Origin of the sequence: Citromicrobium bathyomarinum (assembly GCA_001306305.2) — a bacterium.
Lineage (GTDB): Bacteria > Pseudomonadota > Alphaproteobacteria > Sphingomonadales > Sphingomonadaceae > Alteriqipengyuania > Alteriqipengyuania bathyomarina.
The window spans coordinates 2,761,789-2,816,266 of sequence record CP155577.1; the positions used below are offsets into that span (position 1 = coordinate 2,761,789).

Annotated in this window: 66 protein-coding genes and 1 tRNA gene (2 of these 67 running past the window's edge); 29 read left to right on the forward strand and 38 right to left on the reverse strand. The window is 65.8% G+C overall.

What is annotated here, in order from left to right; all coding sequences use genetic code 11:
• The 3 genes from VO57_013705 to VO57_013715 all read right to left on the reverse strand — a co-directional run.
• Positions 1–1,011: the 5' portion of a M2 family metallopeptidase gene (locus VO57_013705; protein ID XBL69175.1), read on the reverse strand. It extends 840 nt beyond the left edge of the window; 1,011 of the gene's 1,851 nt are visible here — the first part of the coding sequence; the start codon lies at positions 1,009–1,011; its stop codon lies beyond the left edge, outside the window.
• A gap of 74 nt (positions 1,012–1,085) precedes the next feature.
• Complete coding sequence (locus VO57_013710) at positions 1,086–1,844, reverse strand: alpha/beta fold hydrolase (protein ID XBL69176.1); 759 nt, start codon at positions 1,842–1,844, stop codon at positions 1,086–1,088.
• Positions 1,841–2,290, reverse strand: a complete 450-nt coding sequence (locus VO57_013715) for a GFA family protein (protein XBL69177.1) — start codon at positions 2,288–2,290, stop codon at positions 1,841–1,843. The genes VO57_013710 and VO57_013715 overlap by 4 nt, the downstream gene beginning before the upstream one ends.
• A 98-nt stretch (positions 2,291–2,388) precedes the next feature.
• Between VO57_013715 and VO57_013720 the strand changes: the two genes are divergently transcribed.
• From VO57_013720 to VO57_013730, 3 genes are read left to right on the forward strand one after another with little or no spacing between them, the layout of a single operon-like run.
• Positions 2,389–2,835 (forward strand): MarR family transcriptional regulator, encoded by a 447-nt coding sequence (locus VO57_013720; GenBank protein XBL69178.1) that lies wholly within the window; start codon positions 2,389–2,391, stop codon positions 2,833–2,835.
• A complete protein-coding gene (locus tag VO57_013725) occupies positions 2,828–3,898 on the forward strand; it encodes an HlyD family secretion protein (GenBank protein XBL69179.1) in 1,071 nt (356 codons plus the stop codon). Before VO57_013720 ends, VO57_013725 begins: the two co-directional genes overlap by 8 nt.
• A gap of 4 nt (positions 3,899–3,902) precedes the next feature.
• Positions 3,903–5,459 (forward strand): DHA2 family efflux MFS transporter permease subunit, encoded by a 1,557-nt coding sequence (locus VO57_013730; GenBank protein XBL69180.1) that lies wholly within the window; start codon positions 3,903–3,905, stop codon positions 5,457–5,459.
• A gap of 10 nt (positions 5,460–5,469) precedes the next feature.
• On the opposite strand, the gene VO57_013735 is transcribed toward VO57_013730, so the two are convergent.
• The 19 genes from VO57_013735 to VO57_013825 form a co-directional block, all read right to left on the reverse strand.
• Positions 5,470–6,117, reverse strand: a complete 648-nt coding sequence (locus tag VO57_013735; protein XBL69181.1) for a 2-hydroxychromene-2-carboxylate isomerase — start codon at positions 6,115–6,117, stop codon at positions 5,470–5,472.
• A 13-nt stretch (positions 6,118–6,130) separates the two neighbouring features.
• Positions 6,131–6,730 (reverse strand): hypothetical protein, encoded by a 600-nt coding sequence (locus tag VO57_013740; GenBank protein ID XBL69182.1) that lies wholly within the window; start codon positions 6,728–6,730, stop codon positions 6,131–6,133.
• Positions 6,731–6,794: 64 nt separating this feature from the next.
• Entirely contained in the window at positions 6,795–7,214 is a 420-nt protein-coding gene (locus VO57_013745; GenBank protein ID XBL69183.1) for a hypothetical protein, read from the reverse strand.
• A 3-nt stretch (positions 7,215–7,217) separates the two neighbouring features.
• Positions 7,218–8,243, reverse strand: a complete 1,026-nt coding sequence (locus VO57_013750; protein ID XBL69184.1) for an aspartate-semialdehyde dehydrogenase — start codon at positions 8,241–8,243, stop codon at positions 7,218–7,220.
• A 64-nt stretch (positions 8,244–8,307) separates the two neighbouring features.
• Positions 8,308–9,495: an APC family permease gene (locus tag VO57_013755; GenBank protein ID XBL69185.1), complete on the reverse strand. Its 1,188-nt coding sequence runs from the start codon at positions 9,493–9,495 to the stop codon at positions 8,308–8,310.
• Entirely contained in the window at positions 9,492–11,732 is a 2,241-nt protein-coding gene (locus tag VO57_013760) for a DPP IV N-terminal domain-containing protein (GenBank protein XBL69186.1), read from the reverse strand. The genes VO57_013755 and VO57_013760 overlap by 4 nt, the downstream gene beginning before the upstream one ends.
• A gap of 210 nt (positions 11,733–11,942) precedes the next feature.
• Positions 11,943–12,329, reverse strand: coding sequence for a 50S ribosomal protein L19 (gene rplS / locus VO57_013765; protein XBL69187.1), 387 nt, complete (start codon positions 12,327–12,329; stop codon positions 11,943–11,945).
• Entirely contained in the window at positions 12,326–13,072 is a 747-nt protein-coding gene (gene trmD, locus VO57_013770) for a tRNA (guanosine(37)-N1)-methyltransferase TrmD (protein XBL69188.1), read from the reverse strand. Before trmD ends, rplS begins: the two co-directional genes overlap by 4 nt.
• A gap of 4 nt (positions 13,073–13,076) precedes the next feature.
• Positions 13,077–13,496, reverse strand: coding sequence for a hypothetical protein (locus VO57_013775; GenBank protein XBL69189.1), 420 nt, complete (start codon positions 13,494–13,496; stop codon positions 13,077–13,079).
• Complete coding sequence (locus VO57_013780) at positions 13,493–13,813, reverse strand: hypothetical protein (GenBank protein XBL69190.1); 321 nt, start codon at positions 13,811–13,813, stop codon at positions 13,493–13,495. The genes VO57_013775 and VO57_013780 overlap by 4 nt, the downstream gene beginning before the upstream one ends.
• A gap of 55 nt (positions 13,814–13,868) precedes the next feature.
• Positions 13,869–14,696: a TIGR04222 domain-containing membrane protein gene (locus VO57_013785; GenBank protein ID XBL69191.1), complete on the reverse strand. Its 828-nt coding sequence runs from the start codon at positions 14,694–14,696 to the stop codon at positions 13,869–13,871.
• A 13-nt stretch (positions 14,697–14,709) separates the two neighbouring features.
• The gene (locus tag VO57_013790; GenBank protein ID XBL69192.1) at positions 14,710–15,261 is read right to left on the reverse strand and encodes a hypothetical protein; all 552 of its coding nucleotides are present in this window, start codon (positions 15,259–15,261) and stop codon (positions 14,710–14,712) included.
• A gap of 38 nt (positions 15,262–15,299) precedes the next feature.
• Positions 15,300–16,031 (reverse strand): DUF5818 domain-containing protein, encoded by a 732-nt coding sequence (locus VO57_013795; GenBank protein XBL69193.1) that lies wholly within the window; start codon positions 16,029–16,031, stop codon positions 15,300–15,302.
• 126 nt (positions 16,032–16,157) lie between these two features.
• Complete coding sequence (locus VO57_013800) at positions 16,158–16,490, reverse strand: hypothetical protein (GenBank protein XBL69194.1); 333 nt, start codon at positions 16,488–16,490, stop codon at positions 16,158–16,160.
• 6 nt (positions 16,491–16,496) lie between these two features.
• Positions 16,497–16,976: a ribosome maturation factor RimM gene (gene rimM, locus VO57_013805; GenBank protein ID XBL69195.1), complete on the reverse strand. Its 480-nt coding sequence runs from the start codon at positions 16,974–16,976 to the stop codon at positions 16,497–16,499.
• A gap of 131 nt (positions 16,977–17,107) precedes the next feature.
• Entirely contained in the window at positions 17,108–17,563 is a 456-nt protein-coding gene (rpsP, locus tag VO57_013810; protein XBL69196.1) for a 30S ribosomal protein S16, read from the reverse strand.
• A 38-nt stretch (positions 17,564–17,601) separates the two neighbouring features.
• Positions 17,602–19,089: a signal recognition particle protein gene (gene ffh, locus VO57_013815; GenBank protein XBL69197.1), complete on the reverse strand. Its 1,488-nt coding sequence runs from the start codon at positions 19,087–19,089 to the stop codon at positions 17,602–17,604.
• 138 nt (positions 19,090–19,227) lie between these two features.
• A tRNA-Ala gene (locus VO57_013820) sits at positions 19,228–19,303 on the reverse strand.
• Between the two features lie 77 nt (positions 19,304–19,380).
• Complete coding sequence (locus tag VO57_013825; protein XBL69198.1) at positions 19,381–19,713, reverse strand: TIGR02300 family protein; 333 nt, start codon at positions 19,711–19,713, stop codon at positions 19,381–19,383.
• Between the two features lie 146 nt (positions 19,714–19,859).
• Between VO57_013825 and aroA the strand changes: the two genes are divergently transcribed.
• From aroA to VO57_013850, 5 genes are read left to right on the forward strand one after another with little or no spacing between them, the layout of a single operon-like run.
• Positions 19,860–21,200 (forward strand): 3-phosphoshikimate 1-carboxyvinyltransferase, encoded by a 1,341-nt coding sequence (aroA, locus tag VO57_013830; GenBank protein ID XBL69199.1) that lies wholly within the window; start codon positions 19,860–19,862, stop codon positions 21,198–21,200.
• A 25-nt stretch (positions 21,201–21,225) separates the two neighbouring features.
• Positions 21,226–21,672, forward strand: a complete 447-nt coding sequence (locus VO57_013835) for a DUF411 domain-containing protein (GenBank protein ID XBL69200.1) — start codon at positions 21,226–21,228, stop codon at positions 21,670–21,672.
• The gene (locus tag VO57_013840) at positions 21,669–21,932 is read left to right on the forward strand and encodes a permease (protein ID XBL69201.1); all 264 of its coding nucleotides are present in this window, start codon (positions 21,669–21,671) and stop codon (positions 21,930–21,932) included. Before VO57_013835 ends, VO57_013840 begins: the two co-directional genes overlap by 4 nt.
• A complete protein-coding gene (locus tag VO57_013845) occupies positions 21,929–22,939 on the forward strand; it encodes a proline iminopeptidase-family hydrolase (GenBank protein XBL69202.1) in 1,011 nt (336 codons plus the stop codon). The genes VO57_013840 and VO57_013845 overlap by 4 nt, the downstream gene beginning before the upstream one ends.
• Positions 22,936–23,556: a d(CMP) kinase gene (locus VO57_013850; protein XBL69203.1), complete on the forward strand. Its 621-nt coding sequence runs from the start codon at positions 22,936–22,938 to the stop codon at positions 23,554–23,556. Before VO57_013845 ends, VO57_013850 begins: the two co-directional genes overlap by 4 nt.
• Before the next feature lie 13 nt (positions 23,557–23,569).
• Here VO57_013850 and VO57_013855 read toward each other — a convergent pair whose 3' ends face one another.
• Positions 23,570–24,343 carry an EAL domain-containing protein gene (locus tag VO57_013855; protein XBL69204.1) on the reverse strand — a complete coding sequence of 258 codons (774 nt, stop codon included), beginning with the start codon at positions 24,341–24,343 and terminating at the stop codon, positions 23,570–23,572.
• Between the two features lie 342 nt (positions 24,344–24,685).
• On the opposite strand from VO57_013855, the gene rpsA reads away from it, so the two are divergent.
• The 4 genes from rpsA to gloB all read left to right on the forward strand — a co-directional run bounded on the left by rpsA (position 24,686) and on the right by gloB (position 28,146).
• Positions 24,686–26,386: a 30S ribosomal protein S1 gene (rpsA, locus tag VO57_013860; protein ID XBL69205.1), complete on the forward strand. Its 1,701-nt coding sequence runs from the start codon at positions 24,686–24,688 to the stop codon at positions 26,384–26,386.
• A gap of 171 nt (positions 26,387–26,557) precedes the next feature.
• Complete coding sequence (locus tag VO57_013865) at positions 26,558–26,881, forward strand: hypothetical protein (GenBank protein XBL69206.1); 324 nt, start codon at positions 26,558–26,560, stop codon at positions 26,879–26,881.
• Between the two features lie 48 nt (positions 26,882–26,929).
• Positions 26,930–27,373 carry a hypothetical protein gene (locus VO57_013870; GenBank protein XBL69207.1) on the forward strand — a complete coding sequence of 148 codons (444 nt, stop codon included), beginning with the start codon at positions 26,930–26,932 and terminating at the stop codon, positions 27,371–27,373.
• 17 nt (positions 27,374–27,390) lie between these two features.
• Positions 27,391–28,146 carry a hydroxyacylglutathione hydrolase gene (gloB, locus tag VO57_013875; GenBank protein XBL71345.1) on the forward strand — a complete coding sequence of 252 codons (756 nt, stop codon included), beginning with the start codon at positions 27,391–27,393 and terminating at the stop codon, positions 28,144–28,146.
• On the opposite strand, the gene VO57_013880 is transcribed toward gloB, so the two are convergent.
• The 9 genes from VO57_013880 to VO57_013920 all read right to left on the reverse strand — a co-directional run bounded on the left by VO57_013880 (position 28,143) and on the right by VO57_013920 (position 35,334).
• Complete coding sequence (locus VO57_013880) at positions 28,143–28,634, reverse strand: GNAT family N-acetyltransferase (GenBank protein ID XBL69208.1); 492 nt, start codon at positions 28,632–28,634, stop codon at positions 28,143–28,145. The genes gloB and VO57_013880 overlap by 4 nt on opposite strands.
• 10 nt (positions 28,635–28,644) lie before the next feature.
• Entirely contained in the window at positions 28,645–29,214 is a 570-nt protein-coding gene (locus VO57_013885; GenBank protein ID XBL69209.1) for a hypothetical protein, read from the reverse strand.
• Positions 29,207–29,701: an ATPase gene (locus VO57_013890; GenBank protein XBL69210.1), complete on the reverse strand. Its 495-nt coding sequence runs from the start codon at positions 29,699–29,701 to the stop codon at positions 29,207–29,209. The genes VO57_013885 and VO57_013890 overlap by 8 nt, the downstream gene beginning before the upstream one ends.
• Before the next feature lie 85 nt (positions 29,702–29,786).
• Positions 29,787–30,014 (reverse strand): F0F1 ATP synthase subunit C, encoded by a 228-nt coding sequence (locus tag VO57_013895; GenBank protein XBL69211.1) that lies wholly within the window; start codon positions 30,012–30,014, stop codon positions 29,787–29,789.
• Between the two features lie 42 nt (positions 30,015–30,056).
• A complete protein-coding gene (locus VO57_013900) occupies positions 30,057–30,845 on the reverse strand; it encodes a F0F1 ATP synthase subunit A (protein ID XBL69212.1) in 789 nt (262 codons plus the stop codon).
• A 51-nt stretch (positions 30,846–30,896) separates the two neighbouring features.
• The gene (locus VO57_013905; protein ID XBL69213.1) at positions 30,897–31,244 is read right to left on the reverse strand and encodes an AtpZ/AtpI family protein; all 348 of its coding nucleotides are present in this window, start codon (positions 31,242–31,244) and stop codon (positions 30,897–30,899) included.
• A gap of 173 nt (positions 31,245–31,417) precedes the next feature.
• Positions 31,418–31,816: a YdbL family protein gene (locus VO57_013910; protein XBL69214.1), complete on the reverse strand. Its 399-nt coding sequence runs from the start codon at positions 31,814–31,816 to the stop codon at positions 31,418–31,420.
• A gap of 42 nt (positions 31,817–31,858) precedes the next feature.
• Positions 31,859–32,032 carry a YnbE family lipoprotein gene (locus VO57_013915; protein XBL69215.1) on the reverse strand — a complete coding sequence of 58 codons (174 nt, stop codon included), beginning with the start codon at positions 32,030–32,032 and terminating at the stop codon, positions 31,859–31,861.
• A gap of 11 nt (positions 32,033–32,043) precedes the next feature.
• Positions 32,044–35,334, reverse strand: a complete 3,291-nt coding sequence (locus tag VO57_013920; GenBank protein XBL69216.1) for a YdbH domain-containing protein — start codon at positions 35,332–35,334, stop codon at positions 32,044–32,046.
• Positions 35,335–35,413: 79 nt separating this feature from the next.
• Between VO57_013920 and radC the strand changes: the two genes are divergently transcribed.
• A complete protein-coding gene (gene radC / locus VO57_013925; GenBank protein ID XBL69217.1) occupies positions 35,414–36,124 on the forward strand; it encodes a DNA repair protein RadC in 711 nt (236 codons plus the stop codon).
• A 20-nt stretch (positions 36,125–36,144) separates the two neighbouring features.
• Here the strand turns inward: radC and VO57_013930 are convergent, their stop codons facing one another.
• Entirely contained in the window at positions 36,145–38,943 is a 2,799-nt protein-coding gene (locus VO57_013930) for a DUF3857 domain-containing protein (GenBank protein XBL69218.1), read from the reverse strand.
• 177 nt (positions 38,944–39,120) lie between these two features.
• On the opposite strand from VO57_013930, the gene purB reads away from it, so the two are divergent.
• From purB to VO57_013950, 4 genes are all read left to right on the forward strand, one after another.
• A complete protein-coding gene (gene purB / locus VO57_013935) occupies positions 39,121–40,437 on the forward strand; it encodes an adenylosuccinate lyase (GenBank protein ID XBL69219.1) in 1,317 nt (438 codons plus the stop codon).
• A gap of 113 nt (positions 40,438–40,550) precedes the next feature.
• Positions 40,551–41,021 carry a LapA family protein gene (locus VO57_013940; GenBank protein XBL71346.1) on the forward strand — a complete coding sequence of 157 codons (471 nt, stop codon included), beginning with the start codon at positions 40,551–40,553 and terminating at the stop codon, positions 41,019–41,021.
• Positions 41,018–41,692: an orotidine-5'-phosphate decarboxylase gene (gene pyrF, locus VO57_013945; GenBank protein XBL69220.1), complete on the forward strand. Its 675-nt coding sequence runs from the start codon at positions 41,018–41,020 to the stop codon at positions 41,690–41,692. The genes VO57_013940 and pyrF overlap by 4 nt, the downstream gene beginning before the upstream one ends.
• Positions 41,689–42,213, forward strand: a complete 525-nt coding sequence (locus VO57_013950) for a hypothetical protein (protein XBL69221.1) — start codon at positions 41,689–41,691, stop codon at positions 42,211–42,213. The genes pyrF and VO57_013950 overlap by 4 nt, the downstream gene beginning before the upstream one ends.
• A gap of 8 nt (positions 42,214–42,221) precedes the next feature.
• Here VO57_013950 and VO57_013955 read toward each other — a convergent pair whose 3' ends face one another.
• On the reverse strand, positions 42,222–42,728 hold the full coding sequence (locus VO57_013955) for a DUF4019 domain-containing protein (GenBank protein ID XBL69222.1): 507 nt from the start codon (positions 42,726–42,728) through the stop codon (positions 42,222–42,224).
• Positions 42,729–42,813: 85 nt separating this feature from the next.
• On the opposite strand from VO57_013955, the gene VO57_013960 reads away from it, so the two are divergent.
• Positions 42,814–43,458 carry a phosphoribosylanthranilate isomerase gene (locus VO57_013960; protein XBL69223.1) on the forward strand — a complete coding sequence of 215 codons (645 nt, stop codon included), beginning with the start codon at positions 42,814–42,816 and terminating at the stop codon, positions 43,456–43,458.
• 51 nt (positions 43,459–43,509) lie between these two features.
• On the opposite strand, the gene VO57_013965 is transcribed toward VO57_013960, so the two are convergent.
• Positions 43,510–43,974 (reverse strand): outer membrane beta-barrel protein, encoded by a 465-nt coding sequence (locus VO57_013965; GenBank protein XBL69224.1) that lies wholly within the window; start codon positions 43,972–43,974, stop codon positions 43,510–43,512.
• Positions 43,975–44,178: 204 nt separating this feature from the next.
• Between VO57_013965 and trpB the strand changes: the two genes are divergently transcribed.
• The 9 genes from trpB (at position 44,179) to VO57_014010 (ending at position 50,651) form a co-directional block, all read left to right on the forward strand.
• Complete coding sequence (trpB, locus tag VO57_013970; GenBank protein ID XBL69225.1) at positions 44,179–45,423, forward strand: tryptophan synthase subunit beta; 1,245 nt, start codon at positions 44,179–44,181, stop codon at positions 45,421–45,423.
• A complete protein-coding gene (locus VO57_013975; protein ID XBL69226.1) occupies positions 45,420–45,593 on the forward strand; it encodes a hypothetical protein in 174 nt (57 codons plus the stop codon). The genes trpB and VO57_013975 overlap by 4 nt, the downstream gene beginning before the upstream one ends.
• A 41-nt stretch (positions 45,594–45,634) precedes the next feature.
• Positions 45,635–45,943, forward strand: coding sequence for a hypothetical protein (locus tag VO57_013980; protein XBL69227.1), 309 nt, complete (start codon positions 45,635–45,637; stop codon positions 45,941–45,943).
• A gap of 67 nt (positions 45,944–46,010) precedes the next feature.
• Positions 46,011–46,406, forward strand: a complete 396-nt coding sequence (locus tag VO57_013985; GenBank protein ID XBL69228.1) for a DUF559 domain-containing protein — start codon at positions 46,011–46,013, stop codon at positions 46,404–46,406.
• Positions 46,403–46,855, forward strand: coding sequence for a hypothetical protein (locus tag VO57_013990; GenBank protein ID XBL69229.1), 453 nt, complete (start codon positions 46,403–46,405; stop codon positions 46,853–46,855). The genes VO57_013985 and VO57_013990 overlap by 4 nt, the downstream gene beginning before the upstream one ends.
• A gap of 107 nt (positions 46,856–46,962) precedes the next feature.
• Positions 46,963–47,508: a hypothetical protein gene (locus tag VO57_013995; GenBank protein XBL69230.1), complete on the forward strand. Its 546-nt coding sequence runs from the start codon at positions 46,963–46,965 to the stop codon at positions 47,506–47,508.
• 162 nt (positions 47,509–47,670) lie between these two features.
• Entirely contained in the window at positions 47,671–48,471 is an 801-nt protein-coding gene (trpA, locus tag VO57_014000) for a tryptophan synthase subunit alpha (protein ID XBL69231.1), read from the forward strand.
• A complete protein-coding gene (gene accD, locus VO57_014005) occupies positions 48,468–49,316 on the forward strand; it encodes an acetyl-CoA carboxylase, carboxyltransferase subunit beta (protein ID XBL69232.1) in 849 nt (282 codons plus the stop codon). The genes trpA and accD overlap by 4 nt, the downstream gene beginning before the upstream one ends.
• 39 nt (positions 49,317–49,355) lie before the next feature.
• Positions 49,356–50,651 (forward strand): folylpolyglutamate synthase/dihydrofolate synthase family protein, encoded by a 1,296-nt coding sequence (locus VO57_014010; GenBank protein ID XBL69233.1) that lies wholly within the window; start codon positions 49,356–49,358, stop codon positions 50,649–50,651.
• Here VO57_014010 and VO57_014015 read toward each other — a convergent pair whose 3' ends face one another.
• Positions 50,652–52,385, reverse strand: coding sequence for an MFS transporter (locus VO57_014015; protein ID XBL69234.1), 1,734 nt, complete (start codon positions 52,383–52,385; stop codon positions 50,652–50,654). It abuts the gene before it with no gap.
• Positions 52,386–52,510: 125 nt separating this feature from the next.
• Between VO57_014015 and VO57_014020 the strand changes: the two genes are divergently transcribed.
• Complete coding sequence (locus tag VO57_014020) at positions 52,511–53,269, forward strand: pseudouridine synthase (GenBank protein XBL69235.1); 759 nt, start codon at positions 52,511–52,513, stop codon at positions 53,267–53,269.
• Positions 53,269–53,814 carry a 16S rRNA (guanine(966)-N(2))-methyltransferase RsmD gene (gene rsmD / locus VO57_014025; protein ID XBL69236.1) on the forward strand — a complete coding sequence of 182 codons (546 nt, stop codon included), beginning with the start codon at positions 53,269–53,271 and terminating at the stop codon, positions 53,812–53,814. Before VO57_014020 ends, rsmD begins: the two co-directional genes overlap by 1 nt.
• 69 nt (positions 53,815–53,883) lie before the next feature.
• Here the strand turns inward: rsmD and VO57_014030 are convergent, their stop codons facing one another.
• Positions 53,884–54,177: a hypothetical protein gene (locus tag VO57_014030; GenBank protein XBL69237.1), complete on the reverse strand. Its 294-nt coding sequence runs from the start codon at positions 54,175–54,177 to the stop codon at positions 53,884–53,886.
• Positions 54,178–54,264: 87 nt separating this feature from the next.
• On the reverse strand, positions 54,265–54,478 hold the 3' portion of the coding sequence (locus tag VO57_014035; GenBank protein XBL69238.1) for a hypothetical protein. Its footprint extends 281 nt past the window's final position; 214 of the gene's 495 nt are visible here — the last part of the coding sequence; its start codon lies off the right edge, out of view; its stop codon occupies positions 54,265–54,267.

Below are 54,478 nucleotides of genomic sequence, written 5' to 3' on the forward strand. Positions count from 1 at the left end.
GGTCTCGGGCAGCGGCTTGAAGCCGAGCGAGGAGTAGAACCCCTCCCCGATCTTCACCATGTCCATCGGGTCCTTGCCCTGCGCCGTCAGCAGGTCGCCGATGTCGTAGCCCAGATCGCCCGAGCCTGCGGGCGCGACCAGCGGGTAGATATTGCCCCATTCCTGGGCCCACATATTGCCCAGCAGATCGGCGCGGATCGGGCCGGTCGCGGGCTGGATATCGTCGCCGTATTTCTCGTTCAGCTTGGTCCGCACATAGGTGTGCAGCGACTGGTAGAGCGGGGCGACCTCCTGCCACATCCGCTCCAGCTCGTCGGAAAACTCCTCCGGCGGCATGTCGTAGCCCGAACGCCACATCGTGCCGACATTGTCGAAGCCCAGCTCCTTCGCGCCTTCATTGGCAATCTCGACCATGCGGGCATAGTCGTCCTTCATCGGCGCGCCGACATTGGTGTGCCAGCTAGCCCACATCTCCGCGAGTTCGGCAGGCGTGCGCTCGAGATTGCCCATCTCGGCTTCGATGTCGGAGCCGCTGATCTCTTCGCCGTTCAGCGTGCCCTTGCCCTTGCCGTACTGGCTGTTGAGGCTGGTCGCGATCTGGTTCAGCTCGGTCGCCGCGCCATCGGCGGTCGGCGCGGGCAGGACGATGCCGTTGCGCAGGATGTCGAGCTTGCGGGCGACTTCGGGATCGAGTCCGTCGATCTCGGCGTATTTTGCCGCCTCGAGCGCGTAGTTGACCGACTTCTCGGTCCCCTCGGCCCCGACCTTGGCGGCCAGCGCATCGGTATCATGCGTGATGTAGGTCGCGTTGACCCAATAGATCTGGCTGGCGTGCACCGAATAGTCGAACAGGTCCTTCTCAACCATCGCGACCCAGCTGGCGGCCCCTTCGGGCGTCATCGGATACTGCTCGGCCGCCTGCTCTGTCTGCGCGCCATGATCGTCGGCCAGCGCGGGCGTGGCGAGAGACGCGGCGGCGAGCGCGGCGAGCGAAACGGGAAGCAATTTCATGGGCGGCATCCTGTCGTAGCGTTTGAGATTGGCCGCGAAACTACCGTCACGCGGGGTAATAGCAAGCGGGGCAGTCAGCGTTTTGCCGGGCCCAGCCACTGGGCCATCGCGCGCCCCAGATCGGGCTTGGTGACGCTGCTCATGTGGGTACCCGGCACCTCGGCGTAGGTCGCGTTCGGCAGCATCCCGGCCAGCTCTTGAGCAGAACCGTTGTCGCTGTCCTCGTCGCCGCAGACCACCAGCGTGGGGCAGGCGATATTGGCCAGCTCCCCCAGATCGAGGTTTTCCATGCTCCCGAGCAGCAGCCTCGCGGCGGTCCGATCGACCTTTTGCGACTTGAGGAACTGCATCGAAAAATAGGCCGGATCGCCCTTCGGAATCGCATCGAATTCGTCGATCACACGGATGAAGAACGCTGCGCGCTTATCCCATTCGCGCAGGCCGTCGACGCCCATCCCCCCCAGAATAAGCCGCTGCGGAGCGAGCTTGCCAGTGGCAACGCCGTGGATCGCGGTCCGCGCGCCAAGCGAGAAGCCGGCCAGATCATAGTCGGTCAGCCCGAGATGCTCGACCAGCGCGGCGACGTCTCTGACCAGCACGCCCGCCGGATAATTCTCCGCCCCATGCGGTGCGTCGCTCTGCCCGTGCACCCGGAAATCGAGCATCAGGACTTCATAACCCTGCTCGGCAATCCTCTGCGCATGGCCGAAGCGGATCCAGTTCATGTCCGCATTGGAGAACAGGCCATGCAACAGCACGACCGGCCTGCCCTCGCCCATCCGGTGGAGCGCAAGCTTTGTTCCATCGAAGGATTGGAAATTTTCTGTGTTCATTTCGGTCCCAACAACTCCATCCAGCCCTCGTTCGTCTGCGGCTGCTCGTCGAGCTGCGGCACGTCGTCGGGCAGCATCAGCCATTGGTGCTTGCTGCTGACCCATATGTGCGCCGCAGGGGGGAAGCGTCCAGCCCGGTCGAGCGTGCCCACCCGCAAGGCCGCAGTGCCCGGCCGGGTGCTGTTTTCCGCTATAATGCGCGATTTGCACTGCGGGCATCCGGAAATCGTGCTCACCGCGCCGCTCGGTTGCATCATCCGGCCCTCGTCGAGCTCCCCGGTCAGTTCGAGATCCGCACGCATGACCAGCATATGATGGCTGAACGCGCTGCCAGTGCGCTTCTGGCAGTCGCTGCAATGGCAGGCATAGGGCCTCAATCGATAACCGGGCTTGAGCGTGTACCGCACCGCGCCGCATGCGCAGCCACCCTGTTCGATCTCGCTCATCCGGCCGTCCTCCCCAACTTCCTTAGCCGCCTATCAAATGGCGACCTCGTCCGGCAACGATGTTGCACGTAATAAGTACGCTTATTATATGCGCGCGCATGGACAAGAACCTGGGCTGGCTGATGGTCGACAATGCGCGCCTTTTGCGTCGCGCGTTCGACGAGCGCGTGCGCGCCATCGGCATCACCGGGCCGCAGGCGCGCCTGCTGCTCGCGCTCGAAAGGTCGCCGGGCGAGAACCAGGCCTTTCATGCCGAGCGGCTGGAGGTCGAACCGATCACCTTGTGCCGGATGGTCGACCGGATGGAGGAATCCGGCCTCGTCGAACGGCGCAACGACCCGCGCGACCGCCGTGCGAGACTGCTCTTCCTCACGCCGCGCGCCGCGGGCGAGGCTGCGCGCATTCGCGATGCACTCTCCGGGCTGCTCGACCAGATGGTCGACGGGCTCGACGAGAGCGAGCAGGCGGCGTTTTCACGAATACTTCACCGGGTTTCCGCTAACCTCTCCACCACTCCCGAAATGCAAGAGCCCGCCCATGGCTGAAGCCGATCCCGTCATCGCAAGCGACACTCCCGCAACCGAGGAAGCGCCCGCAACTGCGCCCAAGAAGCGCCGCTGGCGGCGCATCGCGCTGATGGCGGTGGTGCCCCTGCTGCTGCTGATCGGCGGGTTCGTCTACTGGTCCAGCCTGCAGGGCAAGGTGGCGACCGACAATGCCTACGTCCAGCAGGACCGGGTCTCGATTTCGGCCGAGGTCGGCGGGCAGATCGTCGAAGTGCTTGTCGCCGACGGGGATCGGGTGAAGCCGGGCCAGCTGCTGTTCCGGATCGACCAGCGCCCCTACAAAGTGCAGATTGCCGAGGCCAATGCGGCCATCGCGCAGGCGCAGGCCAGCCGTACCGCGCTGACCAGCGATCCCGACCTCACCGGTGCGTCGATCTCCGCCGCGCGCGAAGATATCGCCTTTGCCGAAGCCAATTTCGCGCGCAAGGATGCGCTGTACAAGCAGGGCTTCCTGACCAAGACCGAGCACGACGCGGCCCAGCACCAGGTCAATCAGGCGCGCGAAGAGCTGCGTCTGGCGCAGGCTCGCAAGGCCTCGGCGCAGGCCAAGCTGGCGGACGGCCCTGCCGTCCCGGGGCAGAACCCGGCCATCGCGGCGGGCGAGGCCCAGAAAGCCGGCGCCGAACTCAACCTTAGCCGCACCGAAGTGCGCGCGCCCACGGCGGGCACCGTGACGCAGGCCGACCGGCTGCAGATCGGCCAGCAGATCGTGCAGGGCCTGCCCGTCCTCACGCTGGTCGAGGATGGCAGTTCCTATGTGGAGGCCAATTTCAAGGAAACCGATCTCGACGACATGCGGGTGGGCCAGCGCGCGGAAATCCGTGTGGATGCCTATCCCGGGCTGGTCCTTAAGGGCGAGGTCGAGACGATCGGCGCGGGCACGGGTTCGGAATTCTCCGTCCTCCCGGCGCAGAACGCGACCGGCAACTGGGTCAAGGTGACGCAGCGCGTCCCGGTCAAGATCCGCATTACCAGCAAGAGCCCGCGACGGCTGATCGCCGGGCTTTCTACCGATGTGACCGTCTTCACCGACGACCGCTGAAGCAATGGCCAGCGCCGCCCGTCCTGCCTCGCCCGCTGCCGGAGCCGCCGCGCCTCCGGTCGCCGACGAGCCTCTGCTGCAGGTCCGCAACCAGCCCCTGCTGATGGTCGGGATCATGGCCGCATCGCTGATCCAGGTGCTCGACACGACGATCGCCAACGTCGCGATCCCGCACATGCAAAGCGCGCTCGGCGCCAATGCGGAAAGCGTCACCTGGGTACTGACCAGCTATATCATCGCCAGCGCGGTCGCGATGCCGGCCACCGGCTGGCTGGGCGACCGGGTCGGCGCGCGGCGGCTGTTCATATTCTCGGTCGCGGGCTTCATCATCGCCTCGATGATGTGCGGAATGGCGCAGAACCTTGGCGAAATGGTGCTGTTCCGCGCCATGCAGGGGGTGACGGGCGCGTTCATCCCCCCACTCAGCCAGAGCTTCATGCTCGACAGTTCGCGGCCCAGCCGCCATCCGCAGGTGATGGCGATCTGGGGTCTGGGGATCATGATCGGCCCGATCCTGGGGCCGATCCTGGGCGGCTGGCTGACCGAGAGCGCCAACTGGCGCTGGGTGTTCTACGTCAACCTGCCCGTCGGCATCCTCGCGCTGGCGCTGCTGATCACCCAGCTGCCCCACCGCGAGGGCAAGCGGCGGAAGTTCGACCTGTTCGGGTTCGTGATGCTGGCGGTCGCGCTCTCCTCGCTGCAATTGCTGCTCGACCGAGGATCGCAGCTCGACTGGTTCCAGTCTTACGAGATCTGGTTCTACACCTTCTTGATGGGCAGCGCGGCGTGGATCGCGATCGTCCATTTCACGACCGCGCGCGAACCCCTGTTCGACAAGGCCATTTTCGCCGACCGCAACTTTGTGATCGCACTGCTGTTCATGGTGGTGATCGGGATGGTGCTGTTCGCCAACATGGCGCTGTTGCCGCCGATGCTGCAGCGCCTGTTCGGTTATGGCGTGATCGACACCGGCATGGTGCTCATGCCGCGCGGGGTCGGCGTGATGCTGAGCATGCAGCTGTCCGGCGTGCTGATCCGGCGGGGGCTCGACGCGCGGATCGTGGTCGCCACGGGCTTTGCCATCGCGGCCTATTCGCAGTGGATGATGGCGGGCTGGTCGCTCGCGGCGGATGAGTGGCATTTCATCGTTACCGGGCTGATCCAGGGGCTGGGCCTGGGGCTTGTGTTCATCCCGCTCAACGTGACCGCGTTCTCGACCCTGCCGGGCCACCTGCGCACCGACGGGTCGAGCCTGCTCAACCTGCTGCGCTCGATCGGCGCATCGGTCGGTATCTCGATCACCACCGTCCTGCTCGCGAGGAACATCCAGACCGCGCACACCGACCTTGGCAGCCACGTCACCTCGTCCACGATCGATGCGATCGATATTTCGACAGTCGACCGCTATCAGTCGCTTGGGCAAACGGTGCTCTCGATGGTCGATCTGGAGGTCAACCGGCAGGCCGCGATGATCGCCTATATCGACGACTTCTATCTGATGATGTGGCTCGCGCTGGCCGCGATCCCGATGGTCTTCCTGATGCGCAAGGGCCGCACCTAGCGGGCCCTCGCTAGGCGCGCGGAGCCAGCCCTTTCTGCTCCATCCGCCAGCGGACCATCTCGATCCGGTCCTGCCCGAAGAAGGGTTCGCCATCGAACACCAGCGTCGGCACGCCCCAATGGCCCGCCTCTTCCAGCGCCTGCTGGTTGGCGGCGATCTCCGCGTCGAGCGTATCGGCCTGCGCCGCGACTTCTGCATCGAGAGCCACAGGATCGAGCCCGGCACGCTGCGCCGCATTGACGAGATGATCGCCCTCGTGCCAGTTTTCCGCCCCGCCCCAGATCAGCTGCGCAGCCTCATGCGCGAACGCCACGCCCTTCCCGCGCCGTGCCGCCGCCTGCCCCATCCGGGTGACGGAGCGGATAAAAGGCTGGTCCTGCGCAATCCGGCGCGTCGCCACATCCTGCACGATCGGGTCGGGCCGCGGCGGGCCGAAGGGAATGCCGTGGAACTGGGCCACGCGCATCATGTCGCGCACCGTGTAGCCAAGCCAGTTGGGATGATTGCGCTCGAAGAAATCGGGTTCGCGGATCGCGAGCGGCCAGACGGGCCGCAGCGCAATTTCCACCGCGTGGCTCTCCATCAGCGCGCGATAGCGGCCGATCGCGAGGTAGCTGTAGGGCGAGCGGAAGCTGAAATAGAGATCGGCGGTCAGCACGGCCCCGCCCCGCTCAGCGGAAATTGCAGGCGACGCCGCCCCACAGCACCGCGACCTGATTGTCCTCGATCAGGCCGGAGACAAGCATCTCGTTGCCGCCGACGGTGAATTCCTCGCCCAGCGTGCTGTCTTCGAACGCAGCATAGGTCGAAAGCTTGCGCAGGTCCGCCGCCGACATGCCCAGCGCCACGCCATCGGGCCCCGTGAAGCTCGCGCGCTCGCTCGGCCCGTTGACCATCCAGCCAACGAAGCGGTCGTCCTGAAAATTGGCGACGAACTGGTCGAAGGTCGCGAAGGTCATGGGGCCTGCGCCGCATTCCTCGTTGCTGCCGAATTGCGGGCCGCCGAAGACTGCGGTCAGCGCTTCGACCACCTCGTCCTCACCCTCGCCGAAGTTGAGGACCGCGCCATCGCCGCTGGCTTCCGGCGGAGCGATCACCAGCCCGTCTGGCAGCAGGTCGATCGACCTTTCGCTGGGCGCATTGGGCGTCTGCGCATCGATCTGTTCCTGCGTCACCGGTTCGCTCGGCTGCGGCTCCTGCGCGCCATCATTGCACGCCGCGAGCGAGAGCGCCGCCATCCCGGCCAAGGCCAATCCGAACCGATGTGTCATGTCACGCTCCCAAGCGAGGTTGTTCCGGCGCGAGAGTGTCAGAGCCGCCCGCGTGCCACAAGCACTAGTCGTCGCCATCCTCGCGCGGGCGCTGGTCGATGATCACTCCTGCGGGTTCATCGCGCGGCGGGTCACGCCTTGCCGGCCCCGCATCGTGCCATGATCCGTCGATCGTCTCGCCCTGCCCACCGAACATGCCGAACTGGCCGCGAACCCGCTCCAGCCGCCCGATCAGGAAGCGGCGGAACAGCAGCGGCACGGCCAGCGAGGCGACCGCGATCGGCACCGCGATCCACCACAGCCAGTCGAGCCAGTCGATGCTCTGCGTGAGCAGGAAGATGACGGCGAAAACGACGGCCCAGCGGATCCCCCAACGCACGACCAGGCGCTTCAGGATAGCGGATGTCTCCCGTTCGATCTGCTCGATCGAGCGGTCCATCTCGCCTGCCATGCGGCGCTGCTGGTCCGGATCGGGGCCAAGCATAGCCTAGCCCTTCTTGAGGTGACGGCGACCCAGCAGTTCGGCGATCTGCACCGCGTTGAGCGCCGCACCCTTGCGCAGGTTGTCGGAGACGCACCACAGGTTGAGGCCGTTCTCCACCGTCGGGTCCTCGCGCACGCGGCTGATATAGGTCGCGCCGTCGCCCACGCTTTCCACCGGGGTGATGTAGCCTTCGTCCTCGCGCTTATCGACCAGCATGATGCCGGGTGCCTCGCGCAGGATGTCCTGCGCCTGTTCGGCGGTGATCTCGCGCTCGAACTCGATCGTCACCGCCTCGGAGTGGCCGACGAACACCGGTACGCGCACGCAGGTGGCGGTCAGCTTGATCTTGGGGTCGAGGATCTTCTTGGTCTCGACCACCATCTTCCATTCTTCCTTGGTCGATCCATCGTCGAGGAAGACGTCGATATGCGGGATCACGTTGAACGCGATCTGCTTGGTGAACTTGCTCGGCTCGACCGGATCGCCGACGAAGATCGCGCGGCTCTGCTGGAACAGCTCGTCCATGCCTTCCTTGCCCGCGCCGGAAACCGACTGGTAGGTCGAGACGACCACGCGCTTGATCCCCGCCGCATCGTGCAGGGGTTTGAGCGCGACGACCAGCTGCGCGGTCGAGCAGTTGGGGTTCGCGATGATGTTCTTCGCGGTGTAGCCGTCGATCGCGTCGGGGTTCACCTCGGGCACGATCAGCGGCACGTCCGGGTCCATCCGGTAGTGCGAGGAATTGTCGATCACCACGCAGCCCGCTGCGGCCGCCTTGGGCGCATATTCCTTGGCAATGGAGCCGCCTGCCGAAAACAGCGCAATGTCCCAGCCGGTGAAGTCGAAATGCTCGAGATTCTTGCATTTGAGCATCTTGCCGGTGTCGCCGAATTCGATCTCGGTGCCCTGGCTGCGCGAGCTGGCCAGCGCGACCACCTCGTCGATCGGGAACTCGCGTTCGGCGAGAACCTGCATCATTTCGCGCCCGACATTCCCCGTCGCGCCCACGATGGCGACCTTGTAACCCATCAATCACTCCTGTCCGTGCTGCACTGCCACATGGGGCCAAGCGCGCCGCGCCGCAAGCATTAGGTCAAATCACTCCGAGCATGTGCAGCACCAGCACGGCCAGCGCGCCGAATGCGAGCACCGTACCGGGCAGAGTGATCCAGCGTCGGCCGACATTTTCCTTCACCGCGAGCGCATTGAGCGTGCCAAATACGAGCAGGAATACCACGCTCGCCCCGCTCACCAAGCCGGAAAGCCCGCCCATCACCGCCAGCGCGAGCGCACCTGCAGCAAGCAGCAGCACCGCCCAGTAAGGCGATCCTTCCGCATTTTCCCGCCCCAGCACGCTCGGCAAGGCGCCGTCCCGCGCCACTTCGCGCGCCAGCCGGGCCGAACTGAACAGCGTCGCGTTGATCGCGCTGGCCGTGGAGAGTGCGGCCGCGATGGTCACCGCGATCAGCCCGGGCGTGCCGAGCGCCGCCTGCCCGGCGCGGGACAGCGCAACCTCGCCATCGGCAATCACCGCCTGCGTGCCGGTCAGCATCGGCACCGCCAGCGCGACAAGCACGTAAATCAGCGCCGCGCTACCGATCGCCAGCGGCATGATCCGCCGCATCACCCGCTTGCGGTCCTTCATCTCGTCATAATCGTAGGCGACCAGTTCGAAGCCTTCATAGGCCATGAACACCGACGCCGCGCCGATCACGATGCCGATCAGGCCCGGTTGCTGGGCGATGGAAAGCTTCTCCACCTCGAACTGCGACAGACCGAACGCGGCCAGCGCGGCGAGGATCGCGAGCTTGATCGCGACGATGGCGATCTCCACCCCCGCCGCCTGCCCTGCCCCGCGCAGGTTGATCGCGGTCATCGCGAGAATCACCGCAGAGGCCATCGCCGGGGGGAGCCAGGCAGGCCCGCCGATCGCCTGCCCCAGATAGGCTCCGAAGGTGTAGGCATAGACCGCGCAGGTCAGCACGTATCCCGCCAGCAGCACCCATGCGGACCAGCGGGCGAGCCGGGTGAACTTGAGATCACGCAGGAAGGTGTAGATGCCCCCCGCCTCGTCCTTCTCGACGGTCAGCGCGGCGAGGCTGTGTCCGGTGGCGTAGGCAACTAGTCCGCCTAGCACGAAGCTGAGCGCGGCCCAGTGCCCCGCGCTGGAAATGACCACGCCGAGCGTCGAGAATATCCCGCCGCCGACCATCCCGCCGACCGCGATCGCCCAGACCGCTGCAAGACCGAGCTGGCCCCCGGTCGACTGCTTTTCGCTCATTCCGGCGGTGTTACCCCGTGGCTATCCAGAAAATCGAAGATCGTGTGCCACAGGTGCACGCTGATTTTCGGCCCGCTGACCCGGTGGGTGTAGCCCGGATAGAGCATCATCTCGAACGGCACCGCCGCTTCCTGCAAGGTCGAGATTAGCTCGGTTGAATTCTCGAACACCACGTTGTCGTCCGCCATCCCGTGGATCAGCAGCAGCGGGTCAGTCATCTCGGTCGCTTTGGGAATCGCACTCGCCGCTTCGTAGGCTTCGGGCACTGTGTTCGGATCGCCCATGAAGCGTTCGGTATAGTGGGTGTCGTAAAGCTCCCACCGGGTGACCGGCGCGCCAGACACGCCAGCCGCGTAGAGGCCCGGATCGGCCTGCAGCTGCTTGAGCGTCATGTACCCGCCATAGGACCAGCCGTAGATTGCCAGCTTGTCCGGATCGACGAAGTCGAGCGCCTTGAGAAACTCCGCGCCCGCCTTCTGATCGCGCACCTCGACGCCGCCCATCGCGCGATAGATCGGCTGCTCGAACGCGACGCCCCGGTTGGCCGAGCCGCGATTGTCGAGCACGAAGTAGACATAACCCTTGTCGACGATCGCCTGCGCCAGCGCGCCCTTCCACCCGCGATCCACCATCTGCGGGCCGGGCCCGCCATAGTGCATGATGAAGACGGGGTATTTCTTGCCCGGCTCCATCTTGGGCTTGAGCATCATGTAATGCAGCGGCGTGAGATCTTCCGCAGGCAGCGTGCCGAATTCCGGCCACACATGGCTGGCGAGATAGGGCGCGTAGGGGTGGTCTGCGTCGAGCGGGTTTTCCTCCACCCACGCCAGGCGTTGCCCGTCCGTATCGGCGAGGTAGCTTTGCGGCGGCTGGCTCGGCGAAGACCGGCTGATGAGCAGCGTCTGGCCCTGCTGGTCCATGCTCGCGCTGTTGGTGAAGCCGGGGTCGGTCAGCAGTGCTCCGCCCGCCTTTCCGTCGAGCGGGGCGCGATAAATCTGCTGGGTCAGCACATTGGTCGTCGCCTGGTAGAAGAACACGCCGGTCTCTTCGTTGAGTCCGACCAGCGAAGTCACGGGTTCGTCCCCACTGGTCAGCTGCTGCCAGTCCTCACCGTCGAAGCGGTAGAACTGCCCATAGCCGTCGCGTTCCGACCACCACAGCAGGCTCCCGTCGTCGAGGAAGCGGTAATTGTCCGACAGGTTGATCCAGTAGTCGGGCCGCGCCGCTTCTTCGGTAAACCAGACCTCGCTTGCCCCGGTTGCGGGATCGACCCTGAGCATGTCGAGCCGCGTCTGCTCGCGGTTCTGGCGCTGGACATAGAGCGCGCTGCCATCGGGGGCCCAGTCGACCCGGGCGAGGTAGATGTCGGGGTTGTCCCCCAGGTCGACCTTCACCCGGTTCGCGCCGTCCGGGTCCATCACGAACAGCTCGACAATCGCGTTGTCGCTGCCCGCCACGGGGTAGCGCTGGTCGAACACCTTGGTCCCGGTCGCGCCGATCGCCGCGCGGGTGACCACGCCCACCGGGCTCTCGTCGGTCCGCTGCACCGCCAACCGCGTGTCGTCGGGATTCCACCAGAAGCCGGTCATCCGGCCCATTTCTTCCTGCGCGACGAATTCCGCCTCGCCCCAGCGGATCAGCTCGCCTTCCTTCGGCGTGATCGGCTGCGCATCGCCGCCGACCGGGCCGACCCACAGCTGCCGGTCGCGTACGAAGGAGACGAATTCGCCCTCCGGGCTGAGCTTGGGATTGAGCTCGCTTTCCTCGGTATCGGTCAGCCGAGTGACGGTGCCGTCCAGCTTCGCGAGGTAGAGATCGCCGTCCAGCGGCACCAGCACGCCCGACCCATCCGCATTCCACTGATAGGCGATGATGCCCTTGAGATTGCCGACCCGCGCCCGCTCGCGCTGCATCTTCTCGTCTTCGGACAGCTCGCGACCCGAACCCAGCGCCTCGCTGTCGACCAGCATGGTCCATTCGCCGCTCTGCCGGTCGTAGCCCCACAGGTCGTAGCGTTCGCGATCATCGGCGCGGTTGCGCAGCAGGGTGAGATAGCGGCCATCGGGCGAAAGCTTCGCCTGGCGCGGGCTCGGCCCGTCGAGGCCAGGGCTGGCGAAGACGCGTTCGATGGTGAGGTCTGCGTTCTGGGTGGCCTGGCTGGTCATGGCGTCGCTCTCCTGCGCGGCAAGCGGTGTGGCAAGGGCGAGAATGGCTGCGGCGGCAAGCAGGTGGCGCATTGATGTAAGTCCTCTCCGTCGTCACCGCGCGCAACCCGCAGGGGCGCGCGGCGATCCAGTGGCCAACCGCCCGACATGCAGGGCGATACGCCATGGATTGCTTCTTCGCTGACGCTCCTCGCAATGACGGGGGAGAATGACAAGCTTGCAACGAAAAAGGGCGGCCCTGCCGGACCGCCCTTTCCTGTTTCGCTTGTGAGAAAGCCGCGCTTACGCGTCCTTCTTCTCGCCCTTGGCGGGGCGCACGTCGCGGCGTTCGGCGATGCGCGCGCTCTTGCCGGTGCGGCCGCGCAGGTAATACAGCTTCGCACGACGCACGACGCCGCGGCGGACCACGGTGATGCTGTCGACGATCGGCGAATAGAGCGGGAACACGCGCTCCACACCTTCGCCGAAGCTCATCTTGCGAACGGTGAAGTTGGAACCCATGCCGCGGTTCGAACGCGCGATCACGACGCCTTCGAAGTTCTGAATACGCTCACGCGTACCTTCGACGACCTTCACGCCAACGCGCACGGTGTCGCCGGAGCGGAATTCCGGAATATCCTTGCCGAGATTTTCAATCGCTTCGGCTTCGAGCTGCTGAATCAGGTTCATTGGTCCTGGTCCTTCGTTTCTCGCTGCGCGCCAGAGGCAGACTGGACCGGAGCATCGGTGTGACGCTCCCACAAATCCGGCCTGCGTAACCGTGTCATTTCTTCGGAGCGTTGCTTTCGCCACGCCGCGATCTTCGCATGATCCCCCGATCGCAGCACTTCGGGGATCGTGCGCCCTTCCCATTCCTGAGGTCGGGTGTAGTGCGGGTATTCCAGAAGGCCGTCCTCGAACGACTCCTCGGCCCCGCTTGAAGCCGCGCCCATTACTCCCGGAAGCAGCCGAATGCAAGCGTCGAGTATGGCGATTGCGGCAGTCTCTCCGCCCGACAGGACGATGTCCGCCAGGCTGACTTCCTCGATAAAAGGGCGCGCCTCGAACAGCCGCTCGTCGAACCCCTCGAAGCGGCCGCACAGGATGGTGACGCCCGGCCCCTCCGCAATCTCGCGAATGCGCGCCTGCGCGATCGGTTTCCCGCGCGGCGTCATCGCGAGGACGGGTACTTGCTCTACGGGCTGAACCGAATCCAAGGCTGCCGCCAGCACATCGCACTTGAGCACCATGCCCGCCCCGCCCCCGGCAGGCGTATCGTCCACCGTGCGATGCTTGTCGGTCGCGAAATCACGAATTTGCACGGTATCGAGCGACCACGCGCCCTCGCGCAACGCACGCCCGGCGAGCGACACGCCGAGCGGGCCGGGAAACATCTCGGGGTACAGGGTCAGGACGGTGGCGGTGAAGGTCATGCAATTACTCGAAAACATCCGGATCGGGCACCCGGGCGCGGCCGTCTCGGGGGCGCACCAGGCGGATGGTCAGATAGGCGGCAAGCAGATCGACGCCGAGGGCACTGGCGTAAAGCATCTGCCCGCGCGTGTTCATACGCAAAAAGAGATCGATCGCCTCTGCCAGGGACGGCCTGCCGAACGTCGCGATGGCGGCGATCGGCAGGGCGACCAGAAGCACAAAAGCGGGCAGCGCACCCGCGATGGTAAGGCCCAAGGTCGAACGCCGGGACATTCTGCGCCTCAGAACGAAAGCGCAGGCCGCGCTGAGCAGCGCGCCGATCAGAAGGATCACGGCGAAGATGATCAGCAGGTGTGACGCCGGGAAAACCGAAGGCTCAGCGGTCGAAACAGTGACCGAGGCAGATGCAGCGCTCGCGATCATTGAAAGGTGCTCACATCGAAGCGGGTCAGCTTGTCGAGACGGCGCGTCGCGAAGTCCGAGACCGGCCACCCGACGATCGCCGCGCCTGCCAGCAAAATCGAAGCTGCGGCAAACCCGACAACCAGGAATTCACGGCCATCCGCCGCCATCACCAGGATCAGGGGAGCGCAGGCCAGCCCCGGCCCCAACAATGCTGCCCACAGGGTCCGTACGCGGGTGCTCGCTCCAGGCCTGGCGAACAGAACAAGCAGAATTGCGCCGAGCGTCGCCATGACGAGCATGACGACGAAAAAGACGATCACCGCGATCACTTCCATCGAGATACCATTGCATTCGTGTTGCTGTTCGTTGTGCAGATGGACAAGCGCCCGCTCATCCCCCGCACCCGCCGCAGCCACCGCCGCCGCAGCCCGATCCGCCCCCGTCGCCGCCACCATCTGCGGTAGAGCCTGCATCCCCGCCGCCGCCGTGGCGCATCGCGTGCAGCGGGTCGAACGGTGTGCCCGCCAGCACGGCGGTGCCGAAGATCGCGACCCCCAGCCCCATCTGGTCGCGGGTCGGCGCGCGCTTGAGGCCGACATGCTCCTGCCGCGCCTCCTTGAGCGCGCGCTCTCCTTCACGGGTGCGGCGCAGACCGGCGATCAGGCGCCAGCCGATCACCCCCACGCCCAGCGCAATCAGAATCACGAGGATACCGACCGGCTCCCCCTCCGCGCTCCCGGCCTGCAGGCGATAGAGCCCGAGAAGGACGATCGCGAGCATCGGCAGCGCGGCCACGATCCGCACCGGCAGCGCCTCGCCCGATCCGGTCAACAGGCCCGCATCGACCAGCGCGTCGCGATCCGCCTGATAGCCCCCGTCGATCGCCCGCGCGAAGGTCCGCCACCCGAAGCTGTCGCCCAGCGACATCAGCCGCGTTTCCGCGCCGCCCGTCGCGGCCTGCCGGTCGCGCACGTGGAATTTCTTGCCCTCCAGCTCCAGCCGGCCCGAAGCGAGCAGGTCGGCCATCACCGCCTCGGCATAACGGGCCTTGCCGCTTGCCAGCGCGGCGAACTGGCCGAAATCGCGGGGGCGGCCCGGCTCGCCTGCCGGGCGCAGGATGGCGGGCACGATCAGCGCGAGCAGCCAGCCGAGCACGATCAGCCCGGCATAGAGCATGATGAATTGCGCCGCGCCGTATTGCGCCAGATCGATATTCATTGCGCCCCACTCCTCACAGCAGCACCCCCAGTGCCAGCGCGACCAGCGCTAGCCCGATCGCCGCGACGAAACCATAGGCTTTGCCGCGCGGAACGATGAAGGCGTCCGCCGGGTTCACCCGTACCGCCTTGGGATCGACTAGGAAGCGGCGACGCGCATCGGGCCAGATATCGTCCGGCGCAGGCGCACCGAAATGCGCTTCATAGCTGGCGAGCGTTTGCGCATACTGATCGTAATAGCGCGTCCGTTCCACCGTACCGCCCGCAGTCGGCCCATGGTGCAGCGGCATGCGCAGCACCTCCGGGCAGAAGCGCTCCCAGTAGTCGCGGCTGAAGGTCAGGTGCAGGTGCCACGCCTGATCGACCGCGTCCGACGGCGTGACCTCGTGACCAGCCTCGCACGCGAGCCAGCAGAACCGCTTGTATTCCGTGAGGACGCGCGCGGCATGGTCCGCGCTCCAGCGGTTCTCCCGGGCGAGGCGCTGGACGAAGGTGAACGCAGCATCCGCCGGGCCGATCTCGTAATCGGCCAGCCGCTGCCACAGGTCGGTCTCGAACGCGCTCATACGCCCACTATCGGGGCACAGGCGCGCTCAGGCCAGCGTCAATCCGCGCATTTGACGAAGATCACGCCGTCGCCATCGATGCGGTGCCCGGCAAGCGTTACCACCTCGCCATCAGCGGCAGGCATCACCGCAAGACCATCGGGCCCGCGCGTTTCGATCGGCAGCGTGGGCAGCGGTTCGTCCCATTGCAGCGCAGGTGTCGGGCCGACATCGACCACGCCGGTTTCGGGGTAGCCGTTCACCCGCGTTTCGATGATGCTCATCCCGCGCGAATTGGCGCTGACAGCGAAATCCGGCTTGGCGCAATTGGCGTTCAGCCCCTTCGCCGCCCAATTGCCCCGGACATAATCGCCCGTCACCGCAAGCCCGCCCGCTCGGGACGGGGCGCGATCGCGCGCTGGCGGACTCCTAGCCTCGATCCGCTGCGGGATCAGCGTGCCCGTCCCCTGTTGGCAGAAGCTGGCATCGGCGACCTCGCCGGTGATCTCGACATAGTCACCCGGCCGGAAATCCGCCTCGCCCGCGTTGAACGCCCACGTCTCGCCATCAGGCGTCTTCAGCGTCAGGCATTCGACGCCTTTGGCAATCCTGCCCTCGACCGTCACCAGGTCCGGCTGCCCGGAGGGGCGAATGCCCGCTGCCGGGTTACTGGAGTTGTCACCGGGTGCAGCGATCATCTCGTCGTCCGGCTCATCGGCGCTTTCGCCGCTCTCGTCCGAAGGCCCAGCGCAGGCTAGCAGGAGCAGCGGCGCGCAGAGCAGGCTCGTCATATTCCTGAATGTCGTCATGCCCGATCAGTGTGCAAGGCGGGGGCGATGTTCCGAAAGTCTCCGCCGATCCCGGTACCATCGATAAGCTGCGCACTAATACGCCGTCGCGGCAACGAGCCTTCACGATCAGTCGAACACCTTTTCGGAAACCGGCTCTCGGCCAGCAGCGCGCTTCCTGGAGAAGAAATAGGCGACCGGAAAGCAGACCACTACGGCAATGAAAAGCGCACCGATGACGAGCGCCGCCAGCGGCGCGACCACCTCAGATCGGAAACCGGTTTCGCTCACGAGCGTGATGATCGGCAGCGACATGGGCACGAAGGCGGCGATCAACGCCGTCCACATGGCCCGCGCCTTCCATGAGGTCGAAGCGGCGATAATATCGAGCAGAAAGGCGATACCGACGGTCAGAGCGACCACAAACCCGAGGGACGCGACCAGGCCGACAATAGCGAACATGCGTCCTTAATCCGCGAATTCGGCGGCGATCACAAGGCGCTTGTCATCCCATTCGGGTACGGCAGTCGGGATCATCGGGACCATGAAGGTCTTCGGGCCCTTTTCGGGCACGGGATCATGCGCGATCTCGACAATGTCGGTCGCGCCGTAATTGGCGACGTCGATCACGTGGCCGACCGCGGCCCCGTCGGTGGTCACCACCGGGAGGCCGATCAGGTCGGCGTGGTAGAACTCGCCTTCTTCGAGCGCCGGCAGCGCGTCGCGCGAAACGCTGAGCAAGGTGCCGCGCAGGGCTTCGGCGGCGGTGCGGTCGGGCACCTCGGCGAAGCGGGCGATCGCCCCACCCTTGTTGTCGGAGCGGATTTTGGAGGCGGTCAGTTGGCCGTCATTGAAGGTCTTGTGCGCCTTGAGCGCATCGACATCATCGCCGAACAGCTTGAGCCGGACCTCGCCCGCCACCCCGTGCGCGCCGGTGACGGCGGCCAATACTATAGCCCTCCCCCCGCTCGGGGGGAGGGTTGGGAGGGGGGAAGCGGACGGCGATGCGCCTCGGGCCTCGCCCCCTCTCCCCGACCCTCTCCCGCGTCCCCTCCCTTTGCGGGGAGAGGGAGATGTCATCAGCCTTCGGCCTTTTCTTCGCCGGCGTCTTCAGCAGGAGCTTCGGCGGCGGTTTCTTCAGCCTTGGCTTCTTCTTCAGCCGGAGCTTCCTGGGCAGCCTTCAGCGCTTCGGCGGCTTCGGCTTCCTTGGCGGCCTTTTCTTCGGCGCGTTCCTTGGCCTTTTCGCCCGGCTCGGCCTTGTTCGGGTTGTTGCGCGCGGCACGCTCGCGGATGCCGGCGGCATCGAGGAAGCGGGCGACACGGTCGCTCGGCTGGGCGCCGACGCCGAGCCAGTACTTGGCGCGGTCTTCGTTCAGCTGGACGCGCTTCTCGTCGTCCTTGGCGAGCAGCGGGTTGTAGGTGCCGATCTGCTCCAGATAGCGGCCGTCACGCGGATAGCGCGAGTCGGCGGCGACGATGCGGTAATAGGGGCGCTTCTTGGCGCCGCCACGGGAAAGTCGGAGTGCAATAGCCATTTCGGTTCGTCCTTGGTCTTAATCTAAATCGTTTTCGGTTATTTCTTGGGCAAAAGCTTCTGCAGGTCGGGCGGCAGCTTGCTCATGTCGACATCGCCCATGCCCTGACCGTCCATGCCCGGGATCTGGGGCATACCCTTGCCGCCCATGCCGGGAAGGCCGCCCATTCCGCCTCCTCCGCCAAGCATCGCGGCAAGGCCCTTCATCCCGCCCATCTTCTTGATCTGCTTCATCGCGCGGGACATTTCCTGGTGCATTTTCAGCACCTTGTTCACGTCCTGCACCTGCGTGCCGCTGCCCGCCGCGACGCGCTTCTTGCGCTTGGCGTTGAGCAGCGCGGGATTGGCGCGTTCCTTGGGCGTCATCGAGCCCATGATCGCATCCATGTGGACCAGCACCTTGTCGTCCATGCCGCTGGCCTGCATCGCCTGCTTGGCCTTCTTCATGCCGGGCATCATGCCTGCGAGCATTCCAAGACCGCCCATGTTCTGCATCTGCTTGAGCTGCATGCGCAGGTCGTTGAGGTCGAACTGGCCCTTGGCCATCCGCTTGGCGAGAAGCTCGGCTTCCTCGACCTTGATCGATTCCGCAGCCTTCTCGACCAGCGAAACGACATCGCCCATGCCGAGGATGCGCTCGGCAACCCGGCGCGGGTGGAAGGCTTCGAGCGCGTCGAGCTTTTCGCCGACACCTGCAAACTTGATCGGCTTGCCGGTGACCGCGCGCATCGAAAGCGCCGCACCGCCGCGCGCATCGCCGTCCATCCGAGTCAGGATCACGCCGGTCAGCGGCACTTCGTCGGAGAAGCTCTGCGCAACGTTGACCGCGTCCTGGCCGGTCAGGCTGTCGACCACCAGCAACACTTCGGTCGGCGTAGCAACGCTCGCGACCGCTTTCATCTCGGCCATCAGCGCTTCGTCGACATGCAGGCGGCCTGCGGTGTCGAGCAGGACAACGTCGACATTGCGCAGCTTCGCCGATTCGAGCGCGCGGCGCGCGATGTCGACCGGCTGCTGGCCTTCGACGATCGGCAGCGTGTCGACCTGCGCCTGCTCGCCGAGCACCGCCAGCTGTTCCTGTGCAGCCGGGCGATTGACGTCGAGCGAGGCCATCATGGCCTTCTTGCCGTGCTTCTCGCGGATCAGCTTGCCGAGCTTGGCCGTGCTGGTCGTCTTACCCGAGCCCTGCAGGCCGACCATCATGATGACGACCGGCGGCTTGGCGTCGAGCGTCAGCGGAACGTGGCCGTCCTCGCTGTCCGAACCGCCCAGCATCGCGACCAGCTCGTCATTGACGATCTTGACGACCTGCTGGCCCGGCGTCACCGACTTGAGGACCGCTTCGCCAACGGCCTTTTCCGTGACCCGCTCGATGAAGTCGCGCGCGACAGGCAACGCAACGTCGGCTTCGAGCAGCGCGATTCGCACTTCGCGCATCGCATCGCGCACGTCCTGTTCGCGCAGGGCACCACGCCCGCGCAGGCGGTCGAAGGTATTGCCAAGGCGATCCGACAGTGCGTCGAACATGCTAGCCGCTTACTCCATCTCCGGCACGATACCGGATTAAACGCGAAAAACGCCGGCGGACGAAACCTCGTCGGCCAGCGTCGGGGCGGTGCCCCTTCTGAAACTCACATCAGGGTAGCGAACTACCCTTCGAACCGGTGGTGGAGCCTAGCGGGATCGAACCGCTGACCTCTACAATGCCATTGTAGCGCTCTCCCAGCTGAGCTAAGGCCCCGTGCCGGTTGTGGGAGGCGCCGTTTAGAAAGCACGGCGCCCCTTTGCAAGCGGAATATCCGCCTGCGATACGAAAAATCAGGTGTCGTCGTTATCGTCGTCGTCACCCTTGGACTTGGCGACGCCCAGATCGTCGTCGCCGCCCAGATCGACCTCGTTATCCGGCGAATCGTCGTCGTCATCGACGTCGATATCCTCCAGATCGTCATCGGCCAGATCGCTGTCGGCCTCTTCGTCCTTCTTCTTCTTCTCTTCCTCGAAGGGAATCGGCTGCTTCGACTTGAGCACCGGCTCGGGCGTCCAGGTGTTCTCGCATTCGATGCAGGTCACCGGGTCTTCATTGCCCAGATCGTAGAAACGCGTGCCGCACTTGGGGCAGGTGCGCTTGGTGCCCCATTCGGGTTTGACCATGAGAGATGTCCTTGTTGCGGGCGCTGCCATCTTCGCGCGCGCCGATGTGAATTTCCGTGAGGGCTGACTTGGGGCCGCCACCGCCCCGAATCAAGAATGGCGCGCGCCTTGCCATGCACCAATGCCGGTGTCAAAGCCGCCCGCGCATGAATGACACCGCCGCCTCCCATCGCTTCCGCCCTGCCGGCCCCTTGCGCGGGAGCATCACAGTGCCCGGCGACAAGTCGATCAGCCACCGCTCGCTGATCCTGGGCGCGATGGCGGTGGGCGAAACGCGCGTTTCCGGACTGCTCGAAGGCGAGGACGTGCTGGCGACCGCCGCCGCGATGCGGGCGATGGGCGCGGATGTCCACCGCGACGACGATGCGACCTGGCACGTCCACGGCGTCGGCGTCGGCGGATTGCTGCAACCCGAGGCCGCGATCGACTGCGGCAACAGCGGCACCTCGGCCCGCCTGCTGATGGGGCTGGTCGCCAGCCACGGGATCGCCGTGACCTTCACCGGCGATGCGAGCCTGTCCAAACGCCCGATGGGCCGCGTGATCGATCCGCTGAGCCAGATGGGCGCGCGCTTTACCCCCAGCCCCGGCGGCACCATGCCGCTGATGCTGGAAGGCGCGCATCCTGCCGTGCCGATTCGCTACCGCCTGCCCGTCGCGAGCGCGCAGGTGAAGAGCGCGGTGCTGCTCGCCGGGCTCAACACACCGGGCGTCACTTCGGTGATCGAGCCGGTGCCGACCCGCGACCATTCCGAACGCATGCTGCGCGGCTTCGGCGCTGAGCTGGAGATTGGCGAGGACAGCGGCGCGCGCGTGATATGCCTGACCGGGCAGGTCGACCTGCGCCCCCAGATCCTCACCGTGCCGGGCGATCCTTCGTCTGCCGCATTCTTTATGGTCGCCGCCACGCTGGTCGAGGGCAGCGACCTGACGATCCGCAATGTCGGCATGAACCCGACCCGTGCCGGGCTGGTCGATGTGCTGCGGCAGATGGGCGCGAATATCGAAGAGCTCGACGCGCGCGAGGTCGGCGGAGAGCCCGTCGCAGACCTGCGCGTACGCCATGCGCCCCTGACCGGCATTGAGGTCGATCCAGCCCTCGCACCGAGCATGATCGACGAATTCCCTGTGCTGTTCGTCGCCGCTGCTCTGGCCAAAGGCACCACGGTAACGCGGGGGTTGGACGAATTGCGGGTCAAGGAAAGCGACCGCCTCGCCACCATGACCGCCGCGCTGGAGACGATCGGCGCGCGGGTGGAAGAGCGTGAGGACGGGCTGACGATCCACGGCACCGGCGGCGAGCCTCTGCGCGGTAGCGCGAATGCCCGGGTAAAGACGCATCTGGACCACCGCATCGCGATGAGCATGGCGGTCGCAGGGCTGGTCAGCCGCGACGGGGTGGAAGTGGACGACACCAGCCCCATCGCGACCAGCTTCCCCGGCTTTGAAAGCCTGCTCGAACAGACTAGTTCGTCGCAAACCCTGTGATCGCATCCAGAAAAGGGATCCGCCCATGATGTTCCGCCTGATCGCCCCCGCGCTGATCGCGCTGGCCGCCTGCTCGACCGCAGTCCAGGCCGCCACATATGAAATGTTCCGCGATCCGAACTGCGGATGCTGCGAGATGTGGGCAGAGCATGTTCGCACAGAAAACGAAGCCGACATTGCGGAAGTGCCGACGCAGGACATGGCAGCGATCAAGACCGCCAACGGCGTGCCGCAGGATCTGTGGAGCTGCCACACGATGATCGTCGATGGCTACGTGATCGAAGGCCACGTCCCCGCCGCCGACATCGCCCGCCTGCTGGAAGAGCGCCCCGCCGGCGTAAAGGGTCTCGCGGTGCCGGGTATGCCGATGGGTTCGCCGGGCATGGATATGGGTGGTCACAAGCAGGCTTTTCAGGTCATCGCCTTTGGCGAAAAGGGCCGCTCGGTCTTCGCAAGCTACCCCGGGACATGACCGGGCTCGACATCTACAGCCTCGTCGGCTTCGTCGGGATGGCCTGCATCATCGGGGCCTATTTCTATCTCACCGCCAGCAAGGCGGCGAACCCCTATATCCTGCACGGCACCAACCTAGTGGGTGCGGCGCTGCTGACGGTGAGCCTGCTGGTCCACACCAACTGGCCCAGCCTCGTACTCGAAGGCTTCTGGGCCGCGATCGCAATCTGGGGCATCGCCAAGGCGATCCGTGAGAAGAAGGCCGCGAAGCAGCCATGATCCGCACCATACTAGTCGCCGCCGCGCTCGCCCTGTCGGGATGCGCTACGCTTCCTCCGCCCGAGGCATCACCCTCCCCCGCCTCGGTTCAGACCGTTGCGGTCGAAGCCTACGCCGCGCCCGACCGCGAACTGATGGTCCCGGTAGAAGGCGGCAACGTATACGTGCGCGTCAACGGCGATCTCGACGCCGCCCCCCCGGTGGTGTTCCTCCACGGCGGCCCGGGGGGCACGCATAACGGCCTCGCCTCGATGCTGGGCTTGGCGGACGAGCGCGCGGTAGTCCTCTACGACCAGCTCGACAGCGGGAAGTCCGATCACCCGAACGATCCCGCCAACTGGCGGGTCGAGCGGTTTGTCGAGGAACTGGAGACGATCCGCCGGACGCTCGGCATCGAGCGCTGGCACGTGGTCGGCCACAGCTGGGGTTCGGCGATCGCGCTGGAATATGCCGCGAAGTACCCGCAACACGTCGCCTCCACCGTGCTCGGCGGGACCTATATCAATACCCAGCGGTGGATCGCGGATGCCAACATCCTGCTCGAAGACCTGCCGCAGGATGTCCAGCAGACCATCGCCGCATGCGAGACCGACGCATCCCCACCTGCGGAACAATGCGCCGCAGCAACCGATGCGTTCTACGCCGAGTTCAACCGCCGCGAACCGGCGACTGCCGCGCTGCGCGCCTATTCCGAAAGGATCGGCGGACAGGGCTTCAACCCGGTGATCTACAACGCGATGTGGGGGCCGAGCGAGTTTCGCTCCAAGGGTTCGCTCAAGACCTACGACGCGGTCCCGCTGCTTGGCGAAATCGACGGTTCGCGCACGCTGTTCCTGATCGGCCAGTATGACGAGGCGCGCATCGACACCGTGCAGGATTATGTGAAGATGACGCCGGGCGCCGAATTCGGCGTGGTCCCCGGAGCCGCGCACGGCTTCTTCACCGACCGTCCGATGGAGAGCGAGGCGATCCTGCGCGCCTGGCTCGCGAGGCACGACGCGCCGTGATCGTCGCCGTCGACGGACCCACCGCCAGCGGCAAGGGCACTCTTGCCAGGGCCATCGCCGCGCATTTCGGCCTGCCATATCTCGATACCGGCCTGCTCTACCGCGCGGTCGGGCGGCAGGTGCAGCTTGCCGGGAAGGCCCCCGACAGCGAAGCGGATGCTCTGGCGGCGGCGGACTTTCCCGACAGTCTGCTGTCCGATCCGGAACTACGCAGCGAGGCAATCGGCGGCTATGCCAGTCGCGTCTCGATCCACCCGCAGGTGCGCGCGGCGCTGCTCGAACGCCAGCGGGCCTTCGCGCAGCAGGCCGGCGGCGCGGTGCTCGACGGACGCGATATCGGCACGGTGATCTGCCCCGATGCGGAGGTAAAACTGTTCGTCACCGCCTCGCTCGACGCGCGGGCTGACCGGCGCTTTGCCGAGATGCAGTCGCAGGGCCGCGAGTTGACGCGCGACGAAATCCGCGCGCAGATCGAACGCCGCGACGAGCGCGACATGAACCGTAAGGATGCGCCGCTGAAGCCCGCGCCCGACGCCTTCGTCCTCGATACCACCGCGCTCGGCAAGGACGCCGCCATCGCCGCCGCCATCGAAGCGGTCGAACAGGCGCGCGGGTAAATCCGCTAGCCGATCAGGCGACCGCGCTCTTCGAAGGCTCTTGCGGCGTCGGCCAATGCACCTCCGGCAGCGTGCGAAAGCCGGGTTTTGCGAACAGGTATCCCTGGCAATAGCGGATGCCCAGGAGCCTGAGCGTGGTCCACTCCTCCACGGTCTCGATCCCTTCGGCAACAACCGTGATGCCCAGCCTTGTGGCAATGCGCACGATCCCCTCGACGATCACCCGGCGCGATACAGAGGAGTCGATCGAACGGATCAGCTCCATGTCCAGCTTGAGATAGTCGGTCTGGATCTTCGCAAGCAGCCCCAGCCCCGCGTGCCCCGCGCCGAAATCGTCGATCGCAGTGCTGAAGCCCATGCTTTTGTAACTCTCGACGATGTTTCGCACGTGCTCGGTATCGTCCATCCGCTCGTTCTCGGTCAGTTCGAACAGCAGGCGATCGGTCGGCAGGTCGCATGCCCGCGCGGTCGCCAGGGTCAGCTGAATACAGGCGAGCGGCGAATAGACCGCATTGGGCAGGAAGTTGATCGACAGCCTGGCATCGGTCTCGAGAATGCCCGCTTTCACCGCGTCCTCGATCGCAGTCACGCGACATTGCTGATCGAAGGCGTAGCGCGTTTCTTCGTCCACCTGCGAGAGGACCGACCCGGCACTCTCCCCGTTCTCGCCGCGCACCAGCGCCTCGTAGGCAAAGACCGTGCCGGTCTCGCAATCGACGATCGGCTGGAACGCCATCGCGATCGCAAATTCGTGCTGCGGCGATTTGCACTGCGAACAGCCAGCCATCGGCAATCCCTCTCAATTACCATCGAACCAATAAGAGGAAGGTTATAACGGATTGTAAAAACAACAAATCTCTGCGGACGGTTTGAAGCAGGCCCGCAATGAGGCGCATCGCCGCCGGGCACGCAAAGCCTCCAATTTGCTTGCATTTTCCGCAGTTCGCGCGTACCTGCCCGCCGTTCTCGCATTCTCATGGATTCGACGGACCCGCGCGGTGGCATACGGCCTCGCGCGGAACACGGCCCTCTTGCCCCGTACGGCCCGCGCAATGGTGTGCAGGCAGACGGGTAAAGACCCCGGACAACCGGTGGCCGGTAGCAAAAGTGAACTAGGAACCTCATACCTATGGCAACTGCAGCCAACCCGACGCGCGACGATTTCGAAGCGCTACTCAACGAACAGCTCGGCGATGCCGATGATGGCGGCTTCGAAGGCCGCGTCGTCAAGGGCACCGTCACCGCCATCGAAAACGGCATGGCGATGATCGATGTCGGCCTGAAGAGCGAAGGCCGCGTCGACCTGCGCGAATTCATGCGCAACGAAGACGAGCACGGCCTCGAAGTCGGCAGCGAAGTCGAAGTCTATGTCGACCGCGTCGAAAATGCCGATGGCGAAGCGATGCTCAGCCGCGACCGCGCCCGCCGCGAAGCCGCGTGGGATCGCCTCGAAAACGAATTCGGCGAAGGCAAGCGCGTCGAAGGCCGCATCTTCGGCCGCGTCAAGGGCGGCTTCACCGTCGACCTCGACGGCGCCGTGGCCTTCCTCCCCGGCAGCCAGGTCGACATCCGCCCCGTGCGCGACGTCACCCCGCTGATGGACCAGCCCCAGCCCTTCCAGATCCTCAAGATGGATCGCCGCCGCGGCAACATCGTCGTCTCGCGTCGTGCGGTGCTTGAAGAAACCCGCGCCGAACAGCGCAGCGAACTGATCAGCGATCTGGCCGAAGGCCAGGTGGTCGACGGTGTGGTCAAGAACATCACCGATTACGGTGCCTTCGTCGACCTGGGCGGCATCGACGGCCTGCTCCACGTCACCGACATGAGCTACAAGCGGGTCAACCACCCCAGCGAAGTGATCGAGATCGGCCAAACCGTGACCGTGCAGATCATCCGCATCAATGCCGAAACGCAGCGCATCAGCCTCGGCATGAAGCAGCTCGAAAGCGATCCGTGGGATGGCGTCGCCGCCAAGTACCCGGTCGGCATGAAGCTGACGGGCCAGGTGACCAACATCACCGAATACGGCGCCTTCGTCGAAGTCGAGCCGGGCATCGAAGGCCTAGTCCACGTTTCGGAAATGAGCTGGACCAAGAAGAACGTCCACCCGGGCAAGATCGTTTCGACCTCGCAGGAAGTCGAAGTCATGGTGCTGGAAGTCGATTCCGAAAAGCGCCGCATCTCGCTCGGCCTCAAGCAGGCCCAGCGCAACCCGTGGGAAGAGTTCGCCGAAGCGCACCCGATCGGCAGCGAAGTCGAAGGCGAAGTCAAGAACGCCACCGAATTCGGCCTGTTCATCGGCCTGCCGGGCGACGTCGACGGCATGGTCCACATGTCCGACATCGCGTGGGGCATCTCGGGCGAAGACGCGCTGGCGCTTCACCGCAAGGGTGAAGAGGTCAAGGCGATCGTTCTCGACGTCGACATCGACAAGGAACGCATCAGCCTGGGCATGAAGCAGCTCGAAAAGGGTGCGCCGACCGAAGCCGCTGCCGGTGGTTCGCTGCGTCGCGGCGAAACCGTCACCGTCACCGTCCTCGAAGTCCGCGATGGCGGCCTCGAAGTGCAGGTTGGCGAAGACGGCGCGACCGGCTTCATCAAGCGTTCGGACCTTGGCCGCGACCGCGACGAACAGCGTCCGGATCGCTTCCAGGCGGGTCAGAAGATCGACGCGATGGTCACCGGGTTCGACCGCAGCAAGAAGCCGACCTTCTCGATCAAGGCGTACCAGATCGCCGAAGAGAAGCAGGCGGTGCAGCAGTACGGTTCGGCCGACAGCGGCGCCTCGCTTGGCGACATCCTGGGCGAAGCGCTCAAGAAGCAGGACTAAGCTCCGCCACGCTTAACGCGTGACCTTTGAAACGGCCCGCCCTCCCCAACCGGAGCGGCGGGCCTTTTCGTATGTGTGCGGCGGCTTTAAGCTGGGGTGATGACAAGGACGACGCTCTACGCTCGCAGACCGATCCTCAGCGCTCCGCTGCGCTGGCGTGTGGAGTTCGCCATGCTGAGTCTTCTGCTCGCCGTGATTGATCGGTGGGCACCGTCCTGGGCCATGGCTGGTCCGACAATCCTGGTTCTCATCGCGGTGCTGGCGGTGCTCATCTATCCGATGATGCAGAGCAGCGATCTTACCCTGCTAAGGCCGCAGAGGCCGCGGCTGGAACGGACGATCGGCGTCCTGTGCCTGGTCGGGCTGCTCGCGACGTTTGTCGCTCGGATAGCCGCTGACGATTTCTCCTCTCACGATGGGTTCTACCTCTTCCTGATGGGGGCGTTGCTCAGCAGACCGCCAGTCTTGGCGATCGCAAATCATCCGGCGGATTGAGCGGCCCGGGTCTTGTTTCGACAATGTGCGTCCCATAGCGTCGCGCGCATGCGATCTCAGACAATTCTCCCCCTCGCCGCCCTGCTGCTCGCCAGCGCGGCCTGCACCAACGAAGCCGCCGCCCCGCAGCCGGATGCCAGCGAAGCCGCTGCCCAGCCCACCCGCGCCCCGCTCAAGCTGGCAGGGCAGTACAAGGCGTTCCTTTACGGGCCGGACCACACCAGCGCCTCGGGCGCGCGGCTGGATCAGGCGTGGCAGGTGCTGCAGCAGGACCGGGCCAACTACCACGAGCGCGATGTGCGGCAGGACGCCGATCAGAGCGACCCCGTGTTCGCTTCCGCCGCCAATCGCGACCGGATCGAGGACATGGTCGCCAACGGCAACCTGACCGATGCGTCGGCGCGCAAGATCGTGGACGGGAACGTGCTGGTCGCAGTCGACGTCTATACCCGTGACGGCGAGCCCGCGCGGCTCGATGTGTCGGTCTACTAACCAGCGGAGAAGTCCCCCTGCTCCAGATCCACCAGTTCCCCTGCCTCAACGACAATTATGGCTTCCTGCTGCACGATCCCGACAGCGGGCAGACTGCGGCGATCGACACGCCGGATGGCGCGGAATACCTCAGGCAGGCAGAGGCCAAGGGCTGGCGGATCAGCCACATCTGGAACACCCACTGGCACCCCGACCACGCAGGCGGAAACAAGGCCATCGTCGAGGCGACAGGCGCGCAGGTGATCGCGCCGCAGGAAGTCGAGAAGCTCTCCCCTATCGACCGGGTGGTGGCGCATGGCGATGCGGTGACGCTGGGCGAGCACACGGCGCAGGTGATCGACGTATCGGGCCACACCAACGGCCATATTGCCTTCCACTTGCCCTCAGACGGCATTGCCTTCGTGGGTGACAGCGTGTTCGCGCTGGGCTGCGGGCGGATGTTCGAGGGCGAGCCGCAGCAGTTCTGGGGCAGCCTCGCGCGGATCAAGGCGCTGCCGCCCGAAACCACGCTCTACTGCGCGCACGAATACACCGCCGCGAACGCGAAGTTCGCGCTCCACGCCGATCCGGAGAACGCAGCGCTGCAGGCCTATGTGCAGGAGATCGATGCGAAGCGCGCGCAGGACGAGCCGACCGTGCCCACGGTCCTCTCGCGCGAGCTTGAGACCAATCCCTTCCTGCGTGCCGATGCCCCCGAGATGCAGGCACGCTGGGGCGGCGAAAGCCCGGCGGATACCTTTGCCGCACTGCGCGCAGCCAAAGACGCGTTCTAGGCGGCCCGCGTCAGGTCGCGGTGGAAGAACTGGTTGAAGTCGCTCTTCACATAGTCGCCAAAAGCCGCTCCCGGCACGAAGCCGCGAGCGCGGTAGAAGCGGATCGCAGGCTCGAAAGCCGCACCGCTGCCGGTTTCCAGCGAGAGGCGCTGCAGCCCAAGTGCCTGCGCTCGGGAGACGATCGAAGCGAGGATGGCGTCCGCGACCCCGCGCTTCAGAAAATCGGGATGGGTCCGCATCGACTTGATCTCGCCCGTTTCATCGGGGAGCAGCCGCAGCGCGCCGACACCGGCGATTGCGTCACCGAGCCAGGCCGACCAGACTTCCACATCGGGCCGCGTCAGGCCGCTCAGGTCGAGCGCGAACACGGCTTCGGGCGGGGATTGCGCGTGCATCCCCCGCAGGTGAAGTTCGATGAGGGAACGGGTCGCTTCGCCCGTCAGATCGTCGCGACGAACGACGATTCTGTCGGGCGATAGCGCCGTCATGGCCGGGAAATCAGATCCCGGCGATCATGTCGTCGGCGAGCTTGCGGTCCGCGTCCGCGTCCAGCTTCTCGCCGATCAGGCTGCGGCTGGCTGCGGCAGCAGCGGCAGCGGCCTTGGCACGCACTTCGGCAACGGCCTCACGCTCGGCAGCGGAGATCTTGTCCTGCGCCATGCGCTTGCGCCGTTCGACCAGCTCCTTGCTGTCTTCCTCGGCACGTTCCAGAATCGACTCCGCTTCGGCCCGTGCATTGTCGAGCATCGCCTCGGCATCGCTCTCCGCATTGGCGATCTTGGCGGCATATTCGTCACGCAGCGTCTCGGCTTCGGCGCGCAGGCGCTTGGCCTCGTCCAGCTCTTCGCGGATCGCGGCGATCCGGCTGTCGAGCCCGGCGGTGATGCTCTTGTGCGCCTTGAGGCGCAGGATCGCCACCAGGATCAGCAGCAGCATCGCGACCGACACCCACTGGAAGGGCTGGAGGCCCAGCAGGGTGGGTTCGGCATGCGCAGCGTCACCGCCATGCGCCGCCTCGGTATATTCGACGGGCTCTTGCGTGGTGAAGATTTCGGTAGATTCAGCCATGTGCCATCGCTTCCTTCACGGCCTTGCCGGCTGCGGGCTTGGTCACCGTGATGCCGGCGATCCGGGCCACGATGTCCTGCGCCGCATCGGTCGCGACCGCTTCGATCTCGCCCATAGCCTGGGCCCGGGCAGCGGCCAGTTCCTGGTCCGCCTCTTCGAGCTTCTTGTCGAGCCGCTTTTGCGCGGCGGCGATCTTCTTCTCGGACTTGGCGGCAGCTTCGGCCTTGGCCTCGGCAATCAGGGCCTGTGCCCGCGCGCGATTTTCGTTCTCGCGCACGCGCCAGGCTTCTTCTTCCTGGTCCGCCTGATCGCGAGCGGCCTGCGCCGCTGCGATATCGTCGGCGATCTGCTTGCTACGCCGCTCCATCGTGCCCGAGACCTTGGGCACCATTCCGCGTCCGACGACGAAGAAGGAGATGCCAAAAAACACCAGCAGCCAGAAGGCCTGGCTGGAGAAGGTTTCGGCCAATTGGTCGATCTGGGGCATGTTGCTCTATCCGGCGTGCGAGGTGGAAGACGTTCGATACAAGGGCCGGGACGCGCCCGGCCCTTTCAGATATCGATCGGTTTCCTCAGGCCACGAAGGTGAGGATGATCGCGATGACGAACGCGAGCAGGCCGAGAAGTTCCGCACCGGCGAAACCGATGAACAGGCGGCCCTGCTGGCCGTCGGCGGCACCCGGATTGCGCAGCGCGCCATCGAGGAACGAGGCGAAGACGTTACCCACACCCAGCGCGGCGAGACCGCAACCGATTGCGGCAAGACCGGCTCCGAGCAGCTTTGCGGCTTCTGCGTCCATTTCGAATACTCCTTGGTAAAATATGCGTGTGTTGAAAGGGGATCAGTGAAGGTGTTCGGCGTCGTTGATATACAGCGAGGTCAACAGCGCGAAAACATAGGCCTGGATGCCTGCGACCAGGATTTCCAGGGCGCAGATCGCGATCATCAGCAGCATGCTGGGCAGGCTGACGATCAGGCCCGTGCCGACGCCGCCAAGCCCGCCGGAGACGACGAAGCTGGCGAGAACTTCAAGCAGAAGGTGCCCGGCCATCATCGCGACGAACAGACGCAGCGCGAGGCTGAATGGGCGAACCATGAACGAGATGAACTCGATCGGCGCGATCAGCGGAGTCATCAGCAGCGGCGTGCCGTGCGGCACGAACAGGCCGAAGAACTTGAGGCCGTGCTTCCAGAACCCGACCGCAAGCACGATCGAGAAGCTGAGAATGGCGAGTATGCCGGTGACCGTGAAGTGGCTGGTGAAGGTGAACGGGTGGATCCCGACGATCCCCAGCGGCATCAGGCCCAGCAGGTTTGCAAACAGGATGAAGGTGAACAGGGTGAACACGTAGGGCACGTATTTGCGCCCTTCCTTGCCGATATTGGCTTCCACCATATTCTCGATGAAGCCGGTCAGGCTTTCCACCGCCATCTGCCAGCGGCCCGGAATCAGGTCCTGCTTGGTGCCCGCGCGCACGAACAGGATGAGCACGATGGTCGCGATCATCATCCACAGCGCGCTGTTGGTGAATGCGATGTTGACGCCAGCCACTTCCCACTGAGCCGATCCGAAGAGCGGCTTGATGGTGAACTGGTACATCGGGTCGATTTTGCCTTCTTCGCCGGCCACCTGAAATCCTGTTCGCGTCTCTTACCGCTCAATCGCGGCGGCTTGGAAAAATCAGCCTTCGTCAGAAGGTTTGCTGCCGGCACCGCCACCGGTGCCCGCATTTCGAAACATATTCCTGAAAGCCACGCCTATTCCGAGGAACAGGCCGGCCAACAGACCCCACGGCCAGGTTCCGGCCAGCGCATCCACGCCGTAACCGATCACCGAACCGCCAAGCAGCCCACCCAGAAGATCCGCCAGCACACGATTGCCGGCACGGTAATCCGCATCGGCTTTTCGCGCACTTTCCGTGGGCCTGCGCTTCTCCTCTCGCTCGCGTGCGGCCTTAAGCCGCTGCTCGAGCGCGTCGATCCGCGCATCCTCAGGTATGGGCTCTCGCGCGGACTTATCGTCGCTCATGCCAAGGCTCTCTATAAAAGTGAGAATCATGCGGCACGGGCAACACCTGCCCGCCGAGGGCGCGGTCGCCTTAGAAAAGGGTTTTTGGCAAGTCAACCGGAGCCGACGCGGCGCGGCAAAACGCTCCCCGCCGCAGGAGCGGTGTCAGACCCCTGCTGCGGGGACCATGCCGATCACATCGGCGGGCAGCGGCTGTCGCGTTCGGGCGGTGCGCTGGTGCGCGTCTTCCACGAACCGTCGGGCGCCTGGTATTTCTCGCCCGGCTGGGTCCGCGCGATCAGCAGGCAGCCCTGGGTCAGCGCATAGGCGTCGATCGTGGCGTTCTGCGAGCGCGCACGCTCGGTATAATTGGCGCGGCGGCGGATATTGATGTCCGACACCAGATCCACGATCGCCTGCGGCTGGTTGCCGACCACGCCGAGGAAACCGTCCATCCGCTCGCCCACCTGACCATTGGCGCGCGCCTGTTCATAGGCCGGATCGCGCTGGAACATGGCCGCAGCCGGATTGGCCAGCGCCAGGCCGATCGCTCCGCCGGCAATGGTCAGCATCAGCTTCGTGCGTTTCATCATCTCGTCCATCCCTGTTGCCGCAACCTGCGGAGTTGCCCCGACCTAGAAAATGTCGGGATTGGCGTCGATATTGTCCTCAACATCCGCAGCCAGGCGATAGATCACCTCCTGCTGGATGTTGATGTTGAGCTCGATCACGATCTTGTCGGAAGGTGCGTTCACATTCACGCATCCGCCCAGCAGGCAAAGCCCGCAGACCAGGCCGAGGCCCTTCATCTTCGCATATATCATGGCCTTTTCTCGCTTTCCGAGTGCTGAATGGTTCGTTCGGGCTTCTTGCCGGCTTGCGCGGCTGCCCGCGCTGCCTCTTTCTGTGCCGCCTCTTCCTCTGCCGCCTCGTCCGCCGCGCGCACCTCTTCGCCCGTTATCACGGGGCGCAGCCGCACGCCGTCGTCGCTCAGCAGGCCGAGCGAGCGCGGATCGCGGATGAATGCGGGGTCGAAGAACGACCGCACGTTCTGGATCAGCGCGAAGAACGGCGCGGAAATGTTGATCCGGAACTCGATCGGCAGCGAGGCGAGCTGGCGGGTCAGGAAGTTGCTGTCGGCTTCCGCCCCCTGCGCGACCCCGCTGAAGTTCAGGCGGGTGATGATCTCGCCGGTCAGCGGGCCTTCGATCTCGACCTCCAGCCGCTCGTAATCGAGCGAGCGCAATGCCTGGAAGGCGAAATTGGCGATCGGGGTCAGGTCTTCGTAAGTCAGTTCGCCGACATAGGCGACATTGCCGCCCGGCGGGCGCGACACCAGCGTGCCATCGACGATCCGCCCATTGCCCTGCGCATCGAACAGCACGGTGATCGACCCGTCGAAGATGCCGGTCGCGTTGACATTGCCCAGCTCCAGCCGCTCGACCAGCCGCGCCGCGTCGAGCCCGGTGATGTCGAACACATAGGCGCGCTCTTCCTGCGCCCCGATATTGATATCCAGATTGCGCAGGGTGATCGTGCCGCCGAGGAACGGCGCGCTGGCCCCGGCGACCGCGATCAGCTGGCCCTCGCGCACCCCGAACTGCACCGTGCCGCCCTCCACCGCGATCCCCGGATTAACCGAGCCGACACTGATTCGCTGGTCGGGCGCGGTGGTCAGGCCCAGCAGGTCGTCAAAGCGGATCGTGCCCGATGCGCCTTTGACCGGACCGAAAGCGGCCGCGAAGTCGAGCCCGTCGGAAGAAAACTGCCCGGTGCTGGTCACGCCATCCGCGCCCCACTCGATCTTGCCCGAACCGGTCACCGCCCCTTCGGTCTGCGCGATCACCCCGAAGGCGAGCCGGGTCAGGTCGTCGGGCTGCAGATCCTTGCCGAAGCGGATGCCGGGCACGTCGAGATAGGCGAAGCCGGAGCCCGAGGAGAGATCGTGTTCAACCGTGACGTTGGTCACCAGCTGGTCCGATTCGGGTTCGCGCAGGCCCGCCTCGGCGACGATCCGGTTGTCGCGCAGGCGCAGGTTGGCACCGCGCGCGGCGAGCGGTTCGAACCGCGCCGGATCGGCCCGGTCCTGCAACAGGAAGGAGCCTTCGGTCAGCGCCAGCACGCCATCGCGGTAGGACCACTCGCCCGCCGTATCGGTGAGGTCGAGCGGAACCGCGGCGAGCCCGATATCCGCGCCGCTGAAGGTGCCGCCGATATCGCGCCCCAGCCGGGCCTTGAGATTGTCGATCCGGAACCGCGCGGCATCGCCGCTTCCCAGCGTCACGTCGAGCGCGCTGGCGGAAAGCTGGCCGGGCCATGCGAAGCCCACCGGGCCGCTCTTCAGCGCGATCGGCGTGTCTGCCAGCGTGCCCGACAGGTCGAGGCTGGGCGCGCCCGCCGCCAACTGCACCGCGCCGCCCGCTGCGGTCAGGATCGGCCGGCCCTTCGCGGGGCACAGGGTCACCGTGCGCTGGTCGAGCGCGAGGTTGGCGTAGACCAGCTGGCCGAAGCTCACCCGCGTGCAGTCGGGCCACAGCGCCAGCCGGTTGCCATCGTAGGAGCCCTTGATCGGCAGGCTGAGTCCGCGCGCGAAGCCGCCCGGCAGCGGCCCGCTCGCCTGAATTGCGCCCGCCAGCCCGATCGTGCCGCCGGGAGCCTGCGCGACCGCCAGCTGCGGGATCGCCAGCCGCGCCTCGCCCGCGCGGTATTCCTCCATCGCCAGCTGGAACACCAGCCGCCCCGAGGCGCTGCGCTCCATCCGGCCCTGCATCACCGGGATGCCCGGCCCGGCGGTGGTGAAATTACCCGAAACGCGCGGCAGCGCGCCTTGCGTGGGCAGCACGGCGAAGCGCGAGAGCGAGAGGATGCGCGCGCCGCTCGCTCCGTCGAGCGTGGCGGTGGGCACGCCGAGCGAGAAGCCGTCCGCATTCGTCGTCAGCGTGACTTCGGCCGCCAGCGAGCTTCCCCGTGCCTCGCGCGACAATGCCTCGCGCAGGCGGGCGATCAGCGGCGCGGCCAGCGTGTCCTTGCTCGCCACCTGCCAGTCGCGCAGCCGCGCCAGCCAGTCGGCGCTGGGCGACAGTCCCTCGCCAGCAAGGCTGGTCTGCACCCGCCATCCGGTATCGCGCCCGCGCCGCGCGACGCCCTTCGCGCCGATCCACCTCGCGGCGAGCCCGGTGGTGCGCGCATTGCCCAGCCGCAGGTCGTAGTGCAGGCTCGTCTGCCCGCCACGCAGGGCAAGCGCGCCTTCGATCGTGCTATTGCCCGCCGCAAGGCTGGGGGCAGAGAGGCGCGCGACCTTGCCATCGACCTGCACTTCCAGACCATCGAGCGTGTCATCCACCGCCAGCGTGACCGGGCTGCTGAGGTCGACCACTTGCACCTGCGGGTCTTCGCACGCGATCTCGGCCACGCGAAGCGGCCCGCGCAGGGTCGGCTTGCCGCCATCGACGCCGATGCGGCCCTTGCTGCGCGCATTGCTCAGCCCGCACCCGGCATAATCCAGCGCGTCGGCCCGCAGGTCGTAACGTCCGGCGAATCCGCCATCGAGCCGCCCCTCGCCCACCAGCCCCAGCGCGATGTCGCCATAGGCCCCGCCGATGCGCGCGCGCCCGTCGATAATCTTGAGGTCGAGTTCGGGCAGCCCGCCCTCCCCGCCGGTATCGCGGAAAAGCACCCGGTCGAGCGTGCCGAAGCTGATCCCGCCCTCGCTCAGCGTTCCCTTCAGGCGCGGTTTTTCGAGCGTGACGCGCCCGAAGCGCGTGCTCCACGGGCGCACCCGCAGGTCCACGATCGCGCGCGCGACGGTCAGGTCCGGGTCCGCCGGGTCGCCGACCACGATATTGCGCAACACCTGCCGGTTGGGGCCGATCGATTCGATGTCGTAGGTTGCGGGCAGATCATACTGGTCGAGCTGGCCCTGGATCACATCATCCGCGATCCGCTCGCGCGAAAACCACGCGATCGTCAGCGCGATCACCGCCAGCGCGGCCAGTGCGACCAGCGCATAGCCGACCCGGCGACCGGGGCGCAGGCGAGCCCAGCGGGAGGATGGGCGTGCACCCTCCTCGCCTTCACCGGCGGCCAAATCTGCCTCTGCGCTGTCCGCCATTCGGGTCACTCGCTTGCACGTCATGCCGCCAGCGGGCATCTCTTGCGCGTCTTGGGGGTCTTATCGGGATAGGGCGGGCATGGCGCAAGTGGATCACGAATTCGCGGGGGCAGCGCAGGTTCCCTCTGCGGCCGGCCACCGCGAGCGTTTGCGCAAGCGGCTTCTGAGCGGCGGGGCGGAGGCGCTGGCCGATTACGAAGTGCTCGAATACCTGCTGTTCGCCGCCAACCGCCGCGGCGATACCAAGCCGCTGGCCAAGGCGCTGCTGGCGCGTTTCGGCAGTCTGGCGCGGGTACTGGAGGCGGAACCCGCCGCGCTCGCCAAGACGCCGGGCATGGGCGAAGCGGGCGCTGCCGCGCTGAAAGCGGTCGCGCTGGCGGCGCGGCGAATGGCGCGCAGCGAGGTGGTGGACAGGCCCGTGATCGCCAACTGGCACGCGCTGATCGACTATCTTTCCACCGATATGGCGCATCTGACGGTGGAGCGCGTGCGGGTGCTCTATCTCGATACCAAGAACCGGCTGGTGCAGGACCATCACGTGGGCGACGGGTCGATCGACGAGGCTTCGATCCACCCGCGCGAGGTGATCCGCCGGGGGCTGGATCTGGGCGCGGCGGCGCTGATCCTGGTCCACAACCACCCCAGCGGCAATCCGGAGCCCAGCCGCGCGGACATCGCGGTGACGCTGAGAATCGCGGAGGCCGGGCGGCTGCTCGGCATCGCGGTGCACGACCACGTGATCATCGGCCAGGGCCGCTATGTCAGCCTGAAGGCGAAGGGGCTGATCTAGCCCCTCCCGCCTAGCAGCGCCTACTTCGGCGGCAGGCCCCACAGGCTGTAGAGCGAGGCGATCCCCGGCGCGGCATGCAGTGCCGATTCGATATCCTCGCGCGCATCCACCTCGCGACCCAGCGAGCGTTTCACCACCCCGCGCAGATAGCGCGAACTGTGCTGACCCGGCGAACGCGCAAGCGCCACGTCGAGGTCGCGCAGCGCCTCTTCGGCGCGGCCCATGCGATACAGCGCCAGCGCGCGGCTATCGATCGCGCCCGAGCTGTTCTGCGCCTCTTCCACAGCGCGGGTGCAGGTCTCCAGCGTCTCTTCGGTGACAAGATCGAAGATTCCTGCGTGCCAGCAGGCCGAATTGAGCAGGCCCGCATCCTCGGGCTCGATCGACAGCTCGTCGCGCAGCAGGTCCAGCCCTTCCTGTGCCTGCCCGGCAAAGCCGAGCGCGTAGGAGCGCAGCTGCGCCTCGCTCTTGGGGTCTTCGAACAGGTAGGCGAACTCGTCGACCAGCGCGACCGCCTCGTCCGCCCGGCCCAGCAGCGCGAGCAGTTCGATCCGGCGGCTGTTGATCGTATAGTCGGGGTCGATATCCGCCACCGCGACGTGATCTGCCAGCGCGGCGTCGAAATCGCCCAGATTGTAGTGAACCTCGCCCCGGCTCAGATAATTGTCGGCCGAGGCATCGCGCGCGATGGCCGCGTCGATATCGGCCAGCGCCCCTTCGAAATCGCCGGTCTGGAAGCGGAAGTTGAAGCGGTTGAGCAGAGCGCTGGTATCGTCGCTGTCCGCGTCGGCGACCAGTTGTGTGTAGATCCGCTCGATCGGTTCGAGCCTGGCGCTCGCTTCCCCGCGATATTCCCACGCCCGGCGCACGGGCGAGGTCGCCCGCAGCCGCGGCAGGCTGCGCTTCAAGCGCAGGCTGGCGCGGCGCACATCGGGCAGATCGCTGGCCGGGAATTCCCACGCGAGGCTCTGCACCTCCTCGGTGATCTGCAGCACCGGCGCGGTCAGCTCTGTCTGCGAGGAAAGCCGCGTGCCGCCGATCACCTCGTCGATCTGCGGATTGCCGAGCAGGCGGAACTGCGTCTCTCCCTCGGGCAGCAGCCACTCGATCTCGCGGCGGAAGTAGATCGGCCCAGGCACGCTGACCGGCAGGTCCGCGATATCGGGGCGGGCGCGATCAACATCGAAGCCGAAGCTGTCGGCCACCTGATATGGCACGTCGAGCTCGGCGCGGGTGGCGTTGGTATCCCACGGCGAGGTGACGAGGCCATGCGCGGTGACGGTCGCGATGCCGCTGTCGGAATCGAAGGCGAGCTGCATGTCGACCGGTTGGTGATCGCCAAGGATCGTCGAGACGGTGCCGTAGAGCGCATCCTTCTTCTGCGCGGGATCGTCGATCAGGGAGAGCGCCTGGAACTGGCGGGCGGTCGCGCCGGTAATCGCGATCCGCACGTCGTAGATCGCGGGCAGACCGACCCCTGCCGACTGGTCGATTTTGATGGAGACTGTCTGGTCGGGCACGGCCTGCGGGCGCATCGCCATTTCCTGCAGGTCCGTCCCGCCCTCGCGCAGCGGCAGCGCATAGCGGAAGCGGGGCACCTCGATCATATTGGTCGCCCGCAGCCCGCCATTGGTGCCGTCGAGCCAGTAGGGCACGCCGTCGATATCGGCGCGCACGATCATGTGGTCGAAATTGGTCAGCGTGGGCAATTGCTCGGGCAGCGCATCGCCCGTCTGGCTCTGCACCAGCACCGCCTCCGCGCTGATCCCCAGCTCGCGCAGCATGGCGAGCAGCAGCAGCGACTTCGCCTTGCAGTCGCCGCTGCGCAGTTCCCAGGTCTCCGCCGGGCTCTGGGGAATGTAGTTCCCGCCATTGAGGCCGTTGAGCAGATAGCTGACCTCGTCCTGCACGAACTGGGTGGCGAGCGCCGCGCGCTCCTTCTGGTCGGTGGTCTGCGCGCCGATCTCGGCGATCCGGTCCGCCAGCGCACTGCCCGGTTCGATCATCCCTTCGGTGGCGAAGAACGGCGCGATGTCGGCGGAAATCTGCGCATAGCTATCGAACGTGGTCGCGCGAATCTGCGGCGGGAGGCGGAAGCGCGGCGGCGCGTCTGCCGGAATCTCGGCCGGTTCGGCCACCGGCACCGCGATGGTCACGTACCTGTACCCGTCGCGCGTCGTCTCATCGACCGGCGCGTCGACCCGGGTGGTCGCCCAGCGCACACCCTCGTCGACCGGCCACGACAGGATCATGCGTCCTTCCGCGAGCGGCACGGGCTTGGCCATCACCACGTTCACATATTCCATCTCGTCGTCGAGCACCTGCTCGTCGGTGGTGGTGGTGAAGCTGTAGCGCAGCACATCGCCGATCTGCGCGCCGGGAATGGACATGGTGGCGGTCAGCGCGCCGTTGAGGATGCGCTTTTCCAGCCCTTCCTCGCGCCGCAGGACCTCGAACCGGGCGCCATCGGCAAGCACGTCGATCACCTTGTCGCCGCGTACCAGTTCGACCCGGTGGACCGTCAGATCGCCCTTGTCGGGCAGCCATTCGAGCGAGATCGTGCCCATCGCGTCGAGCGCTTCGGTGCTGTCGAGCGCGAAGGCGATGTCGCCGTAGCTGGAGACGACGCCGTCCTCCATCCGGGTCTGCGATTCCATCAGGCGCAGCGGCATGCCCCGGCCATCTTCGGCAGATGGCAGATCGGCCACATCGATCCACGCGCCTTCATCGCCATAGAGAATCGTCTCGCCCGCATGGGCCGGCATGGCGATGGCAGCCGCAATCAGCCCGGTCGCATAAGCGACGTGAAAATAACGCATTGGTCCCCCGATGATCCCTGTACTTGCCTTGGCCCGGCAGACTTACAGGGCACACGGGCGCGTGCAAGGCGAAGCTTCGGCCTGTCCCGGCGCGCATTGGCACCCGAGATGCTTGCCTTCAGACCCGATGCATCTTAGCCGCGCGTCCATCCCCGCCATTCCAACCGGAGCCGCCCGATGGTCCCCCGCTATGCCCGCCCCGAAATGACCGCCCTGTGGGAGCCGGAGGCGAAATATCGCATCTGGTTCGAGATCGAGGCGCACGCGACCAGCAAGCTGGCCGAGCTGGGCGTGGTCCCGCAGAGCGCCGCCGACGCGCTGTGGAACTGGTGGGAAACCAACCCGGAAATCGACGTCGACGCGATCGACGCGATCGAGGCGGTGACCAAGCACGACGTGATCGCCTTCCTCACCTGGGTGGCCGAGCATGTCGGCGAGGAAGCGCGCTTCATGCACCAGGGCATGACCAGCTCCGACGTGCTCGACACCACGCTCTCGGTCCAGCTGGTCCGTGCGACCGACATTCTGCTGGCGGATATGGACCACCTGCTCGCCGCGCTGCGCCGCCGGGCGGAAGAGCACAAGTTCACCCCCACCATCGGCCGCAGCCACGGCATTCATGCAGAGCCCGTCACCTTCGGCCTCAAGCTGGCGCAGGCCTATGCCGAGTTCGAGCGGTGCCGCGCGCGGTTGTGGGATGCCCGCACCGAAATCGCGACCTGCGCTATCAGCGGCGCGGTCGGCACCTTCGCCAATATCTCGCCAGATGTAGAAGCCTATGTCGCGGACAAATTGGGACTGGTCCCGGAAACCGTCAGCACGCAGGTGATCCCGCGCGATCGCCACGCGATGTATTTCGCCACGCTGGCGGTGATCGCGGGCAGCATAGAGCGGCTGGCGGTCGAAATCCGCCATCTCCAGCGCACCGAGGTGCTCGAAGCGGAAGAGTTCTTCTCCAAGGGTCAGAAGGGTTCGTCGGCCATGCCGCACAAGCGCAACCCCGTGCTGACAGAGAACCTGACCGGCCAGGCACGCATGATCCGCGCCTATGCCCTGCCCGCGCTGGAAAACGTCGCCCTGTGGCACGAGCGCGATATCAGCCACTCCTCCGTCGAGCGCTTCATCGGCCCCGATGCGACCATCACGCTCGACTTCGCGCTCGCGCGGCTGACCGGCGTGGTCGACAAGCTGCTTGTGTACCCCGAGCGGATGGAGGCCAACATGAACCGAATGGGCGGCCTGATCCACTCGCAGCGCGTGCTGCTGGCGCTGACCCAGAACGGCGTCAGCCGCGAGGATGCCTATGCGATCGTCCAACGCAACGCGATGAAGGTGTGGGAATCGGACGGGCGGCTGCAACTGCTCGACCTGCTCAAGCAGGATGAGGATGTCTCGAAGGCCCTGTCCGAAAATGACCTCACCGCTCTGTTCGACCTCGACTACCACCTGAAACATGTCGATACGATTTTCGCGCGGGTGTTCGACGGCGACTAGCCTTTCGAAAGGGGCTGACCAGCCGCTGGACGCATGGGGACGCGCGGCCTAGGCTGCGCTCTGGCCGGGCCTTGACCGGAACTACGGGGGGAAGTGCTGTGCAAATCGTGCGGATGATTTTGTGGGTGATCCTGCTGGTGGCGGTGATCATCTTTTCCTGGTCCAACTGGAACCCGGTCGAAGTGACGATCTGGGACAATCTGGTTGTCGAAACCAAGGTACCCGCGCTGGTCATCATCTCTTTCCTGATCGGCTTCCTGCCGGTGTGGCTCTATTCGCGCGGCGTGATCTGGAGCCTCAACCGCAAGATCCGCAGCCTCGAGATCGCGGCCAAGGCGAGCTCCGTCTCCGCCGCCGCACGCGAATCCGACCGCGAGGAGGCCGAGCGGCAGGAAGAGGCGCACAGCGAACCGCAACCCGCGCCCGCTACCGAGCCCGCCCCGGCAGCGGTGGACACCACGCCGACGGTTGACGAGACCCCGGCGGAAGAGGAAACCCGCCTGACCGCCGACGACACGGCGGCTGGCGATGCACCCGCCGCGGATGATCGCAAACCGACACAGGATACGACAGCCAGCTCGTGAGTAACCCGGTCTATCTCGCCCTCGACCTGCCGCGGATCGACGCGGCCCGTGCCCTCGCCGAAAAGGTGAAGGGCCATGTCGGCGGGTTCAAGCTGGGCCTCGAATTCTTCTGCGCGCACGGCCACCACGGGGTGCACGAGATCGCACAGGTCGGGCTGCCGATCTTCCTCGACCTCAAGTTCCACGACATTCCCAACACGGTCGCCGGTGCGATGCAGGCGATTCACGTGCTCGAACCCGCAATCGTGACGGTCCACGCGGGCGGCGGGCGCGCGATGATGGAAGATGCCAAGGCGGCGGCGGGCGAGAATACCAAGGTGGTTGCGGTCACCATGCTCACCAGCCTCGACGAGCGCGATCTCGAGCGCACGGGCGTTTCGGGCAGCGCGCACGATCAGGTGCTGCGCCTCGCCGATCTGGCGCAGGATGCCGGGCTCGACGGGATCGTATGCTCGGGCCACGAGGTGGGCGAAGTGCACAAGCGCTGGAAGCACGGCTTCTTCGTCGTCCCCGGCCTGCGCCCCGCGGGCAGCGCGGTCGGCGACCAGAAGCGCGTCGTCACCCCGCGCGCCGCGCGCAATGACGGCGCGAGCGTGCTGGTGATCGGGCGGCCGATTTCGAAGGCGGACGATCCGCTCGCCGCAGCGAAGGCCATCGAAGGCACGCTGTGAAGCGCGGGGCTACCCTCGCCGCATTCGCCCTTGCCCTCGCTGCATGTGTCGGCACGCCGCGCGCATCCGAAAGAGTCGCGCTGATCGCCCCGGCGATGGGCGCCGCGCTGACCCGCCCCTGCTCGCGCCCCGGGCCTGACAATGCGGAGCGGTTCTTCGTCCCCTCGCCCAGCCAGATCACCGCGACCGAAACCGCCACCATGCGGCTCCTGCGCGAACGCGCCGGGGAATACGCCGCATCTCTCGGCAACGCGGCGGATGAACCGACGCCGTTCGACTGGCCCGCCGATCCTGCGCTCTATCATCGCCAGTATGTCGGCTATTATCAGGATGGCCGCGCGATGATTTACGGCAACTACTTTCCCGCCGGGTTCGACGCCGACCTCACCCAGCCGACCGGTCTGTGCGATGGCGGGTTCAGGTTCTTCGGGGTCGAGTATGATCTGGCCAGCCGCTCGGTCCGCCGGATCGCGTTCGACGGATCGCTGGGCGGCCCGTTGCTCGCCCCGATCGAACCCTGAAGCGCGCGCTACTGCTCGGCAGGTGCGATCCTGATTGTCGGCGAATCGCTAGCCTCGACGCTCTCCGTCGCTTCCGAAGAGGGCTCGTCCGCGTAGTTCTCGAACACGTCGGCCATCATGTCGGGCGAGTTGATATTGTAGCCGACCAGCCTCAGCGAATCGCCCGATCCGCTGAACACGAAGGTCTCGACGCCCCGCCCCCGCTCGAAATGGGTCTCCATCTGCAAGGTGGTGAAGCTGCCCTGCGGGCTGGTGTTCATGTTGACGTTGGTCTGCGAGGTTTCCTCGACCGGCCCCAGGCTCTTGCGCAGCGTGCCCAGCAGGCGGACGAAATCCGCGCGCGAGGTCGCCTTGCGCAGCTGCTCGCCCGCATTGGTCCAGATCGCCTGATCCGCGCCCGCATTCAGCCGCTCGTGGAACACATCCACCTGCGCGCGCGCATCCTTCGCCTGCTGCACCGGGTTGCACCCGGCCAGCAGCACCCCGGCGAGTACCATTGCGATCCATTTCAGCATTGCCGTGTCCCCCACTCGTCCGCTCCATGCGATTGCCGGGCGAGTAGCATTTGCCTCGGCAAGGCCAAGCTATAAGAGCACACACATGCCCACCCAGATCAAGATTTGCGGACTCTCGACGCCCGAAACGCTCGATGCGGCAGTGAATGCAGGTGCGAGCCATGTCGGCCTGGTCCATTTCGCAAAGAGCCCGCGCCATGTGAGCCTGGAAACCGCAGCCGAGCTGCGCGCGCGGGTGCCCGATCATGTCTCCACGGTGGTGCTGGTGGTCGACCCGGACGAAGCGCTGCTTGGCGCGATCGTCGAGAATGTCCGGCCCGATATCATCCAGTTCCACGGCCGCGAAGCGCACGAAGCGCTTGCAGTGACGGGCGCACAATTCGATGTCGAGACATGGAAAGCGGTCGGCCTGGGCGATGCCTCCGCGCTGGACCGGGCGACCACCTACAAGGGCTGCGCAGACCGCCTGCTGTTCGATGCGCCACCAGCATTGCTGCCCGGCGGCAATGGCGAGAGCTTCGACTGGGCCCTTCTCGACGAGGTCGATATCGGCATGCCCTGGGGGCTCGCGGGCGGGCTGACTCCGGAGAATGTCGCTGCGGCGATCCACCGCACCCGCGCTCCGCTAGTCGATGTGTCGAGCGGAGTGGAAAGCGCGCCGGGCGTGAAGGACGCCGCCCTGATCCGCGCCTTCTGCGACGCCGTGCGCGCTGCGGACGCGAACCGCTGAGTACCAAGGCCGGAGCGGCAATGCGCCCCGGCCCGGCGACGGAAACGACGGTTAGAAAAAGGTACCGATGCCGATGGTGACGGCGTTGGCTTCGTGATGGTCGACGAACACGTGGCGGTATTCGGCGGCGATGTAGGTGCCGCTGTGGCCGAGGTGGTACTCGTAGCCGATCCCGGCATGCGGCCCGTCGCCATGGTGGGTGAAGGTGTATCCGCCCGCGAGGAAGATGCTGCCCTTCTCGCTCACCTTGGTGCCGAGGCGGCCGGTCAGCGCGAGTTCCACATAGGTATCTTCGGCGAGGATCTTCTCACCCGAGACTTCGCCGCCCAGGAACACCGTGTCGCCAAGGTCGAAATCATAGCCCGCCGCAATGCCGAGGACCGGATCGGTTTCCCCGTCCGCCCACGCGACGCCGCCGCGAACTTCCGCGCGCGGGCCACCGGCTGCCTCTTCGGCGAAGGCCGGAGCCGCCGGCAGAGCGATCAGGAGAGCGGACAACACAACAGGCTTAATCATCGAAACATCCCATCAAGGGGCCACCGCGCACTCGCCGGAGCGCCGGCCCGAACCAGACCCATAAGGCTTCCATCATAGAGGGACGCGCCGCGCCCGATTCCCCGGAGGCCGGGTTTTTTGGGCAGCGCGGGCGTGGCAACCGGCTCGCACTACCCACGCAAACCGGTGGACATGATTTTGCGGCTCTGCCAATCGCTCAGGCCTATGCGCACACCCCAGACCAGCCCGGGCGACACCGCCGACACCCCCAACAGCTTCCGCCAGCAGCCGGACGATCGCGGCCATTTCGGCGATTTCGGCGGGCGCTACGTCGCCGAAACGCTGATGCCGAACATCCTCGCGCTGGAGCAGGCCTATGACGAGGCGAAGAAGGACCCCGCCTTCACCGACCAGTTCGAGGATCTGCTGGAGCACTATGTCGGCCGTCCCAGTCCCTTGTATTTTGCGGAGCGTCTGACCGAAGCGCTCGGCGGTGCGCAGGTGTGGTTCAAGCGCGACGAGCTCAATCACACCGGCGCGCACAAGATCAACAACTGCATCGGGCAGATCCTGCTCGCGATCCGCATGGGCAAGACGCGCATTATTGCAGAGACTGGCGCAGGCCAGCACGGCGTCGCCACCGCCACGGTCTGCGCGCGCTTCGGCCTGCCTTGCGTGGTCTACATGGGCGCCGAAGACGTGCGGCGACAATCGCCCAACGTGTTCCGGATGAAGCTGCTCGGCGCGGAGATCGTCCCCGTCACCAGCGGGCGCGGCACGCTGAAAGACGCGATGAACGAGGCGCTGCGCGACTGGGTCGCGAATGTCGACAACACGTTCTACATCATCGGCACGGCGGCGGGCCCGCATCCCTACCCCGCGATGGTCCGCGACTTCCAGAGCGTGATCGGCACCGAGGCGCGCGCGCAGATCCAGCAGCGCACCAGCCGCCTGCCCGACCTGCTGGTCGCCTGCATCGGCGGCGGCTCCAACGCGCTCGGCCTGTTCCACCCCTTCCTCGACGATCCGGACGTGAAGATGCTCGGCGTCGAAGCGGCGGGCCTCGGATTGGACGGCGACCAGCACGCCGCCAGCCTGACCGGCGGCGCGCCCGGCATCCTCCATGGCAACAAGACCTTCCTGCTGCAGGACGAGGACGGCCAGATCACCGAAGGCCACTCGATCTCCGCAGGCCTCGACTATCCCGGCATCGGGCCGGAGCACGCCTGGCTCAAAGACATCGGCCGCGTCGAATACACCGCCGTCACCGACGACGAGGCGCTGGAAGCATTCCAGCTGCTGTGCCGGACCGAAGGGATCATCCCTGCGCTGGAGCCTTCGCATGCCATCGCGGCGGTGGCGAAGCGCGCGAAGGAGATGGACAAGGACGCCATCATCCTCGCGAATTTGTGCGGGCGCGGGGACAAGGACATCTTCACCGTGGCCGAGAAGCTGGGGGTGGAGATTTGAGCCCCCGCAGGCTGGCCTGGCTCACAATCGCTCTCGCGCTGGTCGGCTTGCTGTTCCTTGCGGTAAGCGGCCTGTGGCGCGACAACGGCGCGATAACCGCGACGGGGGGCGTGTTCCTTGCCACGATCACGATACTCGGCTTCTTCGTAAAAGTTGAGAAACCGGAATAGTCGCACTCCCACTCGTCAATGCGAGGAGCCAGGAAGACGACGTGGCCATCCAGATTAAGAGGTTTCGACGAGCCGAAACGCGCAAAGGAAATGGACAAGAACGCGATGATCCTTGCCAACCTGTGCGGGCGGGCGGACAAGGATATCTTCACGGCCGCGGAAAAGCTGAGGGTGGAGATTTGAATTATCCGAGGCGCATCTTTGAAATCGTTTCAGGCCTTATGGCGGTGATATTCATCGCTCTGGGCGGGTTCGAATTGAATGCGCTGACGGTTATCGGAATGCTCTGCGCCTTTGCCGGCTTGGGAGTGTATGCGTGGACGGAGATAATCGGCTTCGGGCTGAAGTGATACGCGTCGATTGCCATAGGCTGCAAAAGCCCTCTCCCCTTCAGGGGAGAGGGTTGGGAGAGGGGCCTTGCGCGACGCCGAACTGACCCGCCGCGCCCGCGACATGCGCAAGGGCATGACCGAGCCGGAAACGCGGCTCTGGTTCGAACTGCGCGGCGGTCGCTTTCTCGGGCTCAAGTTTCGGCGGCAGAAGGTGATCGGGCGATACATAGCGGACTTCGCTGCGAACGCGCCGAAACTGGTGATCGAGCTGGATGGCGATACGCATGCGGGCCAACTGGACTATGATGCGGAGCGCACTCGCTATCTGGAAGCGCAAGGGTATCGGGTTGTCCGCTTTAGCAATGCGGAGGTGATGGAGAACATGGACGGCGTTTTGCAACGGCTCGGCGAGATTGTGGGGGTGTTGCGCCATGCCCCTCCCCCAACCCCCTCCCCTGAAGGTGAGGGGGCTAAAGGATGAACAACCCTGCCCCGCTCTCCCTCCACGGCTCGTGCCATTGCGGCCGCGTTTCGGTGGAGCTGCGCACCTCATCAGAGACACTCCCGGCGGCGCGCGCGTGCGGTTGCTCCTTCTGCACCAAGCATGGCGCGGCGTGGACCAGCGATCCTCAGGGCGAGCTTGTCCTGTCGCATCGCGCACCCGATGACATCCGCCGCTACCGCTTCGGGCTGGGCATTACCGACTTTATCATCTGCGCGCATTGCGGCGTGCCCTGCGCGGCGGTGGGCCTGGTAGACGACCGGCTGCTGGGCGTCGTCAACATCAACACGATGGACCGCCTGAGCGACTTCGCCCCCGCCAACCCCGCCTCCTTCGACGGGGAAGAAACCGACGACCGCCTCGCACGGCGGCGCAAGGGCTGGACGCCGGCGCGCATGGTGTGCGCACAAGATACAGACCGGGGATGAGGGGATTTGGGATGACGCACCGACATGGGAACTTGGCGCTTTCCACGCTCGGGGCGAGGTAAGACAATGGTCGACGTAACACCGGCAGAGGAAAGGCGAGAAAACGCATGAGCGGACTCGGCAGATCAGCCCTGATTTCCATTGCTCTGCTTTGGGCCACCATGCTCGCAGCGGTCGCCGTGATTTCGCCAATCTACGATGCCTTTCTGGCAAGGATAACCACGCCGCTACACCTCGGGTATGGTTGGGTGGGGCTTTTCTCGCCCGAAATCCCAATCTTCTATGGCTTCGGCCTCACTGTCCTTTTCGCCTTTCACTGGTGGCTATCGGGCTTGCTAGGAAAGGGTGCGCTCTGGAAGCACTGGCCAGCGAACATCATGCTCGCGCTCTCTGTGTTTTTCACGCTGGCAATCTTCGCCGAGGAGGCTGCTCACCATTTCTACGATTTCAGCGTCTTGTGCCGGGCAGGTGAACCTACAAGCGTCATTCTTGTAGATGAAACCTACCAATGTGTGCGATCGAGGATGGTCCTGCACGCATTGAACTGGTCCGTGTTCCTGCTTCCCATCCTCGCCATCCCCGTTCGGATTGCAGGATCGAAATCTCTCGCCAAGCCAGCAGGAGCCCCCGCCCACGAAGGTGACGGGGCTTAGGTCTCGCTGTCCTACACCCCCTCCCCGCTGGCATAATCGCCGCATGACCTGCTCAGCACCCTTCCCGTCCCCGCCGTTCTTTGCCATGCGCGCGGTGGACAAGTTTTTCTCCCCTTGGACACTGTGTCAGGTGTGTCAGCGTTCAGCCCCGAAGGAGCCCAGGTGAACAACGCGAACCGAATCGCCGCCGCTTTTGCCAAGCCGCACCCTGCGCTGGTGTGCTTCGTCACCGCGGGCGATGGCGATACCGCCGCCAATCTCGATGCGCTGGTCGAAGGCGGCGCGGATGTGATCGAGCTGGGGATGCCCTTCACCGATCCGATGGCGGACGGTCCCGCGATCCAGGCCGCGAATATCCGCGCATTGAAGGCGGGCACCACCACGCAGGACGTGCTGATGATCGCCAACGAGTTCCGCGAGCGGCAGCCGGACGTGCCGCTGGTGCTGATGGGCTATGCCAACCCGATGGTCCGCCGCGGCCCGGAGTGGTTCGCGCAAGAGGCAGCAGGCGCGGGCGTCGACGGGGTGATCTGCGTCGACATCCCGCCCGAGGAGGACTCCGCGCTCGGCCCGGCATTGCGCGAACGGGGCATCGCTCCGATCCGTCTCGCCACGCCGACCACCGACGACTTCCGCCTGCCGACCGTGATCGAGGGGAGCGAAGGCTTCCTCTACTACGTCTCCGTCGCCGGGATCACAGGCAAGCAGAGCGCCGCGCAGGACTCGATCGATGCGGCGGTGAAGCGGCTGAAGGCGGCGACCGACCTGCCCGTCGCGGTCGGCTTCGGCGTGCGCACGCCCGAACAGGCCGGGGCGATCGCAAAGGTGGCCGATGGCGTCGTGGTCGGCTCGGCGCTGGTCGATCTAGTCGCCGAACATGGCGTTGATGCACCCACGCACCTGCGCGATCTCACCGCAAGGCTTGCCAAGGCGGTCCATTCTGCGGAAAGAGCAGCCGCATGAGCTGGTTCAATCGTGTCCGCAATTCGCTGCCCTTCGTGGCCAAGCGCTCCACCGACGAAACGCTGTGGATCAAGTGCAAGGGCTGCGGGGAGATGATCTTCGCAAGCGACTATGCCGACAATCTCTACGTCTGCCCGCGTTGCGAGCACCACGGGCGGATCGGTGCAGACACCCGTATCGCGATGCTGATGGACGAGGGCTTCACGCTGCTGCCCCAGCCCGAGGTCAAGGAAGACCCGCTCAAGTTCCGCGATTCCAAGCGCTATACCGACCGGCTGAGGGCCGCGCGCGCCAACAATCCGCACCGCGATGCCTTCACCGTGGCGAGCGGGGCGATCGACGGCCAGCCTGCGGTCGTGGGCGTGCAGGACTTCCACTTCATGGGCGGTTCGATGGGCATGGCGGTGGGCCAGGCCTTCTGCGACGGCGCCGCCGAAGCCCTGCGGCGCAAGTGCGGCTATGTCGTCGTGACCGCGGCGGGCGGCGCGCGGATGCAGGAGGGCATTCTCAGCCTGATGCAGATGCCCAAGGCGACCGTGATGGTGCGCAAGCTGCGCGCGGCGGGCCTGCCCTATATCGTGCTGCTGACCGATCCGACCACCGGCGGCGTCACCGCCAGCTACGCCATGCTGGGCGACGTGCAGATCGCGGAACCGGGCGCGCTGATCGGCTTTGCGGGCCAGCGCGTGATCCAGGAGACGATCCGCGAACAGCTGCCCGAAGGCTTCCAGCGCGCCGAATACCTGCACGAACACGGCATGGTGGACCGCGTGGTGCACCGCCACAACCTCAAGGCCGAGCTGGCGATGATGCTGCGCTATATGCGCGGATCGAAGGCGGCGTAGTGAACATCCTCCCCTCCCCTGAAGGGAGGGGGCTGTGAGATGAAGGACTTCGCCCGCTCCGACGATCCGGCCGTGCAGGCCCAACTCGACCGGCTGGCCGCGCTCTCGGTGCCAGATGGCCGGTTGGGGCTGGAGACGATCCGCGCTCTGCTGGCCCGGCTGGGCGATCCTCAGGACCGCCTGCCGCCCGTGTTCCATGTCGCAGGCACCAACGGCAAGGGATCGACCTGCGCCATCCTGCGCGCGATGCTGGAGGCGGATGGCAAGCGGGTCCATGTCGCGACCAGCCCGCATCTGGTGCGCTATAACGAGCGGATCCGGATCGCAGGCACACTGATCGGCGACGCACAGCTCGCCGCACTGCTGGCCGAGGTGCTGGATGCGGGCGAAGATCTGAACCCGAGCTTCTTCGAAGTTACCATCGCCGCCACCTTCCTCGCCTTCGCGCGCGAACCCGCCGATGCCTGCGTGATCGAGGTCGGCCTTGGCGGGCGCTTCGATGCAACCAACGTGCTGGGCTCGCACGTGCTGGCCGCGTGCGGGATCGCCGCGCTGGGGCTGGACCATGAACGCTTCCTGCTCGCGCCGGAGGATAACGTGCCTGCCGAACCGCTGGCACGCATCGGGTTCGAAAAGGCCGGGATCGGCAAGCCCGGCGTGCCGCTGGTCACGCTGTCCTACCCCGAAGGCGTGACGCTGGAGGTGGAGCATGCGGCGATCGTGCGCGAGGCGCTGCTGACGATGCGCGGGCGCGAATGGCATTCCAGCGTCACCGAAACGGGCCTGCATTACGTCGATGCGCTAGGCGAACTCGCGCTGCCCCTGCCCGCCCTGCCCGGCGCGCATCAGGCGGAAAACGCCGCGCTCGCCATCGCGATGCTGCGGCATCAGGACCGGGTCAGCGTGTCGCGGGATGCGATGGCGCAGGGGCTGCGAAACGTGAACTGGCCCGCGCGGCTCCAGCGCCTGCCCGCCTCGCCGCTGACGGGCGAGCGGATCGTATGGGTCGACGGCGGGCACAATCCCAGCGCGGGCGAGGCGCTGGCGCAGCACTTTACGGGTGAGCGCTTCCACCTCATCCTCGGCATGCTCGCCAACAAGGATCACCGCGCGCTGGTCGATCCGCTGGCGGACAGCATCGCGAGCATCACCGCCGTGCCGGTGCCGGGGCACGAGTATCACCCCGCGAGCATGTACGGAGAAAACGTACGCGAGGCGGCGGATGTGGCCGAGGCGCTGCGCGCCCTGCCCGACGATGGCCTGCCCGTGCTGATCGCAGGTTCGCTCTACCTCGCAGGCGATGTGCTGCGGCTGAGCGGCGCGCTGCCCGACTGACTACTGTGCCGCGACCGCTTCCGATCCGGGCGGCGGCGCGTTCTGCGAGCGGCCCGAACGGACCACGCGGATCCACTCGAACACGCACAGGACCACCGCCAGCATCCCGATCAGCGTGGTCAGGATGAACACGTCGTAATAGCCCTGCTTCTCGATCATCTCCCCCAGCGCACCGCGCCCCAGCGTGCCCACCAGCAGGGTCAGCGAGGAAAGGAGTGCATACTGGACTGCCGAGTACTTCTTGGACACGATCGAGCTCAGCCACGCGACATAGGCCGCCCCCGCGATCCCGATCGCAAGGTTCTCCCACATGATCGTGAAGGTCAGCCGCGGCAGCGCCTCCGACCCGAAGGGCGCCATGAAGCCGATCAGCGCGGAAAAGCCGATCGCATCGCTCGCCGCCTGCATATTCGCCCCGCCCGCCGCCATGTCGGCATAGAGCAGATTGGTCAGCGCAGCGATCAGCGCGCCGAGCGTCAGCGTGGCCATCCGTCCGATCGCGGTCAGCAGATAGCCGCCGATCGCCAGCCCGGCGATGATCGCGCCGACGCCGAAGAACTTGGAAGCGAAGGCGACCTCGTCGTTCGTGTACTGCAATTCGCCGAGGTAGAACGGATAGGCGAAAGTGCCCCAGATCGCGTCGCAGATGCGGTAGGTCAGCACCAGCGACAGGATCAGCACCAGCGACCAGCCCATCCGCCCGACGAACTCGACCAGCGGCATCACCAGCGCGCGATAGAGGTGGTCCATCGCATAGGATTGGCCCGCGCGTTCGGGCAGATCCTCGGTCATCACGTACTGGCCCCGCTCCTTCTTGGAGGCGAGCCAGCCCGCGATCAGCGCGGGGATGACGACAGTGGCGACGATGATCCACGGGCCGTAATTGAGCGTGAATTCGGTCGGATTGGGTCGCTCCTCCGGCGGGAAGGCGAGCGACATGTACATGAAGGTAAGCACGGTGCCGATGGCGACCGCCCACAGCAGACCCACTGCGCCCAGCGCCTTGGCGCGCACCGAGGGCTTCAACTCGCCCTTTCGGCGCAGGCTGAGCAGCAGTTCGTCATCGATCGTGCCGTCGACATTCTCGCCCGCCTTGCTGTCGGGCGCGAACAGGCCTGCGATGCCGATCACCAGCAGGATCGCACCCATCATGAGGTAGGTCTGCGGCCAGCCGATCCGCGCGGCGATGATCAGGCCCAGTGCGCCGCCCACCAGCGCCGCGAGGCGGTAGCCCATCTGGTATACGGTCGAGAGGATGTCGATCGTCGCTTCTTCGTCCGCGACGTCGATGCGCCAGGCATTGATCGCTATGTCCTGCGTCGCGCTGGCCAGTGCACCGATCCCGGCGAGCAGGCTGAACCAGCCGATCGCCTCGTTAGTCGGGTTGGACAGCGAAAGCGCGATCAGGATGACGCCGAGCAGGATCTGCGCAGGCACGATCCACTGCTTGCGGCGGCCGAGCTTGCGGAAACCCGGGATCGAAACCTTGTCGATCAGCGGCGACCACAGGAACTGGAACGCGTAGGCGAGCCCGATCAGCGAGAAGACGCCCATCGTCTCCAGCTCCACCTCGGCTTCGCTCAGCCAGGCGTAGAGCGTGCCGAGGAACAGCGCGAAGGGCAGGCCGCTGGCAAAGCCGAACAGCGCCATATAGCCGCTCTTGGGATTGCGCAGAGAGCGCGCCAGCGTTCCCCAGCCCGGCTTCTTCGCCTTGTCAGCCTTTGCCTCGGCCATACACACCCTTCCCTCGATAAATCGTCCTTGCGCTCTCTAGCCGCTGTGGTCCGGGTAAGCCTAGCCCTCGCAGGACATTGCCAAAGCATTTGGCGGATCGTCGACCGGTCGCTAAGCGGGCCTACATGGCCGAAGATGAACGTAAGGGCGATCGCATCGCCAAGCTGCTGGCGCGCGCAGGCGTGGCGAGCCGCCGCGAGGTGGAGCGGATGATTGCGGACAAGCGGATCGCGATCGACGGGAAAACCGTGGAGACCCCGGCAACCCTGCTCGAAACCCTGCGCGGGGTGACCGTGGACGGCAAACCGGTCGCCAAGCCCGAACCGACGCGCCTGTTCGCGTTCCACAAACCGACCGGGCTGATCACCGCCGAGCATGACCCGCGCGGGCGCCCGACGATCTACGACGCCCTGCGCAACTCGCTGCCCAAGGACGCGCCGCGGGTGATGCCGATCGGTCGGCTCGACTTCAACACCGAAGGCCTGCTGCTGCTGACCAATGACGGCGAGTTCAAGCGTATGCTGGAACTGCCCGCCAACGCGGTGGAGCGGACCTATCGCGCGCGCGCGCATGGCGGGGTGACGCAGGCGCAGCTGGAGGAACTGAGCGAGGGGATCACCATCGACGGCGTCCATTACGGCCCGATCAACGCCAATCTGGAACGGCGGACCGGTGCCAACCAGTGGATCGAAGTGACGATTACGGAAGGCAAGAACCGCGAAGTGCGACGGGTGCTCGAACATCTCGGCCTCGAGGTGAACCGGCTGGTCCGCGTCGCCTTCGGGCCGGTCGCGCTGGGCGATCTGCCGCGCGGGCAGGCGATGGAGATCCGCAAGCACGAGATCGGCAAGTTCCGCGCCTCGGTGAAGAAGGGGCGCGACTGATGCGGATCGTCGCAGGCGACTGGCGCGGGCGTGCGATCAAGGCTCCGCCGGGCGAAACCACCCGCCCGACCGCCGACCGCACGCGCGAGACGCTGTTCAACATGCTGAGCAGCCGCCTCGGCAGTTTCGAGGGGCTGAGCGCGGTGGATCTGTTCGCCGGATCGGGCGCGCTCGGGCTGGAGGCGCTGTCGCGCGGCTGCGCCTCGTGCCTTTTCGTCGAAGAAGACAAGCGTGCAGTGGACGCGATCCGGGCAAATGTAGCGGCCCTGGGTGCCGGCACGCGAGCGACGGTGCAGCAGGCCTCCGCCTTGCGGCTGGGCCCGGCGAAGGTGCCGCACGATCTGGTGATGCTCGACCCGCCCTATGGCACTGGCGCAGGCGCCGTTGCGCTGGAGCGCTTGGTCCGGCTCGGCTGGATCGGCCCCGCGACCTGGATCTCGCTCGAGGTGGCAGCGAAGGAAACGCCGGACTTGCGCGATATGCGGGTCGATGCAGAGCGTAAGGTGGGCAAGGCGAAACTGCTGCTGCTCCAGCTGGACAGCTAGCGACAAAGCCCATCAAAAAAGGGCGCCCGCCAACGGCGAACGCCCTCTTTCCGATCGCAGATCGGGCGATCAGTTCTTGGGTTCGTTGAGTGGCAGCGGCTCGTCGATCTCGCTCGCCGGGCGACCCGGCCAGTAGTTAATCGGGCGGTTGCCGGTCTTGTTGGCTTCCCAGCTGTTGATGCAATTGGTCTGCTGGTCTTTCTTGCAGATCGGAAGCTCGCCGGACTTGGGCTGCTCATCCTGTGGGACCTGCTGCACCGTCTCCTTGCTGACGTAGTTGATCGTGGGTGCCGTCTGCGCTGCGGCAGGGATCGACAGCCCCGCAAGGGCGGTGGCGAAACCGGTCAAAAGGATCTTATTCATCTTATTGGTTTCCTCTCGAAAAAATATGACGACCCCGGGATAACCCCGGAGCCGCCACACGGTTTCACGCAGAATAGCGTTTGTTTATTAGACTGCCCCGCGGTTGATGCAGTTATCCTGCTGCATCGGCTCGCAGATGGGCAGATCGGCCGGCGGCGGCCCTTCATCGCCAGGGGTCGGCTGCACCATCGCCTTGCTGGTATAGTTGATCTTGGCGCTTCCCGAAGTCGTGCTGGTGGTGGTTGCCGTCGCCGAGCCGCTCAGCTGGCTGTTGATCGACTGCCAGGCAGCCATGCGCTGC

Coding starts and splice junctions, on each gene's coding strand:
- VO57_013885 (XBL69209.1), bottom strand. CDS start 29,214: ATGGCTGAATCTACCGAAATCTTCACCACGCAAGAGCCCGTCGAATAT.
- VO57_013880 (XBL69208.1), bottom strand. CDS start 28,634: ATGACGGCGCTATCGCCCGACAGAATCGTCGTTCGTCGCGACGATCTG.
- VO57_013855 (XBL69204.1), bottom strand. CDS start 24,343: ATGGCTGGCTGTTCGCAGTGCAAATCGCCGCAGCACGAATTTGCGATC.
- VO57_013780 (XBL69190.1), bottom strand. CDS start 13,813: ATGGAAGTGATCGCGGTGATCGTCTTTTTCGTCGTCATGCTCGTCATG.
- VO57_014020 (XBL69235.1), top strand. CDS start 52,511: ATGGCCGAAGATGAACGTAAGGGCGATCGCATCGCCAAGCTGCTGGCG.
- VO57_013870 (XBL69207.1), top strand. CDS start 26,930: ATGCGATCTCAGACAATTCTCCCCCTCGCCGCCCTGCTGCTCGCCAGC.
- VO57_013895 (XBL69211.1), bottom strand. CDS start 30,014: ATGGACGCAGAAGCCGCAAAGCTGCTCGGAGCCGGTCTTGCCGCAATC.
- VO57_014030 (XBL69237.1), bottom strand. CDS start 54,177: ATGAATAAGATCCTTTTGACCGGTTTCGCCACCGCCCTTGCGGGGCTG.
- aroA (XBL69199.1), top strand. CDS start 19,860: ATGAATGACACCGCCGCCTCCCATCGCTTCCGCCCTGCCGGCCCCTTG.
- VO57_013930 (XBL69218.1), bottom strand. CDS start 38,943: ATGCGTTATTTTCACGTCGCTTATGCGACCGGGCTGATTGCGGCTGCC.
- VO57_013960 (XBL69223.1), top strand. CDS start 42,814: ATGCCCACCCAGATCAAGATTTGCGGACTCTCGACGCCCGAAACGCTC.
- VO57_013825 (XBL69198.1), bottom strand. CDS start 19,713: ATGGTCAAACCCGAATGGGGCACCAAGCGCACCTGCCCCAAGTGCGGC.
- VO57_013790 (XBL69192.1), bottom strand. CDS start 15,261: ATGAGCGCGTTCGAGACCGACCTGTGGCAGCGGCTGGCCGATTACGAG.
- VO57_013915 (XBL69215.1), bottom strand. CDS start 32,032: ATGAAGGGCCTCGGCCTGGTCTGCGGGCTTTGCCTGCTGGGCGGATGC.
- VO57_013990 (XBL69229.1), top strand. CDS start 46,403: ATGAACAACCCTGCCCCGCTCTCCCTCCACGGCTCGTGCCATTGCGGC.
- rpsA (XBL69205.1), top strand. CDS start 24,686: ATGGCAACTGCAGCCAACCCGACGCGCGACGATTTCGAAGCGCTACTC.
- VO57_013795 (XBL69193.1), bottom strand. CDS start 16,031: ATGACGAGCCTGCTCTGCGCGCCGCTGCTCCTGCTAGCCTGCGCTGGG.
- VO57_013715 (XBL69177.1), bottom strand. CDS start 2,290: ATGAGCGAGATCGAACAGGGTGGCTGCGCATGCGGCGCGGTGCGGTAC.
- VO57_013725 (XBL69179.1), top strand. CDS start 2,828: ATGGCTGAAGCCGATCCCGTCATCGCAAGCGACACTCCCGCAACCGAG.
- VO57_013720 (XBL69178.1), top strand. CDS start 2,389: ATGGACAAGAACCTGGGCTGGCTGATGGTCGACAATGCGCGCCTTTTG.
- VO57_013965 (XBL69224.1), bottom strand. CDS start 43,974: ATGATTAAGCCTGTTGTGTTGTCCGCTCTCCTGATCGCTCTGCCGGCG.
- trpB (XBL69225.1), top strand. CDS start 44,179: ATGCGCACACCCCAGACCAGCCCGGGCGACACCGCCGACACCCCCAAC.
- VO57_013840 (XBL69201.1), top strand. CDS start 21,669: ATGACCGGGCTCGACATCTACAGCCTCGTCGGCTTCGTCGGGATGGCC.
- VO57_013785 (XBL69191.1), bottom strand. CDS start 14,696: ATGAATATCGATCTGGCGCAATACGGCGCGGCGCAATTCATCATGCTC.
- VO57_013940 (XBL71346.1), top strand. CDS start 40,551: ATGATTTTGTGGGTGATCCTGCTGGTGGCGGTGATCATCTTTTCCTGG.
- VO57_013955 (XBL69222.1), bottom strand. CDS start 42,728: ATGCTGAAATGGATCGCAATGGTACTCGCCGGGGTGCTGCTGGCCGGG.
- rsmD (XBL69236.1), top strand. CDS start 53,269: ATGCGGATCGTCGCAGGCGACTGGCGCGGGCGTGCGATCAAGGCTCCG.
- VO57_013745 (XBL69183.1), bottom strand. CDS start 7,214: ATGCTTGGCCCCGATCCGGACCAGCAGCGCCGCATGGCAGGCGAGATG.
- VO57_013890 (XBL69210.1), bottom strand. CDS start 29,701: ATGCCCCAGATCGACCAATTGGCCGAAACCTTCTCCAGCCAGGCCTTC.
- VO57_013760 (XBL69186.1), bottom strand. CDS start 11,732: ATGCGCCACCTGCTTGCCGCCGCAGCCATTCTCGCCCTTGCCACACCG.
- VO57_014015 (XBL69234.1), bottom strand. CDS start 52,385: ATGGCCGAGGCAAAGGCTGACAAGGCGAAGAAGCCGGGCTGGGGAACG.
- VO57_013845 (XBL69202.1), top strand. CDS start 21,929: ATGATCCGCACCATACTAGTCGCCGCCGCGCTCGCCCTGTCGGGATGC.
- rpsP (XBL69196.1), bottom strand. CDS start 17,563: ATGGCTATTGCACTCCGACTTTCCCGTGGCGGCGCCAAGAAGCGCCCC.
- VO57_013750 (XBL69184.1), bottom strand. CDS start 8,243: ATGGGTTACAAGGTCGCCATCGTGGGCGCGACGGGGAATGTCGGGCGC.
- VO57_013865 (XBL69206.1), top strand. CDS start 26,558: ATGCTGAGTCTTCTGCTCGCCGTGATTGATCGGTGGGCACCGTCCTGG.
- VO57_013730 (XBL69180.1), top strand. CDS start 3,903: ATGGCCAGCGCCGCCCGTCCTGCCTCGCCCGCTGCCGGAGCCGCCGCG.
- VO57_013775 (XBL69189.1), bottom strand. CDS start 13,496: ATGATCGCGAGCGCTGCATCTGCCTCGGTCACTGTTTCGACCGCTGAG.
- VO57_013710 (XBL69176.1), bottom strand. CDS start 1,844: ATGAACACAGAAAATTTCCAATCCTTCGATGGAACAAAGCTTGCGCTC.
- VO57_013755 (XBL69185.1), bottom strand. CDS start 9,495: ATGAGCGAAAAGCAGTCGACCGGGGGCCAGCTCGGTCTTGCAGCGGTC.
- accD (XBL69232.1), top strand. CDS start 48,468: ATGAGCTGGTTCAATCGTGTCCGCAATTCGCTGCCCTTCGTGGCCAAG.
- VO57_013835 (XBL69200.1), top strand. CDS start 21,226: ATGATGTTCCGCCTGATCGCCCCCGCGCTGATCGCGCTGGCCGCCTGC.
- VO57_014010 (XBL69233.1), top strand. CDS start 49,356: ATGAAGGACTTCGCCCGCTCCGACGATCCGGCCGTGCAGGCCCAACTC.
- radC (XBL69217.1), top strand. CDS start 35,414: ATGGCGCAAGTGGATCACGAATTCGCGGGGGCAGCGCAGGTTCCCTCT.
- VO57_013740 (XBL69182.1), bottom strand. CDS start 6,730: ATGACACATCGGTTCGGATTGGCCTTGGCCGGGATGGCGGCGCTCTCG.
- trmD (XBL69188.1), bottom strand. CDS start 13,072: ATGACCTTCACCGCCACCGTCCTGACCCTGTACCCCGAGATGTTTCCC.
- ffh (XBL69197.1), bottom strand. CDS start 19,089: ATGTTCGACGCACTGTCGGATCGCCTTGGCAATACCTTCGACCGCCTG.
- VO57_013905 (XBL69213.1), bottom strand. CDS start 31,244: ATGAGCGACGATAAGTCCGCGCGAGAGCCCATACCTGAGGATGCGCGG.
- VO57_013995 (XBL69230.1), top strand. CDS start 46,963: ATGAGCGGACTCGGCAGATCAGCCCTGATTTCCATTGCTCTGCTTTGG.
- VO57_013910 (XBL69214.1), bottom strand. CDS start 31,816: ATGATGAAACGCACGAAGCTGATGCTGACCATTGCCGGCGGAGCGATC.
- purB (XBL69219.1), top strand. CDS start 39,121: ATGGTCCCCCGCTATGCCCGCCCCGAAATGACCGCCCTGTGGGAGCCG.
- rplS (XBL69187.1), bottom strand. CDS start 12,329: ATGAACCTGATTCAGCAGCTCGAAGCCGAAGCGATTGAAAATCTCGGC.
- VO57_013800 (XBL69194.1), bottom strand. CDS start 16,490: ATGTTCGCTATTGTCGGCCTGGTCGCGTCCCTCGGGTTTGTGGTCGCT.
- VO57_013920 (XBL69216.1), bottom strand. CDS start 35,334: ATGGCGGACAGCGCAGAGGCAGATTTGGCCGCCGGTGAAGGCGAGGAG.